Here is a 47076-nt window from a genome sequence, read left to right on the forward strand (position 1 = left end):
CTGTGCGACCGCCTGCTGCTAATGGGCCGCCTGGACGAGAAACACGCGTTTACCGGCAAGGACGTGGCCGAAGTGATCAACGAGCTGCAGCAGGAATTCGCGCCCGCGGATCTGCGGATCAACCGGGGAGGGGGAGGTTGATGCCATCCCGGTTCGCGGGTGCACCCATGCTCTGCGTAGTGGGCGCGCGCCCGAACTTCATGAAGATTGCCCCGGTAATCCGGGCCAGGCGGGACGCCAACCCACCTGCGTCACGCTGCGCGAGAACACTGAGCGGCCGATTCCCGCTATAGCAGTTCGGGCATGTGCCGGCCCGGGCGCCCGAAGCACGTCTACCCGCTCATCGTGCCGGGTCGGTCATCAGCGCACGGAAGTAAGCGATCGTGCGGTGCAGACCTTCCTCGAGTTCCGTCACCGGATTCCAATCCAGTATTTTCCGCGCCAGCGTGATGTCGGGTTTCCTCTGCCTCGGGTCGTCGGCTGGCAGTTCTCTGAAAACGATGCGACTTCTGCTTTCCGGAACGAGCTTCAGCACGCGTTCGGCCAGTTCCAGGATCGTGAACTCGCGCGGATTGCCGAGATTGATCGGTCCGGCGAAATCCTGGTCGTTGGTCATCATGAGAAGCAAGCCGCTTACGAGGTCATCGACGTACTGAAAGCTGCGCGTCTGGCCGCCATCCCCATACACAGTGATGTCCTCGCCGCGCAGTGCCTGAACGATGAAATTCGATACAACCCGGCCGTCGTTCGGATGCATGTTCGGGCCGTACGTATTGAAAATCCGGACGACGCGGATCGGCAATTTGAACTGCCGGTAATAATCGAAGAACAGTGTTTCCGCGCAGCGCTTGCCCTCGTCGTAGCAAGCCCGCGGACCGATCGGATTGACCCGTCCCCAGTAGCCTTCCGGCTGCGGATGAACATCCGGGTCGCCGTAGACCTCGCTGGTGGAGGCCTGCAGAATTCTTGCCTTGACACGCTTCGCGAGTCCGAGCATGTTGATAGCACCATGCACCGAGGTCTTGGTAGTCTGGACTGGATCGAACTGGTAATGCACCGGCGAAGCCGGGCAGGCGAGATTGTAGATTTCGTCGACCTCGACGAAGAGCGGAAACGTGATGTCGTGGCGCATGAACTCGAAGTTCGGGTGTGCCAGCAGGTCGCGGATATTGTCTTTGCTGCCGGTGAACAAGTTATCCACGCAAAGCACGTCGTGCCCCCGCTCGAGAAGCTTCCGGCAAAGATGCGATCCGATGAATCCGGCGCCACCGGTTACAAGAATGCCCTTGTTTATCGCGCTCCGCATCGCCTGGTCCCTTCTGATTTCCATCGCAGTGGTCTCGAATCTGCAAAAGTATGCCTCAATTCATCTCCCATCTGAACCCAAAAACGGAACAGCCATTCTGACGGCTCACCCTTGCGATCGGCAGCATAATATTGTCGGTTTTTAGCCCTGCCATTGGACGCGTTGTGTGGCCATTACATAATCGGTAGAGTGACAATGGGTTAAGGTACCATGGGATCAATATTCCTTTGTCAAATGGCGGCGCACAAGAAATAGCGCCTGTTTCAGGCCTAAGGCTATCGTTTCTTTGATTGAAATTGCGAGCAAAAGGCGTCTTTCTGTCTCAATTCTTGAGGATATGGCTGTGCAGAAACTGATGAATGCCGATAAGGCTGTGCTGATGGCTGCTTTTGCCAGGATGGATGTGGTGGCGCTGGCGGTGGCGATGGGGACCGTCTGTGCCATGGGGCTTTTTCTATTGACAGTTACGCTGCTTATCAAAGGCGCGCCTCCAGGCATGCATATCGGGACTCATTTGGGTCTCCTCGGTATCTATCTGCCGGGATATAGCGTCAGTTGGGCTGGCAGCGTGATCGGTGCGGTTTACGCCTCGATCATCGGCGCCCTGATCGGATTTATTTGGGCTGTCTTTTGGAATCTTACGCACTACCTTTACATCATCTTGGTCGTCGTCCGCGCCCACTGGTGGCGTTTGATGGCCGATTGAACCGGGAATGCCGATTCGGTTGTCCCGTAACGGTTGCACGAAAAATTGAAGACACGAAAAATGGGTGAAAGCGCGTCCACTCAAATAGATGAAACTCTTCTACACGCAACGGTCAAGTGGAATACGTTGCTGTTTGCAGGCGCGTGCGGCCTCATGGGCGCCCTGACCTTGTTGTGCGGGACGTATCTTTCGCTATATCGAGGGTTGCCCAACCCCGGCCATTATTTGAACCTGCTGGGGGTATTTCTACCGGGCTACAGAGTCAGCGCCGGAGGCGCGTGGGTTGGATTTCTGTGGGGCGGCTTGATCGGGGCGGTTTCAGGCGCGGTGATTTACCGTATCTACGCGCTCAGCATACGAAAGCAGGTGGCTGATTATTTCGCCGGCGATAAATCCGCGCATGATCTTGAATATGTGATCCTGAAGATATATGGCCATTCCCTCGGCCTCGCGCTGGGCGGCATCGCTGCGCTGGGGGTGCTGATCACGACGAATTGGCTAGTCATTCGCGGTACCGCGGATGAAAGCATTCATGCGCAGCTATTGTCCCACTATCTTCCTGGGTACTCGGTCAGCTTTTCGGGAAGCCTCCTTGGTGCATTGGAGATTTTTGTCATCGTCTACCTGTTCTGTCTGCTGCTGGGCGTGGTTTATAACCGCGTTGTCACCTTGCGGCAAAAAGGTGCGACACCATGAAAAACCCGGGCCATGTAGTAATACTAGGGGCTGGGCCGGCCGGGCTGGCTGCGGGTCATGAATTGAGCATCAACGGCGCAAAAGTGACCGTGTTGGAACGGAACAATTATGTCGGCGGCTTGTGCCGTACCGTAAAATACAAGGGATACAAGTTCGATCTGGGCGGGCATCGTTGGTTTACCAAGAACGAGGATCTTAACACCTGGTTCCGTCGCCTGATGAGCGGCGAGATCGTCATGGTGGACCGCGTCAGCCGCATCTACTATGGCGGCAAATACTTCTTCTACCCGATCCGTTTTTCCGACATCCTGAAGAAAACCGGACCATTCACGATACTGCACGCAGGCCTTGCATTTATGTGGGCCGCTCTCGTGCAAGCGATCACCACCAAGCCGCCGGCCAACATGAAGGAAGCGTACGTCGCGCAGTTTGGCAGCAAGCTGTATGACATGTTTTTCCGCCACTACAGCGAAAAGGTCTGGGGGCGTCCCTGTAAAGAGCTTTCGGCGGATTGGGTATCCCAGCGCAGCAAAGGCCTGTCGATCTGGACGCTGGTGCGGGAGGCGCTGCTGGGCAACAAAAAAGAGGTAACCAGCCTGATCGACAATTTCATGTATCCACGCGATGGTTACGTGCGCATTCCGGAACGCATGGCTGAAGACATACAAGGCCACGGCAATGTGGTGCTGCTCGGCGCGGGAGTGACCAGGCTCATTTACCATGGCCCCAATGATATTGAAGTGTTTTACCAGCAGGATGGCGCGGAGCGTAGCGTGCGTGCGAACGCGGTTCTGTCCACCCTTCCGCTCGGGCTGCTGGTGCAAATGCTGACCCCGGCTTGCGGTAAGGACGTGGCAGATGCGGCGCGCGGCCTGGTATTCCGCGACCTGGTTACCGTTAATGTTATCTTCAAGCGCAAGCAAGTCTCGCCCGATACTTGGCTGTACGTGCAGGACGAGGACGTGTTGTTCGGAAGGCTGCACGAGCCGAAAAACTGGAGCGCCGCAATGGTGCCTGACGACGAGCATACCTCCGTGGTTCTGGAATGTTTTTGCACGCGGGGCGATTCCGTTTGGCAAATGACCGATGAGCAAATTGTGCGGCGGTGCCTGAGAGATCTGGTGGATAAACTGAGATTCGTCCGCGATGAGGATTTCGAGGACGCTGCGGTGGTACGCACGACACACGCTTATCCGGTCTACGATCTTGAATACGCCAGAAAGATCGACACTATCAAGGCATTTCTGCACGATTTCGAGGGGCTGCACATTGTCGGGCGCGGCGGCACTTTCCGCTACAACAACGCGGACCACTCGATTGAGATGGGGCTGCTGCTTGGCCGCAAACTGCTGGGTTATGACGTCGACCACCTCGCCGTGAATACGGAACCGGAATACCAGGAGATAAAGCAGGGCGATGCGATCCAGCGCGATCATTTTACGGATGCGGAATCGTCCTCCGGAGATCAGCCAAAATCCGCGCGAAGCAAACGGCTCGTTGTTGATTGAGTTCGTCCTGCCCGCATCCGAAGTGGTGCCGGCATGCCGAATGCTTACCAGTCTTCCAGCCGACCAATCCAAGCCTTCGACACCGAGCTGACTGCACCGATACTTGTCGAATCCAGCCGCATGATGCTTGTACCGGATAATTCTTCGATCCGGGTAGCCGTGGTGGGCGCGGGCCTGATGGGGCGTTGGCATGCCTATGCCGCGCAACGCCTCGGCGCGGAAGTCGCGGCCATTGTCGATTGCGCACCGGATGCCGCATTGTCCCTGGCGCAAGGCACAGAACGAGCCGCTGTCTTCACTGAAATAGGCGCCATGCTCGAAGCGGTGCGGCCGCACGTCGTGCATATTTGCACCCCCGTGCCCAGCCACTTGCCGTTGACGCTACAGGTGATCGAAGCAGGGGCGCACGCGTTGGTCGAAAAACCGTTGACGCACTTCGCCGCGCAAACTCAAGTATTGCTGCAAAAGGCGCATGAGAAAGGCGTTCATGTTTGCCCGGTGCATCAATTCGGGTTTCAGAGCGGGGTCGCGCGTGCTGCGAAGGCGCTGAATGGCCTGGGCGATGTATTGCACGCGAATTTCACGATCTGCTCGGCGGGCGGCGGGGTAAGAACCGGAGCCGCATTGGACCATATCGTCGGGGATATTCTGCCGCACCCTTTTTCGATTCTTCAGACACTGTGGCCGGGCAATTCCCTTCAGGCGCAAGGCTGGACTGCGAACAGCAGACGCAATGGCGAGTTGCACGTTCAGGGGAGTACGGGCGGAATTGCGGTCAGCCTCTACGTCAGCATGTACGCGCGTCCCACGCGCTGCGATCTGGATATTTTGTGTAGCGGTGGCAGCATCCACCTGAATTTCTTTCATGGATATGCAATTGTTCGGCACGGAAAACCTTCACGCATGGACAAAGTCGCGCAGCCTTTCCTGTTCGCCGGTAAAACTTTTGCTATCGCCGCAATCAATCTGGCGGGACGCGCATTGCGCCGCGAGATGGCTTATCCTGGACTGAGCACCTTAATAGGCCGTTTTTACGCGGCGGCAAGGGGTGCAGACGACAACCCCATTTCAGCGCAGGCCACGCTGGCCGCGGCGATTGTCCGCGAGCATATTATTCAACAGGCGATACCCGGTGTACTGCTTGAATCCGGCAGTGCAGCACCTCGCGTCTGACACGCCTGCGCTGGTCTGCGTCTTTTCGAAACTGTAGAATTCCGTTCGGGATGAAAAGTATCATTGATGGTTTGGGACTTGAAGTAACCGGCGCTGATCACGCGCTCATCGCGGGTGCGTTGTGAGCATCGACCTCTCCATAGTTGTCGCAGTTTGGCAAGACAAGGCAGGCCTCGCGCAGTGCCTGGCGGGATTCCTGCGGCAACTCGATGAAGCATGCGAGTTGATCATCGCCGCGGGTGTCGACCCGCCCGCCGTTCTGCCGGCCGATCCACGACTGCGATGGCTTGCCTGCCCCGAAACATTGCTCATTCCCGAGCTCTGGTCGCGGGGTATGGAGCTCGCTAAAGGACGCCGGGTGGCGATCACGACGGCGCACTTCGAGCCAGCGCCCGACTGGGTGCGCGTCGTGCGCGCCGCGCATGCACGTCTCGACGCCGCGGGGATCGGCGGACCCATCGATGCGCCGCAAGGCGGAAGCGCAAAGGACTGGGGAACCTATTTCCTCCGCTACAGCAACACATTCCATCTTCTCGGAGAGCGCACAGTGGGGGACATCCCCGGAGATAACGCCTCGTACGATGCAGCTGCGCTGCGGAGACATTGGGCCGTGATCGGGCGCGGCTTTTGGGAGCCCGATTATCACCGGCTCATTCTTGCCGAGGGCCGCACGCTCGCGTGGGTGCCCGCGATGCGCGTCACGCAGCGGGCCTCGTACCCGTTCATCACGTTCTGCCGCCAACGGTTGTTGCACGGACGGGAGTTCGGCTCGTCGCGCGTCCGCGAGAAGGCACCCGGTGTGCGGCTCCTCCGTCTTCTTTTGTCGCCGCTCATCCCAGTGGTCTTCCTGACGAAAATCGCGGGGCGCGTGGCAAGGAGCCGCCGCCACCTCGCGCCGTTCGTCTACTGCCTTCCAGTCTTGTTCGTGTTCGTGCTGGTGTGGGCGCTCGGCGAGGCTTGGGGGTATCTCTCGCCGATCCCCGCTGTCGCCGACCAGGGAAGGATCGCTGCATCATGACAGGTCAGAAACCGCTCGTATCGGTCGTCATCGCATCGGTTAACGGAATGCCGTCACTCGGCGAGTGCCTCGAGCACATCGTGCGTCAGCAGGGCGGACACCCCTACGAGGTGCTCGTCGTCGACCGCTGCGGCGAGGCTCTGCGGCAGGATCTCAAGCGCCGCTTTCCGCAGCCGGAGATCCGCGTGCTCGCCGCGCCGGAGGGCACGTCGATCCCGAAGCTCCGCGCCATGGGCATGGCACAGGCGCGCGGCAAAACGATCGCCATTCTCGAGGACCACTGCAACGTCAACCCACGCTGGTTCGACACGATCGCGCGACTTGCGGTCGAGGGGTGCGAGGCGATGGGCGGGCCGGTGAAGAACGGCGCCGTCGACCGGCTCACCGACTGGGCAGTCTATTTTGTCGAGTACGCGCGTTTCATGCCCCCTATCGCCCCGGGCGAGGTCGGGGCGATCGCAGGCAGCAGCGCCGTCTATGACCGCGAGATGCTCGGGCGGCTCGGGCCGGAGCTCGGGCAAGAGGTGTGGGAGCACGTTCTCCACGCGCGAATGCGGGAACTGGGCGTGAAGTTCGTGAACGACCCGGGGCTCGAGGTGGAGCACAAGAAGGTGTTCCCTTTCGGCTACTTCATGTCGCAGCGCTACCACTATTCGCGCTCGTTCGCGGGGATGAGGCTGGAAGGCGCGTCACGGGCGAAACGGATCGCCTACGCGGGCGCGACCGTGCTGCTCCCGCCGCTGCTGCTGTGGCGCATGGCGCGAATTCTCGCGGGCAAAGGCGGGCAGATGAGCCGTTTCGCCGCCGCTCTTCCGCTGCTCCTCGCGTTCATGGCCAGCTACGCGTGGGGCGAGGCGATGGGCGCGCTGACCGGCCCCGGCGACAGCCTCGCGCGGGTGGAGTAACCGTGGCCGAAACGCCGGACCTCTCGATCGTGGTGGCCTCCTGGTCAAGCGACGAATCGCTGGCGCGCTGCCTATCCAGTCTCGCGCCGCAATGGGACGGCGCGGAGGTGATCGTCGCCACGAACCGGCCGGGCGGCGAGTTGGAGCGGCGTTATTCGCGGGTAAGGTTCTTGCGCGGGCCCAAGGGCGCAACCGTATTCCGCTTGCGGACGCTAGGCGCGGATGCAGCGTGTGGTCGACTGGTCGCGCTTTTGGAAGACCACGCGGCAGCGGAAGCCTGTTGGGCCGCCGCGCTCCGTGAAGCGCATCGCGCTGGCCACAGAATCATCGGCGGCCCGGTCGAAAACGGACTTCAGTCGCGTGCCATGGACTGGGCGCTGTACTTCGTCGAATATGGTTCCTACATGCCTCCCATGCGCAAGGGGCCCGCGCCGCGTCTCTCCGGACTCAACATCGCGTACGACCATGAGCTGCTGCACTCCTGCCGCGAGGTATGGGAGGACACATTCCAGGAGAACGAGATCAACGATGCGCTCCGCGCGAAGGGGCACGCGCTCCACCTCGCCCCGGACGCGGTCGTGGAAAGCTTCCTTCCGATGTCGCTGGGTTACGCCATGGGTCACCTGCGCGACGGCGGACGACACTTCGCGCGCTACCGCGCCTCGCGGTGCTCGCGCACGATGCGGCTGGTTTGGGCACTCGCGTCCCCGCTGGTGCCAGCGGTACTTTTCCTGCGGCTCGTGCGCGGGGTCGCATCGCGGCGCCTGGCGCGGCTCGGTCCGCTGGTCCGCGCCCTCCCGTTCCTTGCGCTCGTCCTCGGCGCGTGGGGCTGGGGCGAGGCGACAGGATACTTTGTCGGCGGACGGGAGCGCTGATGCGCATCGGCATCGAGGCGTGCACTTGGGCGAACCGCCGGGGTTACGGACGGTTTACGCGCGAACTCGTCTCAACGATGGTGCACCGGCACCCGGAGCACCACTTCGTCCTGCTGGTGGACAGCCACACCGCGCGCGAGTGCGCCTTTCCCGAAGGCGCCGAGACGCTCATCGTCGAGACCGCGGTACAGCCGACGAAGGCGGCCGCGGCAGACGGTTCGCGGACTCTCCAGGATATCTGGCGGATCAGCCGCGCGGCCTCGGGCGCGCGCTTCGATGCCTTCCTGTTCCCGACGGAATATACCTTTGTCCCGTTATTCGGCCGCACCCCCGCCGTCGTTACGCTGCATGACGCGACGAGCCGAAACCACCCCGAACTGCTGTTCCCGACCTTGCGCGCACGATTGTTCTGGCGACTCAAGACCCGCCTTGCTCTGCATCGCGCCGACCGGCTGGTGACGGTCTCGAACGACGCGCGGCGGCAGATCGCGGCGGCGTACGGGCTCGCGGAATCAGCGATCACCGTCGTAAGCGAGGGTCCGAACGCGATCTTCCGGCCACGGCCCGCCGACCCGGCGCTCGCGCCAGTGCATGCGCGCTATGGCCTCCCGCCCGCCGCTCCACTCGTCCTCTACGTCGGCGGCATCAGCCCGCACAAGAATCTCGAGGCGCTGCTGCGCGCCGCTGCGATCGTGCGGCGGCAGGAGCCGGGTCCTTGGCACCTAGTACTCGTCGGCGACTACCACGGCGACAGTTTCCTGGGGTGCTACAACGAGCTGACCAGGCAGGTGCGCGCGCTCGGGCTCGGCGATCGTGTCACGTTTACCGGCTTCGTCCCGGACGAGCACCTCGTCGTCCTCTATAACGCCGCGACGATGCTCGTGCTCCCCTCCAAGGGCGAAGGGTTTGGGCTTCCCGTCGTCGAGGCGATGGCGTGCGGACTTCCGGTCGCTGCGAGCGATCGCAACTCGCTCCCGGAGGTCCTCGGCGGTGCGGGGCTGCTGTTCGATCCCGACTCGGACGACGCGATCGCGGACTGCATCGGTAGACTGCTGCGCGAGCCCGCGCTTCGCGCGGACCTCCGCCTGCGTGGGCTTGCCCGCGCCAAGGCGTACTCGTGGGACGAAGGCGCCGACACCATGCTGCACGTACTCGAGGAGGCGGCCGCGAAACGATGAGCGCTGCACTGCGGTTCTGCCTGGTGACGACGTTCTACCCGCCGTACCACTTCGGTGGCGACGGGGTGTTCGTGCATCGGCTTGCGCGTGCCCTTGCGGCGCGGGGTCACGCGGTCGACGTTGTGCATTCGGTTGACGCCTACCGGCTTGCAAGCGCCACCCCCCACGAGGGCTTCGCCGAGACGCCGGGGGTGTGCCGGCTACCGCTGTGCACGCCCTTGCCCTTCCTTTCGACGCTTGCCTCCCACCAGCTCGGGAGCCCCGGGCCGTACCGCCGCCGCCTGCGCGAGATCCTGGCCCCAGGGCGGTACGACGTGATCCATTTTCACAACGTCTCGCTCGTCGGCGGCCCGGAGGTGCTGTGCTACGGCGACGGCGTCAAGCTCTACACCGCGCACGAATACTGGCTCGTCTGCCCCACCCACGTTCTGTTCAAGTTCGATCGGGAGGCGTGCCGCGAGAAGGAATGCCTGCGCTGCACGCTCCGCGCCCGCCGCCCGCCGCAGCTTTGGCGGTCGATGGCGCGTGTCAACCGCTGCGTCGCCCGGCTCGACCGCCTTCTCATGCCGAGCCGGTTCGCCATGCAACGGCACAGCGACGACGGCGTCGTGGCGGCGATGGAGGTGTTACCGAGCTTCGTGCCGGTGCCGCGCGAGAAGCCGCAACGCGCCGACGGGCGCGACCTGAGCTTCCTGTTTGTCGGGCGCCTCGAGAAGCTGAAGGGGCTCCAGGAACTGTTTCCGATGCTGCACGGCTTTCCAGAGGCGCGTCTGCGCGTTGCCGGGACCGGATCGTACGAGGCCGAGCTGCGCCGCCTCGCGTCCGATCTGCCGAACGTCGAATTCCTCGGACAGGTGCACCCGTCACGCGTAGCCGAGCTGTACCGCGGCGCGCTCGCGGTCGTCGTGCCGTCGCTTTGCTACGAGGTGTTTCCGCTGGCCGTGGCGGAGGCGCTCGCGCACGGCGTCCCGGTCGTCGCGCGCCGCATCGGCGCGATCACGGAAGTCATCGAGGAAAGCGGCGGCGGACTGCTGTTCGACACGCTCGCGGAGTGCCGCCTGGCGATGCAGCGGCTGATCTCGTCGCCTGCGCTGCGCGCGGAACTCGGCGACGGCGGACGCCGCGTCGCGCTCGAGCGATGGACCGAGGAGGCGCACCTGAAGCAGTATCTGGAACTCATCCGGCGCGTCATCGAAGATCGCGCCGCTTCGCGTCACCCTACACGATAAGGACCGGACCACTATGCAATCCCCCTGGACCCCCCAGCGCCCCTTGCGCGTCGGCCTCATCGGCGCGGGCTTCATCGGAAAGATGCGCGCACAGGCGCTCGCGAAGATGCCGGAGATGTTCAGGCTCACGGCGGTTGCGGACGCGCGCGCGGACCTCGCGCGGGCGCTCGCCGGCGCGGGCGCGAAAAGCGGCACCGACCCGGTTGCGCTTGCGCTCGATCCGGAGGTGGACGCGGTCATCCTCTCGACGCCGCCGTCGTCGCACGGCGAACTCGGCCTCGCTTGCCTTCGTGCCGGGAAGCACCTCCTCGTGGAGAAGCCCCTCGCCTCGACAGTGCGCGAATGCGAGGAGCTGGTCGAGGCCGCCGAGAAAGCCGGCGTCTGCCTCGCCACCGGGTTCACACTCCGCCAGACTCCTGCGGCGCGGTTGGCGAAGCAACTCGTGGCGGAGGGCGCGGTCGGCGAGGTGGACCACATCCGCGCCTTCCACGGCCACAAGGGGGGCAAGGACTTCGGCCCCGCGTGGATCACCGAGCGTTCCATGACGGGCGGCGGAACGCTGATGGATAACGGCATCCACATGATCGATCTCGCGCGCTGGTTCCTCGGGGAGGTCGACACGTTCATGGGGCTCTCGTCGAACCACTCGTGGCGAAAGCCCGGCTGTGAGGACAACGGGTTCGTGCTGATGCGAAGTGCGGCCGGACGCATCGCGTCGGTACAAAGTTCGTGGACTGAGTGGCGCGGCTATGGTTGGCGCATGGAGATCTTCGGCACCTCGGGCGCGATTCGCTTCGGCTTTCCGCCGCTGTGGCTCACGCTCTGGCGCGGCACGCCCGGCGAAAAGATGAAAGCAAAGCACTACCCGTTTCCCGTGTATCAAGCAAAGGAGCGCCTCAAGGGTTGGCAGTGGAGCTTCGTCGAGACGCTGGTGGGAGACCAGCGCGACTGGGGCGAGGCAATCTGCGCGGGCAAGTCCGCACCCGCAAGTGGGCGCGATGGTTTGGAGGCGGTGCGTATCGCGCTCTGCACCCAGTTCGAGGCGACGTCATGAATCCACCATCGCGGATTCCCATCCTCACTTACCACTCGATCGATCGGAGTGGTTCGGTGCTTTCGGTTGCCCCTGCGGACTTTCGCGAACACATGCGGTTACTCGCGCGAAACGGCTTCAACGGAATCCGGTTCGATCGGCTGATCGATGCCCTGAACGGAAATGCGGTGCTCCCGCCAAACCCGGTCGTGCTCACCTTCGACGATGCTTACGCTAACTTCCAGGAGCACGCGCTGCCAGCCTTGCGGGATGCGGGCTTTGGCGCAACGCTCTTCGTTGTTGCGGGGCTCGTCGGCAAGTCGAACGAGTGGCCAGGGCAGGGGCCTTCGATTCCGCGCATGCCGCTTCTCGATTGGCCGGCGCTACGCGAGATCGCACAAGCGGGTATCGAGATCGGCAGCCACACGTTTACGCATCCGCGTCTCGATCGAACGCGCGCGGACCAGCTCGAGCAAGAAATCGCCGGATCGCGTCGCGCGCTGGAGGACGGCGCCGCCGCGCCTGTCACCACGTTTGCCTACCCCTTCGGCGCGCACTCCCCGGCCAGCGTGGCGATCGTCCGCGCGCATTACCGTGCCGCATGCACGACGCGCATGGCGGCCACCCGCCCCACTCATGATCGTCATTTACTGCCACGCGTAGACGCTTATTACCTGCGCGAACCGCGCCGTTTCGCGCGTTTGGGAACTCCGCTCGGCGGCATGTACCTCGGAGCGCGCGCGCTCGGCCGTGCCGCCCGTGCGTTCCTGATACGGTCGTAATTACCTCCATGTTTGAAAAGCGCAACGACGCCACCAGCTACGACGCGTAGAAGCTCGAATGGTTGTAGCGCGGCGCGCCGATCACCCCCGGCCGCCGCCCGGGTCCGTAGCTTGCGGGATCATCTGCACGATTGCGCGATCCGGCCGGCGATGGACTTGGCGAACTTGAGCGATCCGCCTTCCGAGAAATGGCCGTTATCAGCGAAGTCTGCGTCGGAAAAGCTGTCCACATCGGCGTCGATATACACGGCATCGATGCTTAGCGCGAGTGCTTGCAGAAGCGAGTTGAAATGCGCCTGCAGCGGCCACACGTCCTTGTCCCGCACCAGGGGCAGCCAGCCGTACACGCGATCCGATTTGAGTTTTTCCCGGTTCAGGATCTGGCCGATGAAGATCGATTTCGTTCCGCGTCCTTTGTTGAGGGCGACGATGCTTGAGATATTCGCGAGGAAAATGGCCTCCAGGCGCGGGTCGGTCCCCGATTTTGGAGTCAGGGCATAACGGGGCGGGGGCGGGACCGTATCCACCACCGATTTCAGGTACGGAATCAGAACACTCAGGAGGGGGCTGAATTCCGACCCCTGGCGCTGTAGGAAATTGCGCCGCTGGTCGGGCAGATGATAGTTCGCATAAGCATTGTCCAGGTCGGGCAAGTGCGCGCTCCTGATGTCGTTCCAGCCGACGTAGTAGACCGCGCACGCGGGCGATCGCCCCAGTTTGTTCGAGTAGAAAGCCGTCTGAATCACATGCTCGACCGTGCTGTAGCCGGGTACACCGAAATTCAGGACCAGGTAGCCGTCTCCGAGTTCCCGCTCCAACTGTTCCGGCCAGGTCTTGCCGTTGGGCACGCGGGTATCGTAGGTTGTCGAGCCGCCGTAGACGTTGATCAATGTTGTCCTGCCCTGTTGCAATGGCGTTGGTTCGGCGCCTCTCAGGCCCAGGGAGTTGTGGCGGACAAGCCTGCCCTTTGAGCTGGTAAAGTTGGGGACCGGAACGATTTGCAGCAGGGGGTGGTACATGAATCTCACCTCCTTGCCGAGATGCACGTCGGGCGGCATCAAGGATCTGCCCAGCCCGGCGCGCGCTAGCAGGTCGCTGCCGATGCCCAGGCCCAGCTCAAGCGAAGCCAGCGCGATGCACAACCATGACAGGGCGCTCCTGCGGCTCGCCAATGATGCCACCAGAAATGCCAGTCCGACGCAAGCGAGAAACCAGAAGCGCTGCGATCCGAATCCGAGCTCGTCGATCGAAAAATACGCCACCGCGGTGAGCATCGATGCAGCCGCGCCCAGGCATCCGAGGAGAAATGGGACGGCGACCCGGAAGTCGTATGGGGCGGAAAGGCCATAGTGCATTCGAACGATGTTCCAGCTCATATCAAAACTTCCGCACGCTTCTCGTTCATGATCTCATGCCGATTTTGGTCGTTAGGTTTAAGACATCCCGATCATGCCCCTTCGGGACCGGAACCAGCGTCAAGCGTCCGTCCCGCTCTTCTCGGTTTCGATTAGATCCAAAAAACGTTCTTCATCCTTCAGACCCCAACCGAAGATCGGTGAGCCGCCATACAGCTCCCCCGGCTTGCGATAAGTATATGACAACCAATCGCCGCTTCCCCCTCCTGAGGCACTCTGACGCGGGAGGCGTAGGGCGGGCAAGGAGTGTCTCACGCGCGAGTAGCCATCAATCATAGGGCCTGCCGGGAGACGCTTTTGTGCTAGCCTCCCGAGTGCATGGATGCGAAAGATAACCTGCAGCACGGCCAAGCGCGCGGCTCGTCCGCAATGCTGTATCCGGGCCTGGCGATCGTGTCGGCCGCGACGTTGCTCCTCGAGCTCGTCCTCACGCGCATTTTCGACGTGATCCTGCAGTCGAATCTGTCGTACCTCGTTGTGTCGAGTGCGATCTTCGGTTTCGGTTTGGGTGGCATCATCCTGATGCTCTGGCCGATGGCAGCCGTTGCGACCGAGCGGCTCGCCGCGCGCGCCTCGCTGGCGTTCGCCGCGTGCGTCCTCGCGCTCATCCCGCTGCTGACGTTACTTCCTTTCGATCTCAAGAGGCTCGTTGAAGAACCCTGGGGGCAGTTGCCGCTGCTGTTGATCCTGTACGCCGGTGTCCTCGCGCCATTTCTTGCCTCCGGTCTGGTGATCTCGATTGTGCTCACTCGGTACGCCTCCCGTGTCCACCGCCTGTATTTCTGGGACCTCACGGGGGCGGGTGTCGGCTGCGTCAGCATCTTCTTCCTGCCGACGCTCATCGGCGCCGGGCGCACGATGATCGTCGTCGCCGCGCTCGCCACACTCAGCGCATGGCTCTTCGGCGGCCGCGGGTTCCGGGGACGCGACCGTGTCGCGTTTGCGGCCATGGTGGTGTTTCTCGTGGTTGCGGTGCTTGCAGGCGACGTCGAGTTCCAGGCCTTCGCACTGAAGCGGGGCGCGCTGCTCGGCTCACGGGAGCACGCGGAGTGGTCTCGGTGGGATCCCGTCTCCAAAATCGACGTCATTGATGAGGGCTCTGGTTTTCGCAAGCGCGTCGCGTACGACGGCGGCGCGCAGAGCTCCAGCTTCTTTCAGTTTGATGGCGATTTCGAAAACGCGCGCCGGCATTACTTCGATATCGTCGGCCAACAGCCGCGGTACAACTCAGGCCGGTACGTCGCGCTGGCGCACTGGCTCGAGCGCGATCGCTCGCCGCGCACGCTTGTGATCGGGAGCGCCGGCGGCCAGGAGACGCTTGCGGCGCTGACGTGGGGGAGCCGGCATGTGGATGCTGTAGAGATGGTGTGTGCCGTCATCGAGGCGGCGCGTGGCCCCTACGCCAACTTCATCGGGCGGATCTTCGACGATCCTCGAGTGAGGACCGTGTGCGAGGAGGGACGCAGCTTCCTTCGCCACACGGACGAGCGGTACGACATCATCCAGATGCACAGCAATCACACGACCGCGTCGATCGCGAACGGCGCGAGAGGAGTGAATCCCGTCTACCTTCAGACGGTGGAGGCTTACGAGGAATACTTCTCGCACCTCACGGACGATGGCATCCTCCAGATCAACTATTTCGTGTATCCGCGGATGCTGACGACCGCCGCGGCCGCCTGGGCGCGCCTGTTTCCTGGCGATGATTTCAAGCAGCATCTGGTGATCACGTCGGGTTATGTCTCGATGACGACGTTCCTGGTCAAGCGGTCACCCTGGACGGCCGGCGAGATCGCCGAGATTCGCACGTTTCTGAGTCCCGATTTCGCTGCCGAGCCGCGTTGGAATTACCAGCTCCTCTTCGCACCCGGCCAGCCGGAAGAGCGGAACATCCCGGGCGAGTTCTTCGACGTGCCTGTCCCACCGGCGCTCGAGGCGCGGCTCCCGTACCGCATCGCGCCGCCGACCGACAACAAGCCGTTCTTTCGAGATCTGCGACAGGTCGTTCAGAAGCTCGTGCCCGACGAACAGGGCTACGTCCCGGAAATGACGGCGCAGTTCCTGAACGCCAGCCTGCGAGGTTGGCTGCCGCTGGAGAAGGCGCACCTGTACGCGCTCGGCGGATTGTCTCTTGTCTCATCCATGTTCTTCGTCTTCGTTCCGCTCGTGTGGGTACGGCAAAGGGGGCTGCGCCAAGCAGAGAGGCTGCCCGCGCTCCTGTATTTCTCTTGTCTCGGCCTGGGCTTCGTCATCGTCGAGCTGGTGCTTTTGTTCAAGTGCGTGCTGATTGTCGGCCACCCGATCAGGTCGATGGCGACGGTGCTCTTCACGCTTCTGGTCGCCGCGGGTGCCGGCAGCCGGGCGTCCGAGCGACTGTCCCGCTCGGTCGGGCGAGCGGCGATCCTGATCATTCCTGTCTTCGCGGTTGTCGCGGTGGCGTTCGTGCTCGGGTTTCCGTACATCGCCCGAGCGGCCCTCAGTCTAGGGCAGGTGAAGCGGATCCTCCTCACGGGCGCGTGTCTGGTGCCGCTCGGGATGGCTCTCGGCATGCCGTTCCCGCTCGGCATCGAAGCGCTCCGTTCCCGTTCGCCGGACCTGATCCCCTGGGCGTGGGGCATGAACGGCTTCATGACCGTGGTCGGCTCGCTCGTCGCGATTGTCGCGTCGATGCGCCTCGGCTTCGACGCGACGCTCTTCCTCGCGATCGGCTTCTACCTGGTCGCGTTCTTCGCCTATCTCGCGCTTACCCGATCGCGCGGAGCGCAGACACCGCCCATTAGCCGACGGGAGGAGGTATAACCGAATCCGGCGTAGTCAATTTCCTCAGCGGTTCACTGAACCATGCGCGCAATACTTACCTTTTGGTATCCTTGACGAGTTCATCGACCCACGTCTCGCCCCCAGATTGCGAACAGCCCATGAAACCGTTGCCAGCGGCCACGCAGCCATGATCCTCAGTATCGCGATTCTCGATAGGCGGCTTGCGACATGGGCGTGACCTCATCGCTCACTTTGTGTTCGCGATGATTTTCGACGATAGCCTGGAGGACTGCCAGATTCGCGGCTTTGTGGCCGCCGTCTTCGTTGATCGCCGGTACGCGTTGCGTCTGACGCGTGTGCTCCGATGATGCTCCGGGCATTTCTGACGATCGGTGCCGTTCAGGTGATCACGATGCTCGTGCTCCTGGTGCGGACGAAAACTTTCGCGGTCGTGCTCGGGCCCGAGTTTGTGGGCGTGATGGCGGTGATCGACAAGTTGCTCGCCGTGATCGCCCAGACCGTCTCTCTATCGCTTCCCTTTGCCGCCGTTCGATTCCTCCCCGAGCGTTGGACCGCCGGCCCGACGGAGTTTCGCGCCCTGTTCACACGGATGCGAAACCTGTTGCTCGCGTTGATCCTCGCGGCCACCGTCGGCGCGCTCCTGGTTACCGTGTTCCGGCCCGCCACTTGGGGGGAGGCGCTCCTCCCGTACCGCGATGCCCTCACTGTCGCCATCTTCGGTCTGCCGGTGATCGGGCTGATCCCTTTCCTTCAAAACGCGATCGCCGGTCGAATGCAGCAGAACCGCTCCATGCTCGTAGGACTCCTGCATGCGGTCGTCCTCGCGGTCGGGATTGTGGGAATCTGGTGGGGCGGGTTGGCCGGCTATTACGCGGCCTACGCGGTGTTGGGAACGATTCTGGTCGTGGGCGTCACCCGACTGGCGACCAAGGGCACCGAAGCACCGGAGCCTCGCGGCACACTGCTGCAGCGATTCGTTGTCGGGCTTCCCGGCCCGATATGGCGTTTCTCGGGCGCGCTCCTGATCCTGACCTTTCTCGCGCCTTACGCCGCGCTTTTCGTCCACTATCGGCTGCTGAGTGACCATGGCGCCGAGACCGCCGGATGGATGCAGGCGGCAATCGGCATTAGTCTCGCGGTGCGAGCGGTGCTGGGTTCCGCCCATGCCGTGTTCCTGACTCCGAATGTCAACCGAGGGGGGAGCCCCGGAGAACGAATGGAGTGGGCCAACCATTTCCAAATGACGTTCTGTCTGCTCGCGGGCTTGGCGGTACCGCCGCTCCTGCTTTTTCCCGACATTGCAATTTACATTCTGTACTCCTCGGCATTCTCGCCTGGCGCGATGTTCGCAATGGTGTTCGTACTCACGGAAATCTTGGGCCTTCTCAGCGGGACCTACCAATCGCTGGTGATCGCGCTGAACCACATGCCATTTCATGTAGCGACTAATCTGGTCGCCCAACTGCTTGTCGTGGGCATGGCTTATCTGTTGGTGGGGCCACTCGGCATTCTCGGTGCCGGACTGGCCGTGCTTGTGGCCCCGGTATTCTTGTACATCGCGACCATGATATTCCTGCATCGTTCGTTCGGGCTTCGGATGCCAGGTCGCGTAGCCGCGCGTTCCGGCTGGCTTCTGCTCGGCCTGGTGGCCGCAGGTCTGATGGGTGCGCTGTTCCAGGGACCGGCTTGGGAGTCACTGCTGTTCAAGGCGGGTATATATTTTCTCGTCGTCAGTGGCTTCGCATGTCTTCTCACCGGCCATGAGCGCCGGTGGATCCGGGAGACTCTGGAAGGTTTGAGGGCCAGATGGACGTGACAACCGGTCAGTTGAAGAGCGCGGCGCGGATTGCGCTCTACATCGATCCACCTTCACATCATTTTTTGCGGGATCGGCTGTTCGATCCATCGACTAACCCCCTCGGCGGCGACAATATCCTCGCCCCGTTCCTGCTTGTGCGGGAGCACTTTACCCGGCAGGGGATTCCCGTTCATACCGCGGATCTGATACCCGCGGAACCGGACGACGTACAGAAGATCTACGTGTCGGTAGGGCGCGTGGCGGACTACGCGAGCCTTGCGCGCAGGCCCGATGTGACGCTTAGCGCGTTCTTCGCCTTCGAGTGCCCGATCGTCGAGCCGTCGATGTACGCGGCGTTGCCGGCGATGCAGCGCTACGTGCGACGAATCATGTGCTTTAGCGACGCGGCCTCGCTGGCACCGTTCACCGGAACATCGATTCGTGTCGAACGATTCGTCTGGCCCCAGTGCCTCGACGGGGTACACGAAACCGCGTGGGCGCGGACCGACCGCGGATTTCTCACGATGATCAACGCCAACAAGCTTCCGAGGCTTTACCGCGCGGAGCTCTACACGGCGCGCCTCAAGGCGGTGGAATACTTTCACCGCTTCGGCGAGATCGACCTGTACGGTAAGGCATGGGATCGCGCCCCGATGCGGGTCGGCAAGAGCTGGGTGCCTTGGACATTCCGTCGGATCTACGATGCGCTCTGGGAGGCGAAACAGCGCCGCTGGCCCAATCCGGTGTACGCGGCGGTCGCGGCAGCTTCCCAAGGCACGGTCACATCCAAGGCAGAGACGCTCAGTCGTTATAACTTTGCGATCTGCTTCGAGAATATGATTTTGCCCGGGTGGATCACCGAGAAGATTTTCGACTGCTTCGCGGCCGGCTGCGTGCCAGTATATTGGGGAGCGCCCGAGGTGACCGACCGGATTCCCGCGGAGAGCTTTATCGATATGCGGCAGTTCGAGGGCTTCGCTGATTTGCGCCGGTTTCTCCACGACTTGACGCCGGTGCAGATCGCCCGCTATCGCGATGCAGGGCGAAGCTTCCTCGAGTCTCCCGCCTACGATCTCTTTCGCCCGCAGGGCTTCCTTGAGCACTTCCGCCGGTTCGTTCGCGACGACGCCGGCGTGGAGACGTAGCAGCGCCGTGCTATCCACCCTCTCCGTTCGCCTGGAAATCTTCAAAGGGCGCCTCCGCGGCTCCCGCTCGCACTCTGGCCAGCGCCGGAGAACCGGTGCTTACTCCGCCGCCATGAGCATCACGGATTTGTGCGCCAGAGAACCGCGGTGCGAGGGGTGTCATTGAGAACGCTCGTCGTCAATGCGCTGCGCTTGTCGGCGAAACGAACCGCGATCGGACGCCACCTCGAGTATTTGGCGCAGCAGTGGAGCATGGGGCCGCAGCCGTTCGACAGGATCATCTTCCTCAGTCCGGCCGCGCTGCAGGTGGACGGCTTGGGATCCACGACCACGATCGAGCTGCGTACCCTGCCCACACGCCTCCCGTACCTGCTCTGGGAGCAGTGGAAGCTGCCGCGCGCCGCGTCCGGCGCGGCGCTGCTCTTCTCTGAGTACACGTGCCCGCTCTGGTACAGGGGGCATGTGGTGGTGGCGAACCATGGGATCTACGAGGCGATTCCCGAGTCGTTCTCGAGGTGGCAACGTATGCGATTCACCGGGGTGGCGCGCACGAGCGCGCGGCGCGCGGACCGGGTGATCGCGAACTCGCTCTCGACGCGCGCCGACCTCGTCCGGTTCTTCGGTGTCCCTGATGCAAAGATCGACGTGGTGTATCCCGGGCCGGCCGATCTCTTCTTCGAGCCGCACAGCGAGGAGAGCCTGACCGACGCCGCGCGCCGCATCTTCGGCGGGCGCGTCCCGTTCGTGATTTTCGTTGGCAAGCTCGCGACGCGCCGTCACGTCCCCAACCTCATCGAAGCGTTCGCACGCGTTCGCGCGGAACAGCATTTCCCGCACCATCTGCTGATCGTCGGCCCAAATGTGAATTTGCTCCCGCTCGAGGAGATCGCGTCGCACCACGGCGTCGGGCTGGTGATGCGTTATCTGCCGCATCTGGATCAGGACGTGCTCGCCAAGCTCTACGCGGCTGCCGATGTCTTCGCGCTCCCTTCGAACTACGAAGGGATTTCGTGGACAATGTTCGAGGCGATGGCGAGCGGAACCGCCGTGCTCGCGGTCGATCATCCCGCGCTCGCGGAAGGCGGAGCGGATGCAGTGCTGTCGATGCCGACTCCGTCCGTCGACGATCTGGTGAAAGGGCTGACCCTTCTGCTCACGGACACGGCGCTTCGCCACGCATACGAAGAAAAGGGCCGTGCGCGCGCGAAGCGCTTCTCTCTCGCCGAGAGCGCTCGGCGGACGATGGAGATTCTCGACCAGACCGCGCCCGGGTCTGATCCGCGTCCGTGAGAGACGGCAGTCCAGCAGGATATACTCCAGGCGAGGGACGAATCGGTCAATCGTGGTTCGTTCCGTTCGTATCGGTCAGGCGGGGTTTGAAAATCTAAACGGAATAAGCTATGAGCGTTTTAGTGACAGGTGGCGCCGGGTACATTGGCAGCGTTATGGTCGATTTGTTGCTCGAGCGGAATGAACGCGTAGTCGTGCTCGACGACCTGTTTCGCGGGCACCGAGCGGCATTGGACGAGAGCGTTCCCTTCTACCAAGGCGAGACAGGTAATCGAGCCCTGGTGCAACGAATCTGTCGTGAGCACGAAATCGAGTCCTGTATTCACTTCGCCGCGCTGGCTTGTGTCGGGGAATCGGTAGTTCAGCCGAAACTGTATTTCGAGAGGAATGTCGAGCATGGCATCGCCTTGCTCGATTCAATGATTGCCGCCGGCGTGCGTCGATTCGTCTTCTCTTCAACGTGCGCGACGTATGGCGAGCCAATCCGCGACCCCATCGATGAGGAGCATCCGCAACAGCCGACGAATCCCTATGGCTGGTCCAAATTGACAATGGAAAAGATTCTCGAAGCATACGATCGGGCCTATGGCCTGAAATATGTGGCGCTGCGATATTTCAACGCGGCTGGAGCGACTGCGCGGCGTGGAGAACATCACGAGCCCGAAACGCACTTGATCCCTAACGTGTTATTTGCCGCGATGGGAAAGACGCCGCACGTCTCCGTTTTTGGCAACAAATATCCGACACCTGACGGCACCGCCATCCGCGATTACATTCATGTAAGCGATCTTTGCGCAGCACACGTGCTTGCGCTCGACTATTTGCGAAGCGGGAGCGAGTCAGCGTGCATCAATCTGGGAAATGGCCAAGGCTATTCAGTTCTGGAAGTGATAGAGGCGGCGCGGCGACTGACGAATTGCGAGATTAAGACCAGCATGGAGGCCGCCCGCCCGGGCGACCCTTCGCGCTTGGTGGCGAACGCCCAAAAGGCCCGAAAGGTTTTAGGTTGGAAACCTGGACATGAGCTTGAGACGATCGTAAAGAGCGCGTGGGATTGGCATCGGGCCAATCCCAACGGATATGGGAGCGACTAACGGCCCGACATATTCGGAGAAAGACGATCCACTCGCAGCGGATTGCCCAACGGTTTTATAAGACGGGTTCGTAAGGAGGCGGCCAGCCGCATTGCGAGAACTGACGATTCAGAGCGATAATTCGACCATTCCCGCCGTCGGCTATTGGAGAAATTTGCCATGTCATATTGGAAAGACAAGAAGGTGCTCGTCACCGGCGGCTGTTCCTTCATCGGCTCGCATCTGGTTGATGCGCTGGTCTCGCGCGGCGCCTCCGTGCGCATTGCCGACGACCTCTCAAGCGGGACACGCGCAAACGTCCAGCACTTGCTGGATCGCCAGGCGGTGGAATTCATCGAAGCGGACCTGCTTTCGCCGGGGATGGCTGAACGAGCGGTGAAGGGAATGCAGCACGTCTTCCACCTGGCGGCGAACCACGGTGGTCGGGGATACATCGATCTGCATCAAGCAGCGTGTTCCACGAACCTCGCCCTCGACGGGCTGATGATTCGCGCCGCCCACCGCTGCGGAGTCGAGAAGTTCACATTCGCTTCATCCGGCTGCGTCTATCCCGATCACTTGCAGCATGACCCCTCCGAGGTCCTGTACCTGAAAGAGGATCTGGTGAAGCCGCCCTACGCGGCGGACAACCTCTACGGTTGGGCCAAGCTGATGTGCGAGCTGACGCTCCAAGCCTACCATCGGGACTATGGCTTCAAATGCGCATCGCTTCGGTATTTCACCGCTTACGGCGAGCGCTGCCTCGAGAACCATGCGGTCATCGCGATGATCGCGCGGGCGTTCGTCAAGCAGGACCCGTTCATCGTGTGGGGCACGGGCGAACAGATCCGAAACTGGACCTATGTGAGCGACATTGTCGAGGGGACGATACTGGCCGCCGAGAAGATTGACGACGGCACCGCGGTCAATCTCGGCACGATGGAGCGCACCAGGGTGATCGACGCCGCCAAGGAGATACTCCGTCGCACCAAAGTGCAGTCCAAGTTGTTGCCTGATCCGACAAAACCCACCGGACCCTACAACCGGGTGTGCGACAACTCGCTGGGAAAAAGACTGCTCGGCTGGGCGCCGCAAGTGTCCTTCAGCGACGGGCTCGACCGAACCATTCGCTGGTATTACGAAACGAAGAACGCGGTGGCGGTCCGTGCCGACTTTGATCGGCTTCTGACCGAGCGATGAGGCAGCCTCGTTCAGGCTGGCGCCGCGCTACACGTTGCTCGGCCCGGTAGGTTTCTGCCGACATTGACAGAAGAATTGATTCAACCCCTCCAGGTTCGCGAATCCTCATAGAGAGGGCGGCGCAAGTTGCCTCTTTTTTCTGCCGTGCATCACTGCTATGCTTGTATGTTCATGCCGTCAGAGGACCGCCATATGTCGCTGTCTTACTTGATGCATCGCATTGGTTCTGGGATCCGCAATTCAGGCCTACTCAGGAATCAAACTTGGATATGGCAAACCATTGAGCCGATTTGGAACGGCGCGTTCAAGCGAATCTACGCTCGGAGCGGCTACCTTGCACACATTAATGGCGAGCTATTCCGCCTCGAGTACGAAGACGGCGCACGCTTTGATCGCCGCGACAATCGAAAATATGAGCCGGCGTTCTACTACCCTTTCGTCTCGCTCATCCGCGAAGGTATGACGGTGTACGACATTGGTGCGCATATCGGAATTTTCGCACTGGGCGCCGGCGTTCGGGTCGGCCGTTCGGGGAAGGTACTCGCGTTCGAGCCAGCGCCCGAAACGATCGCCAAGCTTCGCCGCAACATCGCTTTCAATCGTCTCGAAAGCGTCGTGGAGGTGGTGCCGGCGGTCGTCTCCGATACCGACAAGGGTGTCAAGTTCTTCGCATACAAGGCGAGCATGGCTGCTTCAATTGCGCGCCAAAATGTCGAGGATCTGAATCCCGAGCGGCGCACCGAGCCTGCAAGCGAACTCACGGTGGACTCGGTCACAATTGACGGCCTTCAGGCGGCACGCGATCTGCGTCCCGACGTAATAAAGATCGACGTGGAGGGAGCAGAGCTGATGGTGCTTCGCGGGGCGCGTCGAGTCCTGGCCGAATGCAAGCCCATCATCCTCTGCGAAGTGCATCCGCCACAGATGAGGAACTGTGGTGCGTCGATCGAGGAGTTCAACGCGTTTCTCTCCGAAGTCGTCTATGTGAGCGAGCCGCTGGATGAGCCAAACCCGATTGGGATTTATCACGCTTTGCTACGTCCAAGCGGTGGGGACGAGCGTCGAACGGACAACAATCTGCTCCATTGAACAACGTTCAAGCCTCGTGGGCCATCGAGAATTGCTGGCATCATTGCAAGGACTGAAATCGGCCAAAGCGAAAGAGTATTTTGAGGTCTTCCGGTGCCCCGAACACTGCCGCACCCGAACTGACTTCCAAACCGCGGTCTACCCCGAATAAGAAAAGCTGAGATACTCGCGGAGGTGCTATTGAATTTTCTATCCTTCGTGCCGCCGCTCACGCTGGCCTTGCTGGCGGGCATGGCGGTGATCGCCGGCTGTGCCGGCACGCCTGGCCCCCAGCAGGAAGCGCAGCCGCGTGAGCCCGACGTGGCAGTGCCCGCTACGGCACCTGCGACGCTGCCGACGCCCACCCCGGCGCCCGCGAGATCGGTCTCCGTTCGCATCGACGAGGCAATGGCGCATCAGGTCATCGAGGGCTTCGGCGCCACGACCAACGAATATTTCGACATGGTGAGCCGGGAGGACCTGATGGGGGCACTGCGCCCTCGCGTCATCGAGGCCGTCTACGGCCAGGTGGGCATCACCATGGGGCAGCTCGAAGTCGGCCCCTACGAAAACTTCGATCCGTCTCGCTACACGACCGCCAACGACGACGGCGATCCGTTGACGTTCAACTGGCGTGCATTCAACTTCGTCCGTTCAGAAGGCCAGAAGACCGGCATCGTCGATCTCGCCCGGCCCTACGGTTTCGACAACTTCACCATCCACAGCGGAACCAACGTGCGCTGGTCCGACCCATGGTTGGCCGGCGTGCGTAAATCCAACTATCGGCTCTATCTCGAAGAGATGGCCGAGAACGTCGTCGCGCCGCTGATTTATTGGCGCGACAAGTTCGGCATCGTAACGCGCTGGCATCATCTGTTCAACGAACCGACCACCGGCAATGGCGAGCTCGCGGGCGGCGGTGTGCAGGAAGTGGTGGATCTCGTAAAGGCGGTCGGTGCGCGCTTGCGCCGTGAAGGATTCGGCGACCTGCGCATGGTGGTTGCCAGCGAGGAGACGGAGGAGGCCAGCCTCGCCTCGGCGCGCGCCATCCTCGCCGACCCGGAAGCGCGCCGCTACGTGGGCGCGATCGGCTATCACACCTACCCGTACGGCTCGGTCTACAGCGACGTGAACCGCATTCTGGCCACGTCGGGGCAGGGCGGGCCGGACGCAGGACGCATCAAGGTGCGCAACGACATCCGCGACCTCGCGAAGCAGTACGGCCTGCAGGTGTGGATGACCGAAGTGAGCAATGGCCGGGCGGGCCCGCTGGATTCGCTGCGCGGGCGGGCCATTCACATCCACGATGAAATGCGCTACGCGAACGCTTCGTCGTATTGGGCCATGTACCAGGTTGCGGACATGTTTTCCCAGCATGGCCCCTGCGGCGAGGACTGCCTGGTTCACTTCAACCGTGTGCGCGGTACGGTCAGCATCAGCGGCACCGGCTATGCGATCGGGCACTACGCCCGCTGGATCCGGCGTGGCGCCGTGCGTATTGACAGCGAAACCGATGACCCGCTGGTGCTGGCCTCGGCATTCCGCGACGATGCGCGGAAGAGGATCATCGCGGTCGTGGTCAACAACCATCTTGATCCAGTGTCCGTAACCGTGAGGACTGCGGGGCGCGTTGAGCTCAGCGGCGAAATGAAGGGCGAACAGTCATCCGCCGAGGGCTATTGGCTTCCGCTCACTGCGGCGGCGCCGCGCGCAGACGGCAGCATCAGCACTCTTCTCCTCCCGCGCAGTGTCACGAGTTTGTCGGTGGAGTTTCGTTGACGGGCGGGCGAAGAAGCGTCAGAGTCGCCGGCGTCAGTCCGTAGCGCAGGACCGCGCTCGCGTGCACAACGGTACGCCGCCGCCAAGGAAATACTCCGTCGCACCGAAGTGCAGTCCACATCCTTGCCTGATCCGACGAAACCCACAGGCTTGTACAAGCGGGTGCGCGATAACTCACTGGGGAAGACGCTGCGTGGCTGGGAGCCGCAGGTGCGCTTCGGCGACGGGCTTGACCGAACCATTCGGTGGTATTACGAAACGAAGAACCCGGCGGCCGTCCGGGCTGACTTCGAGCTCCTGCTGACGGAGCCCCGGTACTGAATTACGGTGACCCTCAACCCAATGTCAAGTAAATCTATCGGACGGCGAACCGTAGAGATCGGACTCTACAGTCTTGGTCTTTTGTTGTTCCTAGAGGTTGTCTTTCGTGGCTTGTTTTCAATTGACCCCATTTTTCGTAAGTTAAGTGGGTATGACGATTCCTCCTCAAGGATTCACTGGATAAATCAACACACCGATCAGCAGCAGTTTGTCTACAAGTTCGATGCCTATCATCCGTCGAGAGGCTGGACGCTAAAGCCTGGTATCAAGGACATGGTGGTCTTCAAGAATAAGATCTTGAACTCCAACTCCATGGGCTTTAGGGGAAAAGCTGAGTATTCTTATGCTCGGCAATCGGGTAAACGTCGGATTCTTGTTTTTGGCGACTCCTATAGTTTCGGGGATGAAGTATCAGATGGCGAAACCTATTCACACTATCTGGAAAGCATCATGCCCGATACGGAGGTGCTTAATTTAGGTATTCACGGTTATGGACACGATCAAATGTTGCTCTACTTACAAGAAGAAGGGATCAAATATCGTCCAGACATCGTGATCTTGGGATATGTGTGGTTCGATATGAACCGCAATCTTTTTGAATTCAACAATTACTCTAAGCCGAAATTTGAAATACTGGATCACGAATTGCACCTCGTCAATGTTTCTGTTCCTTCTCCGGAGTGGTTCATAACGCACGAGTTCTACCGATTGAAAATTCTCGATCTCGGTGTGATCTTACGAGAGAAGATTCGGTGGACGCTCGGGTTGAATGACGAGAGAGCCAAAACGCTCACGACGTCTATTCTCAGAGAATTCGTAAGAACCACCCGGCAGATCAACGCGACGCCGGTCTTCGTGTATCTACCGGTGTTGGCAGAACTCATCAAATCCGATGAGGCGATGACCCCGAACGAACAATACCTGTATAAGAATTGTGAAGAACAGAAAATTGCGTGTCTGTTTCTTCGTCGTTCTTTCGTGGAAGAGGCGAAAAAGGGGACTACATTCAACACTCGAAGTCACTGGCTGGCAAACGAGCATTCGATCGCGGCAAAAAGCATCAAGGAATTTCTACAAACAGAATAGACCAGCACGCGACAACCAGCTAAAGGAAGGCGTGTTTCGAGAGCAAAGTCCCACAAGCTAGATGAACTCCTGTCGGCGCAGCTCCGCCGCCGTCTGTTCGAGTCCCCACTCCAGCGCCATCGGTTCGAAACCGAGGAGGCGGCGGGCCTTCTCGATGTTCGCGGCGCGATTGACCCAGGTGCGCGCTAGTCGTACGAGAAGGGCGGGGGGGCTTGCCGCCGACCGCGCCCCGCGCGCGCGTTCAGGGCAACAATCTGTTCGATCCAGGGTGGGGCGCAGAGTTGATAGGGTACATGACCGACGCGTGCGCCGGTCAGAGATATCAACTCACACTATTCAAGCCATCGAGCTCCGCCAATATTGATCGCCTCGTGTTGAAGATCGTTGCGATCAAGCAGCGATGGGCTCGACCGAACGATTCGGTGGTATTACGAAACCAAGAACGCTAAGGCGGTTCGGGCCGACTTCCAGCGGCTGCTGACGGAGCAGTGAAGGTGATCGCACCGAAGCTTCAACGGCGCTACGCTCAGGTTTCCGCCAGCGCCGACTGGTAGAAATGCGACGTCGAAGAGGCGCACGGACGGCGACGGGAATGCTAGACCCGCATCCATTTCGTGAACCATTGGTCGAGGATGAACGCGGAGTACACAATGGCCGTGAAGTTTCCCGCGCCCTGGGCGTGGGCGGCCAAAAGCTGCGAAATGCGCCCCATGTCGAGCAGCTCGGCCAGGGGACCGGAGGAGCTGGCGCCACGCACCGTGGTGGCGATCACGGAATCATGGCCGAGCCACCCCGGCAGTGGCATGGCGAATCCTTGCTTGGGTCGGTCGATCAGTGCGTCGGGCAACCACGGTCGCACCGCCTCCTTGAGCGCGAGTTTCGCGGCGTCATGACTTGCCAGCGCCGTTGCCGGGATTCCGGCCGCGAGTTCCATCACGTCCCGGTGAAGAAAGAGCGGCCGCACTTCGAGCGACACGGCCATGCTCGCGCGATCGACCTTGACCAGGATGTCCCCGGGGAGCGTTAGCGCGAAATCGAGGTGGCGCATCGAATTCACCAGACCGACCTCGTCGGGTGGTGCGGCGACCAGAAGCTGTTCGACCAGCCGATACGGATCGTAATGGCACAAGGCCTCGGCGAGCGGCCCTCGCGCCACCTGGCGCAGGAGGGGGAGGGGAAAACCGGTGCACAGCATGTCGGCAAGCATCTGAGGCGCCGCCAGGCCGTACTGCGCAAGCGTTCTCCGCCAGTGGCTTCCTTCGCTGAGCGTGTGTTGCGCAACCGCTGAGAGAGCACGCGCCACGCCGACCGGGAAGATGCCTGCGAGCTCCGATCGCCTGACCAGCCTCTGGTACTTGCGGTAGCCGGCAAAGATTTCATCGGCTCCATCACCCGACAGCGCGACCGTGATCGATCGGCGAGCCTCCCGGCAAAGATAGTAGGTTGGGACGCTGGAATAATCGTTGAATGGCTCGTCGTAGTGCCAACCGAGATGGTCGAGTACCGAGCCCACATCCGAGGGCTCCACCGTTCGCTCCACGTGTGATGTCCGGTAGCGATCGGCGACCTGGCGCGCCCATCGGCGCTCGTCGTATGCCGCGTCATCGAAACCGATGGTGAAGCTCCGGACGGCGTGCCCCGACAGGCTCAAGGCAGCCGTGACTGTAGAGGAGTCGACGCCTCCGCTGAGGAAGGTACCAAGCGGAACGTCCGCGATTGCCATCTCGTTCGCTGCACGCAGGAGCGTCGCCCGGATCTCCTCCGCCGTCGCGTCGCCGGACCGACTCACGAAAGGCAGCGACCAGTACCGCCGAGGCTCGTTGACGATCGTGCGCCCATCCTCACGCAACTCGACCACCATCGCATGAGCCGGCGCCAGTTTCCGCACGCCTTGCCAAATGCTCTTCGGATCGGCGACGAAGCCGAAGGTGAGGAAGTCGATCATCGCTTCGTAGTCGATGCGCCGATCGAGGCCCGGCCAGTCGAGCAGCCCTTTGATCTCGGATGCGAAGACGAAGGTCTCATTGACGAGCGCGTAATAAAGCGGCTTTTCGCCCGCCCGATCACGCGCGCAGAAGAGCCGGCGCGTTTTTGTGTCCCACAATGCGAAGGCGAACATGCCCGAAAGGTGATCGAGCAAGTCCGCTCCCCAGTGCCGGAATGCCTCGAGCAGCACTTCGGTATCCGATTCGGTTCGAAACCGGGCTCCTTCGCCTTCCAATGCCTTGCGGACCGCGCGGAAGTTGTAGATCTCTCCGTTGAATGTCACGACAAACCTTCCATCGTGGGAGCACATCGGCTGATTGGAGCGGACGTCGAGGTCGATAATTGAAAGACGCCGGTGTCCCAGGCATATGCGGCCGTCGACCGATTGCCACAAGCCGGCGTGATCCGGCCCGCGATGCGCCAACCTGTCACGCATCCGTTCGACAGTAGCTCGCTCGACCACCGCGCTGGAGAGGACGCCAACGATGCCACACATCAGGGCGAGTGACCTGTCATCTCGTACGCTTTGGAGGGCCCTTCACATGCCACCGCTTTAACATCACTTGGGCGCACCACTCCATGCGGGGGAGTCGTAACAGTCCCCACATGCCGGCAACCAACACCAGAAGCCGCCAGCGCTGAACGCTATGCGCCCGAGCTATCATTGTGATCTGCACCTCGCGCAATGCACCGCGCCCGGCAGGTAGTTCGTTCTTGATGTAGTGGCTGATCGCCGCCATCAGCCGGTCCTCCGATCGATGCGCCTCGTAGTTCAGGAGGGCCGTGGGTGTGGCGAGGGTGTTGTCCCCCGACGCGAGGTACTCGTCGAGAATGACAAAGTAGTTTTCGGGCGCGGTACGAAGGCGATGATAACGCTGCGACGAGTTGCCGTGGAAGTGCCGGTATTTCATCAGGTGGGATTCGAGCACCGCGATCGAATAGCACCGCGCGATGCGCAGCCACATCTCGAGATCCGCCGTATTGCGATAGCGAGCTTGACGATACGTTCCGACGTCCTCATGAACCGAGGCGCGTACCATTGCAGTTGGACAGACCAGGAATCCATTCTTGTACTTGAGCAGGGTATTCAGAACGACCGGGTAATCGAGCGGCTGCTCGCCGCGCACCTCCTCCGGGATCGATAGGCGGCCGTATTCCCGGCCCTCTGCGTCCACGAAGATGTCCGAGCAGAACACGGCCGCCACCTGCGGATGCGCCTGCAGGTACGAGACCTGCGTCTCGACGATCGTCGGCAGATAGATGTCGTCCGCGTGGTACGTCGCGATGAGCGAGCCGCGGGCACGCGCAATGCCGACGTTGACGTTGTCGTAAATGCCGAGATTGTTCGGTTGGCGTACGTAGGTGATCTTGCCTTCGTACTCCGCGGCGATCGCGGGCGTGTCATCGCTCGACGCATCGTCGAGCAGAATGATCTCCATGCTGGGGTAAGTCTGGGCGACGATCGAGTCGAGTGCTTCGCGCAGAAACGCGGCACCGTTGTAGCTCGGGACGAGGACGGATACAAGCGGCGGGTTGGTGGAGACAGGGAGAATCTTGTTCGCCATTTATGAACGTTCGGTGCGCCAGGATTTGCAGGCAACATTGCCGTCGGACGAGGGCTCCACGGGCAGCCTAACACATCCTGATGAGTGTGAAGGCGGCCTCCGGTGGCGCATGGCAATCGCTCCGGAACTCGCTTTCGCCCGACGCGACGACGCAATGGCATGCTCCCGAACTACGCGATCAGGCGAGTGTTTGTGGCGCTAGAGGCATCACGACGCTAGAGTCCTGCCCAGCACGTCGCCGTAAACTTTCGCGAGCCGGGCGGCCGTGACCTGCATGCCGAAGCGCGCCACCATGTCGGCGTGAAGCGCACGCCGGTCAAATTGCGCGCGCAGCCCCAGCATCTCGTCAATCGCGCGCGCCAACGCCTCCGGATCCTCGGATGGCACCAGCCGGCCATTCTCCGGTGTGATTATATCTTCCGGCCCTCCGCAGCGCGTTGCCACCACGGGTGTGCCGGACGCGATGGCCTCGGCAGTCACCGCCGAGAAGGTCTCGCGCCTGCTCGGCACCACGAGCAGCGCGCTGCGTTGCATCGCGGCGGCGACCTCCGCCGGGCTCGACTGTCCGGCGAAGCGAATGCGGCCCGCGAGCCCCAATTCGCCGACGAGTCGGCGCACTTCGTCCTCATCGCGCTGATAGCCCCTGTAGAAGGCGGCACCTATCACGAGCAGGCGGAGTGTGGGGCGCCGACGCGCCAGCGTGGCGAAGGCGCGGACCAGGATGTCGAGCCCTTTCACGCGTCGGATCACACCGACAAAGAGAAGCTGGTCGGGGTCCCAGGAGCCTTCCGTCTCCGACGGCGTGAAAGTCGCTTCGTCGACAACGTTGTGCACGACACGCGTGGTCACGTGACCGCCCATCGCGTCAACGATGTTCCGCTCGAGCGAAGTGCTGACCGGAAGGACCAACCGGACGGACGCCAGGGCCCGCAATACCTGCGCGCGGACGGCGGGGTAGTCGTCGAACCACGGTCGCCAGGGGGCTCCCTCCGTGGTAACCACGGGAAGGCCGTAGCGCCGGCCGAGCCGAGCCGCCAGGACGCCGTCGGGGTAAATGAAATGCGCGTGGATGAGGTCGAACCGGCGCTCCTCGTGCAGCCGGTCGGCGAGCCGGCGGACCGTGGGCCATATGAGCGCGGCCTCAAAGCGATGCAGAGCGTGTCCTGGCGGGAACGGCACACGAGGATGGAAGACGTCGTAGCCGGCATCCCGGCGCCGCGCCGCCACGCGGCGAAAGCGGGTGAACGCCTCGATAGGCAGGAGCGGCGGCGCATACGGGACCGGCGCAATCACCGTGGGGTCGACCAAGCGGCTTGAAGCCAGCACGAGACGCTGGGTCCACAGACCCAGCGTCGGCATGACGTTGTTTGGGTAATTGCGCGCGAGGACGAGGACTTGCAGCCGAGGCCCTGGTGCCATCAGGCGCTTCCCATCAAGCGGATTGTCGATACGAAGCCAACGAGCTTCGGCTTGCGTGCCACGGCCCCGACAACCACCTCGGTGGCGTGCACGTTGGTTTGTATCGTATGCACAGGGTGCTCGACGATCAGCCGTACGCCCACGGCAGCTTCGGGGAGCATCTGACCCGCTCGGGCTGGCCTCGGTATTCCGCGACCATGCGCGGAAGAGGATCGTCGCGGTCGTGGTCAACAATCATTGTGAACTGGCGTCCGTGATTCTGATGGCGGCTGGGCGTGCGGCTCAGCACCCGGACGCGACGATTATCGGCGACGAACTGCCCGGCGAGGTGACGACCTACGAAGCCCGTGCCACCAGTGACGAGGATCAGGATTCCACTCCCATCGAGCCCCCAAGAGGCGAAGAATAACATCCCGCTTGCCCAACCTGCCGCATCGTCTCTCCCTATCCTGAACGCGCCGGCGCGAGACGGAACTGTTGTATCATCGGAGTGTCTCCCGGCGGAGTGAGCTAGGATTTTTCCGAGGATCCAGGAATGACTGCCATCGAGCCGTCCGAGGCAGGGCGCGTCTTGCGCCTTGACCTGCTGGCCTGTCCGCAGTGCAAGGGCAAGCTGGAAGCGAACGCTGCGCACCTGGTCTGTAATCGTTGTGGCCACGACTATGCGGTTCTCGAAGGCATCCCGTGCTTCGCATCGCCGGATCGCTTCTACGATGAGTTCGCTCTTGTGCACTGTCCCTTCGCGGCCTCGCCGTCAGGACTTAAGCGGGTAACCCTGGGCGTTCTGCCTTTTTGGTCCTGGCAGGAGTGGAAGTTCTGGGATCGAGTGATCCCGCGCTGCGACCGCCTTCTCGATTTCGGCTGCGGCCGCGGCCGCGGGATCTTCATCGAACGCTCCCGCGAAACCGTAGGCTATGACGGTTCCCTGACTTTCCTGCGGGATTGCGCTCCCCGATATAGCGCGGTTGCCCTAGGCCAGCTTCCCCGATTGCCCTTCGCATCGTCTCTGTTCGACGTCGTCGCATCTTCCCATACGGTTGGGCACGTATCCATCGAGGATAAGGATCACCTGATATCGGAGATCGCTCGCGTCCTGAGGCCTGGCGGGGTGACTGCACACATCATCGAAACGGACAGCGCTCATCCTGCTGTTTCGGCTGCCAAGAGGAACTCGCAGGCCTACCGCAAGCAGTTCGTTGAACAACACGGCCATGTCGGCTTGGAACCCGCGCAGCGAGTGATCCAACGATTCGAGAGCCACGGGTTACGCTTGAACAAGATGCAGCTTGTGGATGCGATTCTGCCGAGTGTTCTGAACTACCGGACTTTCTTCGACGTCCCTGACTATCAGAATCTGCCGGAGATCCGCTGGCCCCGGATGCTGAGCCGCATGAGCGCCGCGAGCGGGATCGTCAACGCAGCCTACGAGGTAGGCATGGGAGTTTTCCACAGCTCCGCCGAGCAATGGTTCGGAAAACCCGAGCGCGCGCAGTTCATACACGTCGTATTCCATAAGGCTTAGGCCATCGCCTCGCGACGGAATCATTCGGGCGATTCTCTGCAAGCGATCGAGTAATGCCGCTGTCCCTTTCGGACTTCCAATTCGTCTGTCCGCAATGCCGTGATCCGGTGCGCGCCGCCGACGATGCCTACGTTTGCGATCGATGCGGCCGCGTCTATCCGGTCCTGTTCGGGATTCCGGATTTCAGATTGCGCCCGGATCGATACCTCGATCTGCGCGCCGAGACGGCCAAGGCAACGCGCCTGGCTGAAGCGGCCGCGACCCGCTCGTTCGAACAGCTGCTCGACTTCTATTACGAAATCACCGATGACGTACCGCCCGAACTTGCCCGGCGTTACAAGGCGTCGATTCTCAACGGCATCCGCCACGCCGATCTGCTGGCGGCCGACTTGGCGGCGGCCCTGGCGGCCGCGCCGCCGAATGCGGTTGCGCTGGATGCGGGCTGCGGTGCGGGTGCCATGCTGGTGGCGGCAGACCGGCGCGGCCTGCGGGTGGTGGGCGTCGACATCGCGCTGCGCTGGCTGGTGATTTGCCGCAAGCGCCTCGACGAGCTCGGGCTCGCGATTCCCCTGATATGCGCGGATCTGGCGGATCCGCCTTTCGCGCCGGCAAGCTTCGATGCAGTGATGGCGGTTGATCTGGTGGAACATGTGCCGGACATCCCGAGCCTGGTGCGCGCGCTTGCCGTAATAAGCAGGCCGGGCGCTGCCCTCTGGCTGACCGCCGCCAACGGCCGGACGCTGGGCCCGCATCCCAGCACTCGCGTGTGGGCGATTGGGTGGCTTCCCCTTGGAATGCGTACCTGGGTGGTGACGAAGCTGCGCGGAGTGGATTCGTTGCGCTATGTAAACCTGATTTCGGTGCCGGAGATGCGGCGCATCGCCGTGCGCGCCGGACTCACCGTGGCGGAATGCAGGCCGCGCCGGATTGCCGCACCCGATGGCCGCTATCCCTTCGTCGAGCGCAAGTTGATGCAGGTATACCGGCGTCTGGGCGAGATGCCCTGGATGAGTCGTTTGCTGCTGCAAATCGGACCAGCGTTTGAATTGCGCCTGCGCCGCGCGCGCGATTCCTGACAACCGGGCCGCCGATATCAAACGCAAGGGCTCAATCGAGTTCGAACGCGTGCTTGTAGTCGAGTTTGAGCGCAGGGTTCTGCTGCTCCTTCTGTAGCACGCAGTTACCGATCACCAGCATCTCGATCTCGCTCCCCATGAAGCAGCGAAACGCGTCCTCCGGAGTGCACACGATGGGTTCGCCGCGCACGTTGAAGCTGGTGTTGACCAGCACCGGGCAGCCGGTGCGTTGCTTGAATGCACCGAGCAGGGCGTGGAAGCGCGGATTGGTCTCGCGGTGAACCGTCTGAATGCGCGCGGAATAGTCGATGTGGGTCACTGCGGGAATCTCCGAACGCGGCACATTGAGCTGGTCGATTCCGAACAGCTTCTTCTCCTCCTCGGTCATCGTGCGACGCCGCTCGGGCCGCACGCCGGCGACCAGCAGCATGTAGGGCGAATCATGATCGAGTTCGAACCAGTCGCCGACGTCCTCGCGCAGCACTGCCGGCGCGAACGGCCGGAAGGATTCTCGATACTTCACCTTCAGGTTGAGCAGCTTCTGCATGCTCGGGGAGCGCGGATCACCGAGGATCGACCGGGCGCCAAGCGCCCGCGGGCCAAATTCCATGCGCCCCTGAAACCAGCCGATCGCCTTCTGCGCGACGAGCGCGTCGACTGCCTCTGCTACGATTGACGTATCGTCGACAACGCTGAACTTCGCGCCCGCCGCCTGCAGCCGTTGCTCTAACTCGTGCTGCTCGAACTTCGGACCGAGATAAGAACCCCGCATGCCATCGAGTCCGCCATTCAGGCGGCGCGGCTGCCCCTTGTACAGGTGGTAGGCGCCCAGCGCCGCTCCGACCGAACCGCCGGCATCGCCGGCCGCCGGCTGGATCCAGATGCCGTCAAATTGGCCGTCGCGCAGTATTTTGCCATTGGCGACGCAGTTGAGTGCGACGCCGCCTGCAAGGCACAAGTTGCGCTCGCCGGTCTCCCGCGCGAGCGAACGCGTCATGCGCAGCATGATCTCTTCGGTGACCTGTTGGATCGAGGCGGCGATGTCCATGTGAAACGGGGTCAATGGCTGCTCCGGCGTGCGCGGCGGCTGGCCGAACAGCGCGTCGAACCTGGTGTTGGTCATGGTCAGGCCGACGCAGTAATTGAAGTAATCGAGGTCAAGCCGAAAGGAGCCGTCGGCCTTCAGGTCGATCAGCTTGTCCAGTATCAGGCCCGCATAGCGCGGCTCGCCATAGGGCGCGAGTCCCATCAGCTTGTACTCGCCCGAGTTGACCTTGAAGCCCGTGTAATAGGTAAACGCGGAGTAGAGCAGGCCCAGCGAATGGGGAAAGTGGATCTCCTTCATGACCTGCAGCCGGTTGTCGCGACCGAGCGCGACCGAGCTGGTCGCCCACTCCCCGACGCCGTCCAGCGTCAACACCGCCGCAGAGGAAAACGGCGACGGGAAAAAAGCGCTGGCCGCATGACTGAGGTGATGCTCGCTGAATACCAGGCGCTGGTCCCAGTCGAAGTCGGGGCCATGCAGTTTCAGTTCCCGGGTCAGGTAGCCCTTCAGAAACAGCTTTTCGCGTAGCCAGATCGGGATCGCCATCCGGAACGATGCGAAACCCCGCGGCGCAAACGCGAGATAGGTCTCGAGCAGGCGCTCGAACTTGAGGAACGGCTTGTCGTAGAACGCGACCAAGTCGACCTGATCGATACCGATCCCCGCCTCCGCCAGGCAGAACTCAAGCGCATGGCGCGGGAATCCCGCATCGTGTTTCTTGCGCGTGAATCGCTCCTCCTGCGCCGCCGCCACGATCTCGCCGTCAACCACCAGCGCCGCGGCGCTGTCGTGGTAGAACGCCGAAATTCCCAGAATTCGCATCGATCCGTTCCGGTTTCTCAGAACAGCGTGTAGATGAACGGCGCCACGGCCGAGCCTTGGGCGAACACGAGCAAGCCGCCCAGGATTGCCATCACCACTAGAATCGGGATCAGCCAGAATTTCTTGCGCACCCGCATGTAGGCCCACAACTCCCTGAGAAAGGACATGCTTCTCTCCTAAAATTGATGGGGCAGGCTGTCCGGTTGCGGGCCGGGCGGTTCACGCTTGATCCAGTAGCTCTCGGCGGCAGATTCGCGGCGCAGCCACAGAATATTCTTGGCGAACATCCGCATGAGCAGGCCCATGGGCGTGACGACCAGGTAGAACATGATGGCCAGCACGACCGGACTGACGATACGATGCAGCAGCAGCCCGAAACGCAGCCACAGCCGGTTCGGAATGGTGAGCAGCGACGGCGCCGCGACGGTGGCCACCAGCACCAACCCGCTGACGATCAGCGACCACCATCGCAGGGTGCCGCCAAAGGCGAGCGGCGACAACGCGATGACCAGGAAAACCGTCACGAACACCCAGCCGAACGCGCGATTGCTCGACGCCTTGACCTGCTGGCTTCTGGAAAAATCTTCGTGGGTCTGTGCCACCTGATTCATCAGTTATGTATCTTTCACTCGCCTGAGATAGCGGCCCAAGCGTGTTTTACACGCACTCCGTCCTCTTGGCAACGCGGAATCTGCCGCCCTTATTCCAGCCTTTCTTGAGGCGCCATCAAGACCGATATGCGCGCGTTTGCTCACTTGACGCTTTTCTTGCCGAGCCAGCCCGCCTGCTCCAGCGTATCGAACCAGATCTGCCCCATGAGCTCCTCGCCTTTCGCGGTGAAGTGGCACCAGTCTGTAAGGAATTCCGGCGTGGGCGGGACTCGCTTGGCTGGTTCGGCCAGAGGAATTCCCTCCATGCGTGCGAGTTCGCGGACCATGTCGTTATAGACAGGAAAGCTGCGGCGTACCCCCTGGGGCCCCAGATTCTCAAACCACCGCCCGACAATCGGCACACCGAGCTTTACTTCGTCTTCGCTGAACCGGCCTGGCTGCCCGGACTCGTCGAGCCCATGCGCGAAGGTGCCCACGGCTACCTTCACACTGGCGTGGCGAGCATCGGCGATGAGTCCCGCGAGGTTGTTCTTGAGCATGCGAATCGCTGCCGCGTCAGGGTCGTCATGCTTGGGTTGCGAAGACCGGCTGAACAGGTTGATGCGGGACCGGATCTCCATCAGGACGTACGAGTAGTCGATAAGCCGCTGGAACCGGCTTGGCGGGGCGATGCTTAGTCCCCGCCCATATACGAGCTTGGTTTCGACATCGGGAATCCAGGACCAATTCAGGTCGTTGTTCCCGTGATAAATCAGGATCCCATCCGGCTCCAAGTGGGAAATGCGCAGCATGAAATTGATCCGCTGCTCGATCGACGTGTAACCGGGCACACCGGCGTTGACGACCTCGATGCGCCGGCCGGGGTGCGCTGCCTGCAACTTCGCTTCCAGCAACGCTGGCCAGGCTTCTTCGTGCGACCGGGCGCCTTTCCAGCCAAACGTGGAGGACTCGCCCAAGGCGAAGATACGGAACGAGCCCGCCGGCTTGGGCACCTGGATTTCCAGGCCGCGAAAACCCAGACTGTTGACCTCCACGCGAAAAGAGCCCGACTTGAAGCGCATGCCAGGTACGAGCGCGGTTCGCAAGTATGGATTTCCTTCGGCATAGCTTGCCGCCCGGCGCGGCATGTACCCGGCGTAACGTTCAAGCAACCGCCCGGTGAGTTCACCAAACAACAAAACACAAAGAAACGAGATCGAAAGCACCAGCAAGCGCTTTGAGAACGACCAATGAGCACCAGCCGAAGACACCGCCGTTGCAGAGTTGTACTTCATACGGCACTCTCGCTTCGTGGTACTGGGACTGGCATTTGTAGCCTCCCGGCTTGCGGAAAGTATATTCTCCTTCCAACGCAGTAAAGGCATGGCGGTACACTGAAACTATGCGCGCAATACCGACCTTTCACAGCATCGATGAGCGAATCGCCAAAAATTTCAGTGATCATGCCGGTTTATAACGGCCGCGCGTTTATCGCGCACAGCCTGCCGCCGCTGATCGACATGCTGCGCCGGGGCGAACTGGTCGAAGTGATTGTAGTGGACGACACTTCCACCGATGACACGGCTGTCATGGCGTCAGGGATGGGCGCCCGCGTCATGCCGTCGGGCGGTCGTCTGGGTCCCGGCGGAGCGCGCAACCAGGCGGCGGCGCAGGCAAGAGGCGACATACTGTGGTTTGTCGATGCGGATGTCGTCGTGCATGACGACGCCGCGCGTGAGCTCCAGCGCGCAGTTGCCGAGCCCGGCGTGACCGCGGTGTTCGGCTCCTACGACGACCAGCCGCCAGCGAAGAACTTCCTTTCCCAATACAAGAACCTGGTACACCATTTCTACCATCATCGAGGCCGCGGCGAAGCATCCACTTTCTGGGCAGGATGCGGCGCGGTGCGCAAGGAAGCGTTTCTGGCGATAGGCGGATTCGATGTGGTGCGGTATACGCGGCCATCGATTGAAGATATCGAGTTGGGGTACCGGCTGCGCGCCGCAGGCGGCCGAATCCTACTGTGGCCGGCGTTGCAGGGAACGCATCTGAAAGTATGGCGGTTCCTCAATCTGATCCATACCGAGGTATTCTGCCGTGCTGTTCCCTGGTCGCGGCTCATGCTGTCCCAGACCGGGTTGGTGAATGACCTCAACGTGGGAACCGCCGAGCGCCTGCGCGCGGTCGTGGCCGGTATTTTTTTTGCAGGGAGCGCCGCTTCTCTGCATCCTGCAGTTCCCGGGTGGGTTGCGTTGGCCCTGTTCGGCGCGATCGCATTGGCGAATGGCAGCCTGCTGCGCTTGTTCTACCGCCGCAAGGGGCCTTTGTTCGCCCTGGGTGGATTGTTGTTCCATCAGGTTTACTATTTATACAGCAGCGCCGCATTTGCCTGGTGCTGGCTGGAACACCGAATAAATAAAATGACAACGGCGGGGTGAAGCTTCAAGCACAAATCAGTTCCGAGTCAGACGGACGAACGTAAGGGGAGGGCGGGTCCATGTCTTTGCGCTTCCAGAATGTCCAGCTATACATGGGACTCTTTGTAATCTCCGCAGCCACGCTCTTACTCGAACTCACGCTCACGAGGATCTTCGACGTCATCTTGTGGGCTAATCTCGCGTATCTCATCGTGAGTGGCGCGATTTTTGGTTTCGGGCTTGCGGGCATAGTGCTCGTGCTTTGGCCGATGCCAGGTGTCACAACTGACAAACTGCTGGCCGCTTCCGCTACGGCGTTTTGCGCCACGGTGCTGCTTCTCATTCCTGCGATCAAGTGGCTTCCCGCCAATCTCAAGGAGGTACCCGATCACCTGCTCATACAGAGCTTCGCGTTTGGCAGCTTATATTTGTTCCTCCTCCTTCCTTTCTTCGCATCCGGGTTAGTCGTTGTAACGATTGTGACGCGGTACGCCCGGCACATCCACTATTTGTATTTCTGGGATCTGATCGGGGCAGGACTCGGCTGCCTTGGCATTTTTGTCTTTCCAAGTCTCATTGGGGGAGAGGAGACACTACTGGTCGTCGCCGCCGCAGCGGCCCTATCAGTAGCGCTGCTGGCGCGGCGAGGAAGCTGGACGCGGCGAGGGGGAGGCTGGGCAATGGTCGGTCTCGCCCTCCTTACCATCCTGTTCTCGAATCGCATCGATTTTCCGAGCCTTGTCGGCCGTGGGATCTATCTTAGCGAGACGGGTTCTCGCGTCGAATTTTCTCGGTGGGATCCCATTTCCAAAATTGAGGTGCTGAGACTGGACAAATCATGGGGCAAGCATATCGCCTACGATGGAGGCTCCCAGGGCTCGATGTTTCGGTCGTTCGATGGCGATCTGCCGGCGCTCAGACGGAACTACTTTAAGACCGTCGACGGCGAAAATCGATACAACAGTGGTAAGTATGTCGCCTTAGCACACTGGCTCAAACGTGACGCTGCTCCCCAAGTGCTGGTCATCGGCAGTGCCGGCGGGCAGGAGACCCTAGCCGGGCTCGCGTGGGGGGCAGCGCATCTGGACGCGGTAGAGATGGTGTGCACCGTCGTCCAGGCTGCTCTGGGACCCTATGCCGACTTCATCGGCCGTATTTTTACCAACCCGCGCGTGACAGTCACTTGCGACGAGGGACGGAGCTTTCTCCGGCAATCGGACCGCCGATACGACATCATTCAGATACATAGCAACCACACGACTTCGAGCGTGGCCAATGGTTCGGGGGGGGCCATGCCGGTCTATCTGCAAACGGTTGAAGCGTACAAGGAGTACCTCTCCCATCTGACGGATGAGGGAATCCTGCAGATTAATTACTTTGTCTATCCGCGGATGATTACGACGGCGGCGTACGCTTGGCACGAGCTTTTCCCCGGGAAAGATTTTAGGCGACATCTCGTTATTGTTAGTGGCTATCCAACCATGGATACATTTCTCGTCAAACGCTCTGAGTGGACGCGGGACGAAATCCAGGCGATTCGACACTTTCTGAGTCCGGAGTTCGCCGATCCGCGCACCTACAAAATTATATATGCCCCGGGAGAGCCCGAAGCGCGTTCTGTGCCGGATCAGTTCTTCCAGGTTCCGCTGCAGGCAAAGTTTGAAGAAACTCTGCCGTATAAGGTCTCTCCTCCGACTGACGATCGTCCATTCTTTCGCGATCTTCGTAAGCAGGTCCGACAGCTTCAGGCGGATGAAAAAGGGTATGTACCGCCGGCGACAGTCGAGTTCCTGAACCTGAGCTTGCGGAAGTTTGTCCTCATGGAGAATCTCTACTTCCCCATGGAGAATCTCCACCTCTATGTGCTCGGAGGCTTGTCCGTTGTCATCTCTATCATTTTCGTCTTCGTGCCACTGCTGTGGTTCCGGCGCCGGAGCTTATACGGTGCGGAGACAGTGCCGGCGCTGGTTTACTTCGCCTGTCTTGGCGCCGGCTTTATTATCGTCGAGCTGGTGTTCATCTCCAAATGTGTACTCTTGATCGGCTCTCCGATCTACTCGATGGCCACCGTGCTGTTCACTCTGTTGGCTTCCGCTGGCATTGGCAGCTTCTTGTCTGCCCGGCTCGCGAGTAAATGGGGGCGTCGGGCCATTCTGGCTATTCCAGCCTTCGGGCTCATTGCCGTGTTGTTGATTTTCGTGTTCCCATTTTTAGGGAATCTCACGCTCGGGATGAGTCAGGTATCCCGGATCTTGCTCGTGTCCACTTTCCTCGTTCCTCTGGGGATACCTCTTGGCATGCCGTTCCCCCTGGGGATCGCTGCACTCGAGTCCAAGGCGCCGCACCTGATTCCCTGGGCCTGGGGTGTGAATGGGTTTATGACGGTCGTTGGTTCTCTCGTGGCGGTGATCTGTTCGACCAAGTTCGGGTTCAATGCCACCCTAATTCTTGCCCTCGCCATTTACCTCATTGCGATGGTCAGCTTTGCTGGTCTCAAGAAGAGCAGCCCCGATTACCGCGGTCCTGATACAGGGCGTTGAAGCCTGCATGGGCCTTGGCCTGGAGATAGCCCCGATAAGCACCGAACATGCGCTGCATGTGCTCGCCGCGCCGATCGTAGGTGAACTCGTACGCGTAGTACCGCTCAGGCTCCGGCGGACAAAGGCGGGCGCCTTGCCGCGACGAACAGCACTCCGGTGGGATAAACGAGGCTTCCACCCCGGGCGTGCACCTGGTGACAGGTCTCGACGAACCGATTCTTCAGTTCGGCCACCACCCGCGGCGTGGCGTTCTGCAGCCGCGAACGTGCCATGCTGGAGAAGGTGGCCTGAAGCTCCCAGAATTCCTCCGCGGTCTCAATCACGGCCCGGTGTCCCAGCCACCCCACGTGGTCGACGAGGAATCCCGCACGCCGCACCCGCCCCGGCAGTTCAAGCGGCCCCAGCCCATGGTGCTCTGAGCCGGCTGGTCCTTCCAGACTGCTCCGGGGCAGACTCGCGCGCACGAGTCCGTCGAGAAACTCGCAGGCGCGAAGCTGCCTGCCCCGAAGTATGAGAATGCGGTCGAAGATCCGGCGCAAGGCCGCGGCGACACCAGCCGGCGACAACCGCGGCGCCCCGCCCCCGACCGCGACCACCAGGCGACCTCCGGCGCGCACGGCCCTGTGCATCTGCGCCAGGGCCGCGTCCGGATTCGGGAAATGGCGCAGCGCGAAAAGCGACACTGCGGTGTCGAAGGAAACATCGTCGACCTCCAACTGCTCGGCGTCCATGCGGCGGAATTCGACGCGCCCGGAGAGCTTCGCCAGATCCGCCTTGGCACGCGCGTGCGCGAGCATCCCCTCGGAGAGATCGATGCCGGTTACCCGACCCGATTCCCCGACCCGGTCCGCCGCATGCAGGGCCATGATGCCGGTCCCGGTTCCGACGTCGAGGACCCGATCGCCCGGTCGGAATTCCGCGAGAAAAGCAATGCGCTCGACATACCTGCCTGAATACCGCCCCACAAAACGGTCATAGGGATCCGTCACCGGATCGTAGCTATCCGCATCGGCGTGCTTGACCGCGTCTGCGTCAGCCTGCTTATTCGTCATCTTATTCGTCATCGGTTCGGATCCAATAAACTTGTTGTAAGTCGCACCGGCATGATTGCAACTTGCCGCATCTTGCGCCTTATCGAACGCACCCATACTATTGAAGTACTTCGGAACTGACCCTTTGCAATTGTGGAATACTTCCCCAGCTTAAGTGCCAAGTTTACAAGCCACCCCAAATAATTTCAGGAAAATCGAGATGCGACAGCACCAGGATTCAGAGGTTGTCAAAATTCGAAATTTGTCTTCTCGTGCTTCCGGAATAGCACTGCATCGCCATTGCCAAATCGGTTAAGGAGCGTCATTCATGCAGCGAATCACCCGCCATATAATTTTGTTCCTTGCAAGCGGTGTGACGGGCGCGGCATTTTATCTGGTTCTGGAGACCGACGATCCGATCTGGTGGCTGAGCATGGCGAGCGCGTACGGCAGCCTTGTTCTGCTTGCGTTGTCTCTGATGATCGGGCCGTGGAATCTGCTGCGCGGCCGCCCCAATCCGATATCCGGCTACCTCCGGCGGGATATCGGCATCTGGGCTGGCGTGCTGGGCGTTGTGCACGTCGTTTTCGGCTTGCAGGTGCATTTTGGTGGAAAGATGTGGCTGTACTTTCTGCCACCGGGGCTTGCAACTTTCCCCTTTCCATTGCGCATTAGCCAGTGGGTGCCTGTCGGATTGACCAATTATGCGGGGCTCGTGGCGACGTTGATCATGCTGCTTCTGCTTTGTCTTTCCAACGACGCTTCGCTGCGAGCGTTCGGCGCAAGCCGCTGGAAATCCCTGCAGCGCTGGAATTATTGGGGCGCGCTGCTGGTGGTCGCGCATGGAGTGCTTTACCAGATTCTCGAAAAACGCAAGGCGGGCTTTGTCGTGGCGTATGCAGCCATTGTGCTGCTCGTAGTGGCAATGCAGTCCGCGGGATTCCGAATCTGGAAAAAGAAGGCGCAATGAAAAGAAAAATCGCGATTGCCGGGTTGGGCGAAGCCGCCAGGCACATTCATATCCCTGCCTATGCAAAATTGGATGATCTGGAAGTGGTCGGGGGGTACGATCCGGCTATCCGGGAAGGCGGATTTGCCTTTCCGCTTTTTTCCTCAATCGATGAACTCCTGGACAAGACCTCTCCGGATATTCTTTCGGCAGTGACCCCGACCGCCCACCATTATGAGATCACCCGGAAAGGGCTGCTTGCCGGCTGCCACGTGCTTTGCGAAAAGCCTTTCATGGCCAGCATGGAGGACGCGAATGAAATAACCGCTCTATCCCGCGAAAAACATCGATGGGTCGTGGTCAACAATCAATACCGTTTCATGAACATCCACAGCAGCGCAAAAAAAGTCATCGGCACACCGGAATTCGGCGATCTGCTGTTCATCAGCGCCAACCAGACTTTCCTGGTCTCCGAAAAAACCGAAGCAGGATGGCGCGGACAGGAAACACGGCGTACTTGCCAGGAATTCGGCATTCATGCGCTTGATCTGTGCCGGTTTTTCTTCGACGAAGACCCGGTTTCCGTTTACGCACGCATGCCAAAGGGCGGAAATCCGAATGGCCCGGATTACCTGAATTTGATCCGCCTGGAATTCTCGGGAGACCGCGTCGCGCATATCAGTCTCGACCGCCTGTGTCGCGGCCCGCACCGCTATTTGGAAATGCGGCTGGACGGCAGCAGCGGTTGCGTCGAGACCAGCATTGGCGGGAACATTGCGCTTTCCGCGGGCGTGCGCGGCGGCTCGCGCAAGCCGTATGTGAATCTCGACGTCACGTTGGGTGGGCGCGCGTTGCTTTATCAGGGCGAAAATGTCAGGAAGATCGCATCCGATCCGCTGGACCTGTTTGCGCATGGCACCGCCCAGTTGATGCGCGCGTTTCTCGATGCGCTCGATCAAGGCGCCACGCCACCGTGCAATGCGGATGACAATCGCCGCACTCTGGCGCTGATGCTGGCCGCTTATGATTCGCACGAGCAGAAGAAAACCATTGAGATGCAATACTGAATTTCCCGCGGGTCACCCAGAATCGTGTGGGGGACTCGCGCTCAACTTTGTTGGACGCGGGTGAGCGAGTCTGATGGGTGAAGGTCGCCAAATCCAAGGCGCGGATCCGGAGCCAGCTTGGCTCTTCGGATTGTTCCTGCTTGCACTACTGCTTCGTCTGGCATGCTTCACCGGCATTATTGCGTCCGATGACTTGGGCTATTCCGGTTACGCGCAGCTTCTTGCCGAGGGGCGTTATGTCCCGGAATATCACCACTTCGCAATCCGCTATGGCCTCATCCTGCCGGTCGGGCTGATTTATGCGCTGTTTGGGATTAGCGAATGGAGCACGATTGCACTTCCGCTCTTCGCATCGTCGCTCTCGGTGGTGTTGCTGGCACTGATTGGTGCAAGGCTTTTCAGTCTGCGGGTCGGGCTGATCGCCGGATTGCTCTATGCAACGTTTCCGGGGGAGCTCCGTTATGCCACCGTACTCGTACCGGAAGCGGTGGCCGGATGCTATGTTTTGCTTGCGGTGCTCGTCCATGTCCGGACGGAGAACAGGGCGCCGGTGGCACTGGGTGCATTGGCCGGCGCCTGCCTTGGGATTGCCTATCTGACCAAGGAGCCGGCATTGTTTATCGCCCCGGCACTGTTTATCGATGCTGTGCTGCGGCGTCGCTGGCAGCAAGCCTTCGGTATTGTGGTTGGGATCGGCGCGATCATCGCCTGCGAACACGCCTATTACTTAGTGACGACCGGGGACCTGTTGTTTCGATTGCACGCCCTAGCCTCACACAACAAAATGAACGATACCAATGCCGGGAGGGTTGCTTTCGATCTCGCATACAGGTTATTCAAATCGTATCCCCGAATGATGTTGGTGCCGGACAAGAATTTCGGCTTGCATTCGTTGGCGACTCTGGTCTTGTCGGGGGTGGCGTTCTGGTGTTTCCGCAAAGATCGCCGAACATACTTCTTGCTGATTTGGGCGTCCCTCCCTTGGATCTACCTGAACTTCGGCTCGTCAAGCTTCGCGCATTACATTGTGATTCCAATTGCGCCACGCTATATTGATTTTGCCTATCCTCCGTTGTTCCTTCTCGCCGCCTGGCTGCTGGCCGATTTGGTGTCGAAGAACATCTGGACAAAGCGGGCCGTTCTGTCGTCTCTGGCGGCGGTCCTGCTGGTTGGGGTGGTCTGCGGCCTGTTGACGCGCGGGACGGGGTATCGGTCCGATCAGGTCGCCGTGCTCCGGGTCATCGCGGACAAAATTGAACGGGAGGCGCTTGGCTGTGTACGTTTCGACATCAATCCGGGTCAACAATCGATATGGCAGAAAACCCTGCGCATCCTTAGCGGGGGCAAGCTTCGGGAGTGCGACGACGGATCGGGCGGTGTGATTATCCGTCAGGACCACCTCGGCTTTCCTTATGTAGCCCCCAGCCAGCCGTAGCAGGGGGCTACTATGACCATCGATCGCATTAGCGAATACCTAAGGTGAATTTATAGACGTCGCTGAAGTGGCGGTCCTGATCCCTTGCCCCAACATTCCAAATGAGGTTTTGACGCGGCATGTACGAAGCTTACTACCAGCTCCAGGCGAAGCCGTTTCAACTGAGCCCCGATCCCGGCTTTCTTTTCTCCAGCAAGGGCCACCGCCGCGCCATGGCTTACCTGGTGTACGGGGTGCATCAGGGCGA

Annotated in this window: 42 protein-coding genes; 28 read left to right on the plus strand and 14 right to left on the minus strand. The window is 61.2% G+C overall.

What is annotated here, in order from left to right; genetic code table 11:
* A partial coding sequence (locus HY067_16580) for an ATPase (GenBank protein ID MBI3529570.1) occupies positions 1 to 141 on the plus strand: 141 nt, incomplete at its 5' end.
* 199 nt (positions 142 to 340) lie between these two features.
* Here the strand turns inward: HY067_16580 and HY067_16585 are convergent.
* Positions 341 to 1306: an SDR family oxidoreductase gene (locus tag HY067_16585; GenBank protein MBI3529571.1), complete on the minus strand. Its 966-nt coding sequence runs from the start codon at positions 1304 to 1306 to the stop codon at positions 341 to 343.
* A 286-nt stretch (positions 1307 to 1592) separates the two neighbouring features.
* On the opposite strand from HY067_16585, the gene HY067_16590 reads away from it, so the two are divergent.
* The 11 genes from HY067_16590 to HY067_16640 all read left to right on the plus strand — a co-directional run bounded on the left by HY067_16590 (position 1593) and on the right by HY067_16640 (position 12409).
* Complete coding sequence (locus HY067_16590) at positions 1593 to 2012, plus strand: hypothetical protein (GenBank protein ID MBI3529572.1); 420 nt, start codon at positions 1593 to 1595, stop codon at positions 2010 to 2012.
* A gap of 60 nt (positions 2013 to 2072) precedes the next feature.
* Positions 2073 to 2708 (plus strand): hypothetical protein, encoded by a 636-nt coding sequence (locus tag HY067_16595; protein ID MBI3529573.1) that lies wholly within the window; start codon positions 2073 to 2075, stop codon positions 2706 to 2708.
* Positions 2705 to 4216 carry an FAD-dependent oxidoreductase gene (locus tag HY067_16600; GenBank protein MBI3529574.1) on the plus strand — a complete coding sequence of 504 codons (1512 nt, stop codon included), beginning with the start codon at positions 2705 to 2707 and terminating at the stop codon, positions 4214 to 4216. The genes HY067_16595 and HY067_16600 overlap by 4 nt, the downstream gene beginning before the upstream one ends.
* Before the next feature lie 33 nt (positions 4217 to 4249).
* Positions 4250 to 5389, plus strand: a complete 1140-nt coding sequence (locus tag HY067_16605; GenBank protein ID MBI3529575.1) for a Gfo/Idh/MocA family oxidoreductase — start codon at positions 4250 to 4252, stop codon at positions 5387 to 5389.
* Between the two features lie 121 nt (positions 5390 to 5510).
* Entirely contained in the window at positions 5511 to 6407 is an 897-nt protein-coding gene (locus tag HY067_16610; GenBank protein MBI3529576.1) for a glycosyltransferase, read from the plus strand.
* Entirely contained in the window at positions 6404 to 7312 is a 909-nt protein-coding gene (locus tag HY067_16615; protein MBI3529577.1) for a glycosyltransferase, read from the plus strand. Before HY067_16610 ends, HY067_16615 begins: the two co-directional genes overlap by 4 nt.
* A gap of 29 nt (positions 7313 to 7341) precedes the next feature.
* Complete coding sequence (locus HY067_16620; protein ID MBI3529578.1) at positions 7342 to 8187, plus strand: hypothetical protein; 846 nt, start codon at positions 7342 to 7344, stop codon at positions 8185 to 8187.
* Positions 8187 to 9365, plus strand: a complete 1179-nt coding sequence (locus tag HY067_16625) for a glycosyltransferase family 4 protein (GenBank protein ID MBI3529579.1) — start codon at positions 8187 to 8189, stop codon at positions 9363 to 9365. The genes HY067_16620 and HY067_16625 overlap by 1 nt, the downstream gene beginning before the upstream one ends.
* Complete coding sequence (locus HY067_16630; GenBank protein MBI3529580.1) at positions 9362 to 10594, plus strand: glycosyltransferase family 4 protein; 1233 nt, start codon at positions 9362 to 9364, stop codon at positions 10592 to 10594. The genes HY067_16625 and HY067_16630 overlap by 4 nt, the downstream gene beginning before the upstream one ends.
* Positions 10595 to 10607: 13 nt before the next feature.
* Complete coding sequence (locus tag HY067_16635; GenBank protein MBI3529581.1) at positions 10608 to 11648, plus strand: Gfo/Idh/MocA family oxidoreductase; 1041 nt, start codon at positions 10608 to 10610, stop codon at positions 11646 to 11648.
* Positions 11645 to 12409 carry a polysaccharide deacetylase family protein gene (locus HY067_16640; GenBank protein ID MBI3529582.1) on the plus strand — a complete coding sequence of 255 codons (765 nt, stop codon included), beginning with the start codon at positions 11645 to 11647 and terminating at the stop codon, positions 12407 to 12409. The genes HY067_16635 and HY067_16640 overlap by 4 nt, the downstream gene beginning before the upstream one ends.
* A gap of 119 nt (positions 12410 to 12528) precedes the next feature.
* On the opposite strand, the gene HY067_16645 is transcribed toward HY067_16640, so the two are convergent.
* Complete coding sequence (locus HY067_16645; protein ID MBI3529583.1) at positions 12529 to 13785, minus strand: hypothetical protein; 1257 nt, start codon at positions 13783 to 13785, stop codon at positions 12529 to 12531.
* A gap of 357 nt (positions 13786 to 14142) precedes the next feature.
* Here HY067_16645 and HY067_16650 point away from each other — a divergent pair, with 357 nt between their 5' ends.
* Positions 14143 to 16623, plus strand: coding sequence for a hypothetical protein (locus HY067_16650; protein ID MBI3529584.1), 2481 nt, complete (start codon positions 14143 to 14145; stop codon positions 16621 to 16623).
* 155 nt (positions 16624 to 16778) lie between these two features.
* Here HY067_16650 and HY067_16655 read toward each other — a convergent pair whose 3' ends face one another.
* Entirely contained in the window at positions 16779 to 16964 is a 186-nt protein-coding gene (locus tag HY067_16655) for a hypothetical protein (protein MBI3529585.1), read from the minus strand.
* On the opposite strand from HY067_16655, the gene HY067_16660 reads away from it, so the two are divergent.
* The 8 genes from HY067_16660 (at position 16952) to HY067_16695 (ending at position 27365) form a co-directional block, all read left to right on the plus strand.
* Complete coding sequence (locus tag HY067_16660) at positions 16952 to 18421, plus strand: hypothetical protein (GenBank protein MBI3529586.1); 1470 nt, start codon at positions 16952 to 16954, stop codon at positions 18419 to 18421. The genes HY067_16655 and HY067_16660 overlap by 13 nt on opposite strands.
* Entirely contained in the window at positions 18412 to 19548 is a 1137-nt protein-coding gene (locus tag HY067_16665; GenBank protein MBI3529587.1) for a hypothetical protein, read from the plus strand. Before HY067_16660 ends, HY067_16665 begins: the two co-directional genes overlap by 10 nt.
* 162 nt (positions 19549 to 19710) lie before the next feature.
* Complete coding sequence (locus tag HY067_16670; GenBank protein MBI3529588.1) at positions 19711 to 20838, plus strand: glycosyltransferase family 4 protein; 1128 nt, start codon at positions 19711 to 19713, stop codon at positions 20836 to 20838.
* 110 nt (positions 20839 to 20948) lie between these two features.
* Complete coding sequence (gene galE / locus HY067_16675) at positions 20949 to 21932, plus strand: UDP-glucose 4-epimerase GalE (GenBank protein MBI3529589.1); 984 nt, start codon at positions 20949 to 20951, stop codon at positions 21930 to 21932.
* 159 nt (positions 21933 to 22091) lie between these two features.
* Positions 22092 to 23111 (plus strand): SDR family NAD(P)-dependent oxidoreductase, encoded by a 1020-nt coding sequence (locus tag HY067_16680; GenBank protein MBI3529590.1) that lies wholly within the window; start codon positions 22092 to 22094, stop codon positions 23109 to 23111.
* A gap of 192 nt (positions 23112 to 23303) precedes the next feature.
* On the plus strand, positions 23304 to 24200 hold the full coding sequence (locus HY067_16685) for an FkbM family methyltransferase (GenBank protein MBI3529591.1): 897 nt from the start codon (positions 23304 to 23306) through the stop codon (positions 24198 to 24200).
* A 180-nt stretch (positions 24201 to 24380) separates the two neighbouring features.
* Positions 24381 to 25958, plus strand: a complete 1578-nt coding sequence (locus HY067_16690; GenBank protein ID MBI3529592.1) for a hypothetical protein — start codon at positions 24381 to 24383, stop codon at positions 25956 to 25958.
* Between the two features lie 327 nt (positions 25959 to 26285).
* Positions 26286 to 27365, plus strand: a complete 1080-nt coding sequence (locus tag HY067_16695; GenBank protein ID MBI3529593.1) for an SGNH/GDSL hydrolase family protein — start codon at positions 26286 to 26288, stop codon at positions 27363 to 27365.
* A 595-nt stretch (positions 27366 to 27960) separates the two neighbouring features.
* On the opposite strand, the gene asnB is transcribed toward HY067_16695, so the two are convergent.
* The 5 genes from asnB to HY067_16720 all read right to left on the minus strand — a co-directional run bounded on the left by asnB (position 27961) and on the right by HY067_16720 (position 32747).
* A complete protein-coding gene (asnB, locus tag HY067_16700; GenBank protein MBI3529594.1) occupies positions 27961 to 29847 on the minus strand; it encodes an asparagine synthase (glutamine-hydrolyzing) in 1887 nt (628 codons plus the stop codon).
* A 16-nt stretch (positions 29848 to 29863) separates the two neighbouring features.
* A complete protein-coding gene (locus HY067_16705; protein ID MBI3529595.1) occupies positions 29864 to 30916 on the minus strand; it encodes a glycosyltransferase in 1053 nt (350 codons plus the stop codon).
* A 207-nt stretch (positions 30917 to 31123) separates the two neighbouring features.
* Positions 31124 to 32335, minus strand: coding sequence for a glycosyltransferase (locus HY067_16710; GenBank protein ID MBI3529596.1), 1212 nt, complete (start codon positions 32333 to 32335; stop codon positions 31124 to 31126).
* Entirely contained in the window at positions 32335 to 32496 is a 162-nt protein-coding gene (locus HY067_16715; protein MBI3529597.1) for a hypothetical protein, read from the minus strand. Before HY067_16715 ends, HY067_16710 begins: the two co-directional genes overlap by 1 nt.
* On the minus strand, positions 32463 to 32747 hold the full coding sequence (locus HY067_16720) for an NAD(P)-dependent oxidoreductase (protein MBI3529598.1): 285 nt from the start codon (positions 32745 to 32747) through the stop codon (positions 32463 to 32465). Before HY067_16720 ends, HY067_16715 begins: the two co-directional genes overlap by 34 nt.
* 123 nt (positions 32748 to 32870) lie before the next feature.
* Here HY067_16720 and HY067_16725 point away from each other — a divergent pair, with 123 nt between their 5' ends.
* Together HY067_16725 and HY067_16730 are read left to right on the plus strand one after the other, a co-directional pair.
* Positions 32871 to 33857, plus strand: a complete 987-nt coding sequence (locus tag HY067_16725; protein ID MBI3529599.1) for a methyltransferase domain-containing protein — start codon at positions 32871 to 32873, stop codon at positions 33855 to 33857.
* Between the two features lie 53 nt (positions 33858 to 33910).
* Positions 33911 to 34933 (plus strand): methyltransferase domain-containing protein, encoded by a 1023-nt coding sequence (locus HY067_16730; protein ID MBI3529600.1) that lies wholly within the window; start codon positions 33911 to 33913, stop codon positions 34931 to 34933.
* Between the two features lie 31 nt (positions 34934 to 34964).
* Here HY067_16730 and HY067_16735 read toward each other — a convergent pair whose 3' ends face one another.
* From HY067_16735 to HY067_16750, 4 genes are all read right to left on the minus strand, one after another.
* Positions 34965 to 36800: a carbamoyltransferase gene (locus HY067_16735; GenBank protein ID MBI3529601.1), complete on the minus strand. Its 1836-nt coding sequence runs from the start codon at positions 36798 to 36800 to the stop codon at positions 34965 to 34967.
* A gap of 17 nt (positions 36801 to 36817) precedes the next feature.
* A complete protein-coding gene (locus HY067_16740) occupies positions 36818 to 36967 on the minus strand; it encodes a hypothetical protein (GenBank protein ID MBI3529602.1) in 150 nt (49 codons plus the stop codon).
* 9 nt (positions 36968 to 36976) lie between these two features.
* Positions 36977 to 37411, minus strand: coding sequence for a hypothetical protein (locus HY067_16745; GenBank protein ID MBI3529603.1), 435 nt, complete (start codon positions 37409 to 37411; stop codon positions 36977 to 36979).
* Between the two features lie 140 nt (positions 37412 to 37551).
* A complete protein-coding gene (locus HY067_16750) occupies positions 37552 to 38496 on the minus strand; it encodes a hypothetical protein (GenBank protein ID MBI3529604.1) in 945 nt (314 codons plus the stop codon).
* A 327-nt stretch (positions 38497 to 38823) separates the two neighbouring features.
* Here HY067_16750 and HY067_16755 point away from each other — a divergent pair, with 327 nt between their 5' ends.
* Positions 38824 to 39828, plus strand: coding sequence for a glycosyltransferase (locus tag HY067_16755; GenBank protein ID MBI3529605.1), 1005 nt, complete (start codon positions 38824 to 38826; stop codon positions 39826 to 39828).
* A gap of 59 nt (positions 39829 to 39887) precedes the next feature.
* Positions 39888 to 42347 (plus strand): hypothetical protein, encoded by a 2460-nt coding sequence (locus HY067_16760; protein MBI3529606.1) that lies wholly within the window; start codon positions 39888 to 39890, stop codon positions 42345 to 42347.
* On the opposite strand, the gene HY067_16765 is transcribed toward HY067_16760, so the two are convergent.
* The gene (locus tag HY067_16765; protein ID MBI3529607.1) at positions 42301 to 42525 is read right to left on the minus strand and encodes a transposase; all 225 of its coding nucleotides are present in this window, start codon (positions 42523 to 42525) and stop codon (positions 42301 to 42303) included. The two genes, HY067_16760 and HY067_16765, sit on opposite strands and share 47 nt — an antisense overlap.
* A complete protein-coding gene (locus HY067_16770) occupies positions 42452 to 43399 on the minus strand; it encodes a methyltransferase domain-containing protein (GenBank protein ID MBI3529608.1) in 948 nt (315 codons plus the stop codon). The genes HY067_16765 and HY067_16770 overlap by 74 nt, the downstream gene beginning before the upstream one ends.
* Before the next feature lie 307 nt (positions 43400 to 43706).
* On the opposite strand from HY067_16770, the gene HY067_16775 reads away from it, so the two are divergent.
* From HY067_16775 to HY067_16785, 3 genes are all read left to right on the plus strand, one after another.
* The gene (locus HY067_16775) at positions 43707 to 44348 is read left to right on the plus strand and encodes a hypothetical protein (GenBank protein MBI3529609.1); all 642 of its coding nucleotides are present in this window, start codon (positions 43707 to 43709) and stop codon (positions 44346 to 44348) included.
* A complete protein-coding gene (locus HY067_16780) occupies positions 44345 to 45394 on the plus strand; it encodes a Gfo/Idh/MocA family oxidoreductase (protein ID MBI3529610.1) in 1050 nt (349 codons plus the stop codon). Before HY067_16775 ends, HY067_16780 begins: the two co-directional genes overlap by 4 nt.
* Positions 45395 to 45467: 73 nt before the next feature.
* The gene (locus HY067_16785) at positions 45468 to 46829 is read left to right on the plus strand and encodes a glycosyltransferase family 39 protein (GenBank protein ID MBI3529611.1); all 1362 of its coding nucleotides are present in this window, start codon (positions 45468 to 45470) and stop codon (positions 46827 to 46829) included.
* Positions 46830 to 47076 lie beyond the last annotated feature (247 nt).

It is taken from the genome of Betaproteobacteria bacterium, from assembly GCA_016194905.1.
Classification (GTDB): domain Bacteria; phylum Pseudomonadota; class Gammaproteobacteria; order Burkholderiales; family JACQAP01; genus JACQAP01.

What these genes read in the sequence shown, in the direction of transcription:
- HY067_16585 (MBI3529571.1), bottom strand. Translation starts at nt 1,306, where the DNA reads ATGCGGAGCGCGATAAACAAGGGCATTCTTGTAACCGGTGGCGCCGGA.
- HY067_16595 (MBI3529573.1), top strand. Translation starts at nt 2,073, where the DNA reads ATGGGTGAAAGCGCGTCCACTCAAATAGATGAAACTCTTCTACACGCA.
- HY067_16600 (MBI3529574.1), top strand. Translation starts at nt 2,705, where the DNA reads ATGAAAAACCCGGGCCATGTAGTAATACTAGGGGCTGGGCCGGCCGGG.
- HY067_16605 (MBI3529575.1), top strand. Translation starts at nt 4,250, where the DNA reads ATGCCGAATGCTTACCAGTCTTCCAGCCGACCAATCCAAGCCTTCGAC.
- HY067_16615 (MBI3529577.1), top strand. Translation starts at nt 6,404, where the DNA reads ATGACAGGTCAGAAACCGCTCGTATCGGTCGTCATCGCATCGGTTAAC.
- HY067_16625 (MBI3529579.1), top strand. Translation starts at nt 8,187, where the DNA reads ATGCGCATCGGCATCGAGGCGTGCACTTGGGCGAACCGCCGGGGTTAC.
- HY067_16630 (MBI3529580.1), top strand. Translation starts at nt 9,362, where the DNA reads ATGAGCGCTGCACTGCGGTTCTGCCTGGTGACGACGTTCTACCCGCCG.
- HY067_16635 (MBI3529581.1), top strand. Translation starts at nt 10,608, where the DNA reads ATGCAATCCCCCTGGACCCCCCAGCGCCCCTTGCGCGTCGGCCTCATC.
- HY067_16640 (MBI3529582.1), top strand. Translation starts at nt 11,645, where the DNA reads ATGAATCCACCATCGCGGATTCCCATCCTCACTTACCACTCGATCGAT.
- HY067_16645 (MBI3529583.1), bottom strand. Translation starts at nt 13,785, where the DNA reads ATGAGCTGGAACATCGTTCGAATGCACTATGGCCTTTCCGCCCCATAC.
- HY067_16650 (MBI3529584.1), top strand. Translation starts at nt 14,143, where the DNA reads ATGGATGCGAAAGATAACCTGCAGCACGGCCAAGCGCGCGGCTCGTCC.
- HY067_16660 (MBI3529586.1), top strand. Translation starts at nt 16,952, where the DNA reads ATGCTCCGGGCATTTCTGACGATCGGTGCCGTTCAGGTGATCACGATG.
- HY067_16655 (MBI3529585.1), bottom strand. Translation starts at nt 16,964, where the DNA reads ATGCCCGGAGCATCATCGGAGCACACGCGTCAGACGCAACGCGTACCG.
- HY067_16665 (MBI3529587.1), top strand. Translation starts at nt 18,412, where the DNA reads ATGGACGTGACAACCGGTCAGTTGAAGAGCGCGGCGCGGATTGCGCTC.
- galE (MBI3529589.1), top strand. Translation starts at nt 20,949, where the DNA reads ATGAGCGTTTTAGTGACAGGTGGCGCCGGGTACATTGGCAGCGTTATG.
- HY067_16680 (MBI3529590.1), top strand. Translation starts at nt 22,092, where the DNA reads ATGTCATATTGGAAAGACAAGAAGGTGCTCGTCACCGGCGGCTGTTCC.
- HY067_16685 (MBI3529591.1), top strand. Translation starts at nt 23,304, where the DNA reads ATGTCGCTGTCTTACTTGATGCATCGCATTGGTTCTGGGATCCGCAAT.
- asnB (MBI3529594.1), bottom strand. Translation starts at nt 29,847, where the DNA reads ATGTGTGGCATCGTTGGCGTCCTCTCCAGCGCGGTGGTCGAGCGAGCT.
- HY067_16705 (MBI3529595.1), bottom strand. Translation starts at nt 30,916, where the DNA reads ATGGCGAACAAGATTCTCCCTGTCTCCACCAACCCGCCGCTTGTATCC.
- HY067_16710 (MBI3529596.1), bottom strand. Translation starts at nt 32,335, where the DNA reads ATGGCACCAGGGCCTCGGCTGCAAGTCCTCGTCCTCGCGCGCAATTAC.
- HY067_16715 (MBI3529597.1), bottom strand. Translation starts at nt 32,496, where the DNA reads ATGCTCCCCGAAGCTGCCGTGGGCGTACGGCTGATCGTCGAGCACCCT.
- HY067_16720 (MBI3529598.1), bottom strand. Translation starts at nt 32,747, where the DNA reads ATGTTATTCTTCGCCTCTTGGGGGCTCGATGGGAGTGGAATCCTGATC.
- HY067_16725 (MBI3529599.1), top strand. Translation starts at nt 32,871, where the DNA reads ATGACTGCCATCGAGCCGTCCGAGGCAGGGCGCGTCTTGCGCCTTGAC.
- HY067_16730 (MBI3529600.1), top strand. Translation starts at nt 33,911, where the DNA reads ATGCCGCTGTCCCTTTCGGACTTCCAATTCGTCTGTCCGCAATGCCGT.
- HY067_16735 (MBI3529601.1), bottom strand. Translation starts at nt 36,800, where the DNA reads ATGCGAATTCTGGGAATTTCGGCGTTCTACCACGACAGCGCCGCGGCG.
- HY067_16740 (MBI3529602.1), bottom strand. Translation starts at nt 36,967, where the DNA reads ATGTCCTTTCTCAGGGAGTTGTGGGCCTACATGCGGGTGCGCAAGAAA.
- HY067_16745 (MBI3529603.1), bottom strand. Translation starts at nt 37,411, where the DNA reads ATGAATCAGGTGGCACAGACCCACGAAGATTTTTCCAGAAGCCAGCAG.
- HY067_16755 (MBI3529605.1), top strand. Translation starts at nt 38,824, where the DNA reads ATGAGCGAATCGCCAAAAATTTCAGTGATCATGCCGGTTTATAACGGC.
- HY067_16760 (MBI3529606.1), top strand. Translation starts at nt 39,888, where the DNA reads ATGTCTTTGCGCTTCCAGAATGTCCAGCTATACATGGGACTCTTTGTA.
- HY067_16770 (MBI3529608.1), bottom strand. Translation starts at nt 43,399, where the DNA reads ATGACGAATAAGCAGGCTGACGCAGACGCGGTCAAGCACGCCGATGCG.
- HY067_16775 (MBI3529609.1), top strand. Translation starts at nt 43,707, where the DNA reads ATGCAGCGAATCACCCGCCATATAATTTTGTTCCTTGCAAGCGGTGTG.
- HY067_16780 (MBI3529610.1), top strand. Translation starts at nt 44,345, where the DNA reads ATGAAAAGAAAAATCGCGATTGCCGGGTTGGGCGAAGCCGCCAGGCAC.
- HY067_16785 (MBI3529611.1), top strand. Translation starts at nt 45,468, where the DNA reads ATGGGTGAAGGTCGCCAAATCCAAGGCGCGGATCCGGAGCCAGCTTGG.